The following is a 51,660-nucleotide window of genomic DNA, read 5'->3' as shown; positions in this document are numbered from 1 at the left end:
TGCCTTGGACCCCGAGAGCCAGACCGTCAGCGACGTCGGCGCGGATCCGTTCGAGCGTGGCCGGGCTGTTGTAGACCGTGTCGAAGGCCGCCATATCGAGATCGAGGTCGACGGCGAAGCTACGGAACAGGTCGTCAGCGGGGACTTGCTGTTCGCCCCAATGGGTTTGGGTGGTGAACATGCGCTGGTACATCTGCTCGAACCGCCCCTGCTGGGCGGCGGCTTCGACCGCGCGAGCAGCACGTTCGGCGTTGAAGTGTCCGGGCATCGGAAAGTAGCGGACGACGAACGTAACGCGGTCGCCGTAGGTTCGCCGCAGATCCTCGATGACCGGGTAGATGGCTCCGCAGGCTTCGCACTCGAAGTCCAGGAACTCGACGAATTGCGCCCGGCTCTGCGCAGGCGACGTCAGCCGAGGACTGTCGGGCCGGGCCACCAGATCAGACACCGCGGCGGTATCGGACGGGGCGGGTGTGGAAGTGTCCTGATCGACGAGGACGGCGACTCCGATACCGACGATAATGGTTACGAAGAACGCCCACGCGAACTTGGTTGGTCTGGTCATACGTTCAACGTAGAGGCGATGTCGGCGGGAATGAGGATCGGTCTCATCAGGCCGGGGGTTGCCTTCGGGGTAGCGCCCGGAATGTATGAACCTGATGTCTGTTCTCAGTCTTCATGGGTGCGCGCTACAAGCGGATCAGATTCTGTATCCGGCAGCGAGGAGTCTCTGGCGTTTCCTCTGGGAGCGGACCATCGAGACTCCGGGCAGACGGTGAGCCGGGCAGTGACCAGCGCGGCCAGCCGGGCCCTGCGCCGGATCGGGGGGGGGTCAGCGCTCGGGTGAATGCTGCGCTCGTTCGTCGGGACTCCTGAATGCGGTGAGGGTGATCAAGATGGCAGCGCCGCCGACGATGAATGTGTCAGCGAGGTTGAACGTTGGCCACCAACCGGTGTGGAGATAGTCAGTGACCACTCCGTCGGGGAACCGATCGATGAGATTGGCGCTTGCCCCGCCGAGGATCGCTGCTAACCCCAGCCGCCCGAGGTGCCCGGTGCCTGGCGCCATCCGCCAGGAGGTGACCGCGACGATGAAGGTGATGATTCCGGTGACTGTGGGCAGCACCCATGCCGGGGCATCGGCGGCGATCGAAAACGCCGCGCCCGGATTGAATGCCAGCCGCAGCTGCACCGGCCCCGTTCCGATGACTGCGCCGTCCGCGAGCGCGCTTGTGGCCCATGCCTTGACGGCCAGATCGGTGGCCGCGAGTCCGACAGCGACGGCCAGCAGCCCGCACCGCCGTGTGAGGCGTACGCGGCGGTGCGCCACCGGAACCGCGGTGATCACTGCCCGACCGTCACTACGGACGGAGTCCGCTGGCCAGTTCCGGTCCTCGCCCGGGCTAGCGCTTTGACCCGGCCGGCGCGGACTCCGTTGGCGATGACGACGATCTCGGCGAGTTCGTGGACGGCGACGACGGCGGCGAGGCCGAGTATCCCGAACAGCGCGAGAGGGATGAGGATCGCGATCAGGGCGAGGGACAGGCCGACGTTCTGCAGCATGATCTTCCGGGCGCGGCGGGCGTGATCGAGTGCCTGCGGGAGGGTGCGGAGGTCTTCGCCCATGAGGGCGACGTCGGCGGTTTCGATCGCTACGTCCGATCCCATTGCGCCCATGGCGATGCCGAGGTCGGCGGTGGCCAGGGCGGGAGCGTCGTTGATGCCGTCGCCGACCATAGCGGTGAACGAGCTCGTTCGGAGGTCGCCGATGATGCGGGCCTTGTCTTCGGGGCGGAGGTCGGCGTGTACGTCGTCGATGCCGGCGATCTTCGCCAGCGCGTTGGCGGTGGCGGTGTTGTCGCCGGTGAGCATCGCGACCGTGGCGCCGATGCGGTGCAGGTGCTCGATTACCGCGCCGGCTTCGGGGCGAAGCTCGTCACGGACGGCGACCGCGCCGATGACCTGACCGTCGTGTTCGATCAGGACGGCGGTGGCGCCGTCGGCCTGCATGGCCGCGACCCGCTCATCGAGCGGGCCGGGCTCGATCCAGTCGGGACGGCCCAGCCGCGCGGGCCGTCCGTCGACGAGGCCGGTCAGGCCGGCCCCGGGAACAGCCTGCACATCGCGCGCGGCGGTGGTCTCGCCGTGGGCGGCGAGGATCGCGCGGGCGAGCGGGTGTTCGCTGTGCGCTTCCAGCGCCGCGGCGACGGCGAGCACCCGCTCCTGGCCCGGAGTGCGGTCGCCCAGGCTGCTCCCGGTGCTAGGAGCAGCGGTGTCGGTGGGGGTGGTGGCGATGTCGACGACGGTGGGCCGGTTCGCGGTCAGAGTGCCGGTCTTGTCGAGGGCGACGGTGCGGACCCGGCCGAGGGCTTCGAGGGCGGCACCTCCTTTGACCAGGACGCCGATCTTGCTGGCGGCGCCGATCGCCGCGACCACGGTCACCGGCACAGAGATCGCCAGCGCACACGGCGACGCGGCGACGAGCACGACCAGGGCCCGTTCGATCCACGTGGCCGGGTCACCGAGCAGGGAGCCGAGGATCGCAATGGCGGCGGCGAAGATCATGATCGCCGGTACCAGGGGCTTGGCGATCCGGTCGGCGAGGCGTTGCGCGTCGCCCTTGCGGGACTGTTCGGCCTCGACGATCTGCACGATCTTGGCCAGCGAGTTGTTCTCCGCCGTGCTGGTGACATGCACGCTCAGGGCGCCGGTGCTGTTGATCGACCCGGCGTAGACCTGCGTGCCGGGTCCGGCTTCGACAGGCACGGATTCGCCGGTGATCGCCGAAACATCCAGTGCGGTGCGGCCTTCGGTGATGGTGCCGTCGGTGGCGATCCGCTCGCCGGGTTTGACCAACATCTGGTCCCCGACGGCCAATTCCGCCGGGGAGACGGTGACCGGGGTGCCGTCGCGGAGCACGGTCGCGGAGTCCGGGACCAGATTTAGTAGCGCCCGCAGCCCGCGGCGGGTGCGGGCGACGGCGTACTCCTCAAGGCCTTCGCTGATGGAGAACAGCACAGCGAGCATCGCGGCTTCGCCGACCTCGCCGAGGATCACCGCGCCGACCGCAGCAATCGTCATCAGGGTGCCGACGCCAATTTTGCCCTTCGCCAACCGGCTCAGGGTCGAGGGGACGAATGTCCACGCCCCGATCAGCAGCGCCACCCACTCCAGGGCGAGCGCGACCGGTTCGGGGCCGCCGGACCAGCTGGTGATGTACGCGGCGAGCAGGAACACCGCGGCCGCGGCGGCAGCCTGCAGCTCCCGCACCTGCCACCAGTGCTCCGGAGCCTGCTCGTCCTCACTGGCCGGTTCGTCGTGCCCGCATCCGCATGCGTCGCTCATCGCCGCACCCCCGCCTTCGTGTCGCCCGTTGTGCAGCAGGAGGTGGTGGCGTCGGTGCCGTAGTTCGGGCACAACACAACCGCGTTTCCGGTCGCTGCCAGGAGGGTTTCGGCGGCGGCGAGCACGTCCATCAGCTCCGGTCGGGCCAGGCTGTAGAACACCTGCCGCCCCTGCGGGCGGCCTTCGACGAGCCCACAGTCCCGTAAGCACGCCACGTGCGCGGAGACCGTCGATTGCGCCAACCCCAGCTCCGCCATCAGATCCGCCACCCGGGCCTCGCCACCGTGCGCGAGGCGGGTTGCGATTGCCAGACGGGTCCCATCGGAGAGGCTGTGGAACAACGCCACCGCGGGATCGAGGTCCGCCCCAGTCGCCACCGAGCACTCATTCATCGTCATATGACGATGATAGCGGCATTGTGTGCTGTAATCGAATCATCACGAAGAAGTGGCAGCAGGCGCGGCCGGGCGAGATGGTGGGAGCTGTTGGTATGCCGTCGATGTCGACGATCGAGTCTCTGTTCTGCCGCAGCGCACCGTGGCAGGCGGCCACCGGCAGGTGGGTACTCCCGTGGGCGCTGCAAGGCATCCATCCCCGAGGCCGGGTCCTTGAAATCGGTGGCGGCGCCGGCGCGATGACCGAACAGATCCTCACCACCAACCCCGACGAACTCGTGGATGTGACCGTCACCGACTTCGACCCGGTCATGGTCGCCGCCGCCAGCGATCGGCTGCAGGGTTTCGGGGCCCGCGCTCACGCCCAGGTCGCCGACGCCACAGCCCTGCCGTTCGAGGACGGAAGCTTCGACACCGTCGTCTCGTTCATCATGTTGCACCACGTCATCGACTGGGAACGCGCACTCGCCGAGGCCGCCCGAGTGCTCGCGCCCGGCGGAAGGCTGGTCGGCTACGACCTGCTCGGCAGCGCACCGGCGCGGCTGCTGCACAACCTCGAAGGGGCACCGCACCGGTTCATCCCCCGTGGCGAACTCCGCCTGCGCCTGACGTCTTTGCCTCTGACCGACATCACGGTCCGCGAGAACCCTGCGCTCGCCCGGTTCCGTGCCCGCCGTGCCGGTGACCGATGACCACGCCACCACTGCACGGGCATCACCATGGCCCTCCCTCGGACGAGCTCGCCGAGCTCGAGCAGCGTGACGTCGCGGTGGCGTTCGTCGACCTCGCCGGATACAGCGTGTTCACCGAGTTCTGCGGCGACCAGGAAGCCGCAGAACTGGCCATACGGTTGGCCTCTCAGACCTGGCAGGCAGGCTCTACGACCGGGCACGCGGCTGGTCAAGGCCATCGGCGATGCGGTGATGCTCACCGCCGACGCCCCCCAAGTGATCCTCGCCACGATCACCGCCCCCGCGGCCGCGGCCGCCGGTCAAGACGGATTCATCGCCCTACGCGCCGGGATCGATCCACTACGGCAGCGCAGTCGTCCGCGACGGAGACCTGTTCGGGCACGCGGTCAGCGTCGCCGCCCGCATCACCGCCCTCGCTGGCGCCGGCCACGCCGTGATCACCGATCCGATCTGCCCGCCACCAGCCGAGCTGGATTGCTCGCCATGCTCGCTGACCTGCTGAAAGACACCGGAGTTGGCCTGCCAAAAGGACACCCGGATAAGGCTCGCTCAGTTCGTGCCGTCGCCGTTCAACAGCAACCCGTCGTAGCGCTGAGAACGTTGCGTAGTGCTTCCAACGAGTCCGGTTGCGCTCGGTAGTAGACGTTCATGCCGCGGCGCTCGGGGGTGACCATGCCGGCTTTGCGGAGCTGCCCCAGGTGGTGACTGGTGGTGGCTTCGGTGAGGCCGACCGCGGTCGCGAGGTCGCAGGTGCAGGTCCCGTCACCGGTGTCGGTAAGCAGGATTGAGACGAGCTTGATCCGAACGGGATCGGCAAGCGCCTTGAGCCGCAACGCGATCTGCAGCGCGGTGTCGTCATCGAGCGGTGCCGCCGATACCGGTGCGCAGCAGATCGGGGCGCTGATGTCGACCATCGGCAAGGGCTTCGGCATGACCAGATCGTACGCCCCTACTTGACATATGTCGAAAAGGTGGCACCCTGCATGTGTCAGTAGTTCGATATATGTCTCACAGGTGAAGGTGATGGTCATGTCCCGTATGCAGCTCGCGCTCAACGTCGATGATCTCGATACCGCGATCGAGTTCTACTCCAAGCTGTTCAACACCACCCCGGCCAAACGCAAGCCGGGATACGCCAACTTCGCGATCGTCGAGCCGCCCCTGAAACTGGTGCTGCTAGAGAACCCCGGCCAGGGCGGCACGATCAACCACCTCGGCGTCGAGGTCGAATCGAGCGAGAAGGTGCACGCCGAGATCGCCAGGCTGTCCGGGGAGGGCCTGTTCACCCAGGAGGAGATCAACTCCACCTGCTGTTTCGCAACCCAGGACAAGGTCTGGGTGACCGGACCGGCGAACGAGAAGTGGGAGGTCTACACCGTGCTCGCCGACTCCGACACCTTCGGCACCAGCCCGAAACTGTTGGAACAGAACGCCGCCGCCGACGACGCCGAGCAGGGTTCGGTGTGCTGCGGTGGCAGCGCCGCCGAACCGGCCGAAGCGCGCACGGCCTGCTGCTGAGCCCGACGTTCAGCCCGCGCTCCCGCCTACCGCGCGATGCGGTCGGCGAGGGCGCGGATCCGCGCGGTGATGTCGTCGCGGATCAACCGCATCCGTTCGATGCCGTCGATGCCCCGTTCGGAGGGTTCGTCGGTGTTCCACACCTCGAGGGCGACGCCGTCGGGTGGGGTGACGTCGGCGGTGCCGACCACCACGACGAGATCTGCAGTTTGCATCAGTTCGTCGGTGAGTTGGCGCGGCTGATGCCCGTCCACGGTGGCGCCGACTTCGGCGAGCACCTGGGCGGACAGGTCGTTGACCTGGCCGCCGATCTTCGCGCTGGTGCCGGCCGAGGATGGGGTGATCCGGTCGGTGACTGTCGGTGTGAGATGTTCGGCCATCACCGATTTGCCGCGATTGGACACGCACACGAACAGCACCTGCGGTGTCGTGCTCACCGGCCGACCTGCTGGTCGGCGGGTACGAGTTCGTCGAGGAGGTCCTCGACGAGTCCGCGGATCTGATCGCGGATCGGGCGGACCGCGTCAATGCCTTGGCCGGCGGGGTCGTCGAGGGCCCAGTCGCGGTACCTGACGCCGGGGAATACTGGACATGCATCGCCACAGCCCATGGTGATCACCACATCGGAGGATTCGACCGTGTCGGGGGTGAGGATCTTCGGTGACTGCGCGGAGATGTCGATACCGACTTCGGCCATCGCCGCGACAGCGGCGGGATTGATTGAGTCGGCGGGAGCAGATCCGGCGGAGCGGACCTCGACACTGCCCTGGCTCAGAGCGGTGAGGAACCCCGCGGCCATCTGTGAGCGGCCAGCATTGTGGACGCACACGAACAGCACGCTAGGTCGAGAGGAAGACATGAAACACAGGCCCTTTCAGCTGTGGAGGAAAGCTCGGAAAGTCACACACGGTCGGCCGTGAGCTCGGCAAGGAGCTCGCGAACCCGGGCATCAAGGTCATCGCGGATGGCGCGAACCTCGCCTAGTGGACGGCCTTCAGGATCGGAGACCGTCCAATCGAGATACCGCTTACCGGGATAGATCGGACACGCGTCGCCGCAACCCATCGCTACGACCACGTCGGCGGCGGCGACCACATCGTCGGTTAGCGGTTTGGGGTACTGCGTACCCAAGTCGACGCCGATCTCGCTCATTGCTTCGACGACGGTCGGGTTGATCGAGTGCGCGGGTGTTGACCCGGCTGAGCGCACGTGTACCCGCCCAGCGGCGTGATGGGTCAACAATCCTGCGGCCATCTGCGAGCGGCCGGCGTTCTGCACGCAGATGAAGAGAACCTCGGGCACATCCTTGGGCACCGCGCCCTCAGCCTGGGCGAGGGCGCGTAACCGATCAGCCGCGAACCGGCCCGCCAAGGTCGTCAGATGCGTATGCACCCGGGAGGTACGCCGTAACACGGTGTAGGACTCGAAGACACAGCGTTCTACCGTCTGGCGAGACACCACCCCTTCGTACTTGGCGGCCAAGTCGGCGGCGGTACGGGCCAACACGGTATGAGGCATCAACAGTTCGGGCTGCTCGCGGTGTTCACCGCGACGTAGGTGTTCGTCCAACGCATTCTCAGACATCGCGAGCAGGCTCCTTCGACACATCTAGGCTAGAAGCAGTGGGAGTTGTGAAGCGTTTCCGCAACGCCAGGGACACATAGACCAGCGCGACGAGAACCGGGACCTCGATCAGTGGCCCGATGACCCCGGCGAGAGCCTGGCCGGAGGTCGCACCATAGGTCGCGATCGCGACGGCGATGGCGAGTTCGAAGTTGTTGCCGGCGGCGGTGAACGCCAGCGTGGTGGTCCGTGCGTAACCCAGCCCCATCGCGGCGCCGAGGACGAATCCGCCACCCCACATCACCGCGAAGTAGATCAGCAGCGGCAGCGCGATCCGCACGACGTCCCACGGGTGAGAGGTGATCTGCTCCCCCTGCAAGGCGAACAGGATGACGATGGTGAACAGCAGACCGTAGAGGGCCCACGGCCCCAATCGCGGGAGGAACGAGGATTCGTACCATTCGCGGCCTCTGGCCCGTTCGCCGATGCGGCGGGTGAGATAGCCGGCGATCAACGGGATTCCGAGGAAGATCAGCACCGACTTCGCGATCTGCCACGGCGAGGTGTCGATGGTCGTCTGTTCCAGGCCGAGCCATCCGGGTAGCACCGAAAGGTAGAACCAGCCCAGCACGGCGAACATGATCACCTGGAACACCGAGTTCAGTGCGACGAGGACGGCAGCCGCCTCGCGGTCGCCGCACGCCAGGTCGTTCCAGATGATGACCATCGCGATACAGCGCGCCAGACCGACGATGATCAGTCCGGTCCGGTATTCCGGTAGGTCCGGGAGCAGAAGCCAGGCCAGCGCGAACATCAACGCGGGTCCGACGATCCAGTTCAGCAGGAGCGATCCCAGGAGCAGGCGACGATCGCCAGTGACCGAGTCGAGTCGGTCGTAGCGCACCTTGGCCAGCACCGGATACATCATGATCAGCAGTCCGAGAGCGATTGGCAGCGAGATGCCGTCGATCTCCACGGCCGCCAGGGCGTCACCCAGGCCGGGAACGGTGCGGCCCAGCATCAGGCCCGCGACCATTGCTGCGCCGATCCACACCGGCAGGAACCGGTCGAGCATCGACAACTTCGCCGCGACCGCGGTGTCGGTGGTGGTCACTGGTCGGCCTCGCACGAACGAGTTTCCCCCACAACCATGGCGAGATCGCCCAGCAGGACCGACAGTTGTTGCAGTGCTTCGGTGTTCACACGGTAGTACACCCAGGTCGCGCGGCGTTCGCTCGTCACCAGACCCGCCTGACGCAGCACCTTGAGATGATGCGAGATCGTCGGCTGCGACAGCTCGAACGGCCCGGAGATGTCGCACACGCACGCCTCACCTCCCGGATGCGCGGCAACCTCCGACAGCAACCGCAGCCGAACCGGATCCGCGAGCGCCTTCAGCAGCGGGGTAACCGCTCCGGTCTCGTCACCACTCAGGCCGCGGCCTGGCAAGAGAAGCAAGTTCTTATTCGACACCCGTCAATATTGACATACATCGATTCAACGGGACAAGGCCCTCCGATACCCGGGAGCGCACTTGCGTTCCCGCATTGAGATCCACGCCCGCGGGCTCTGGCTCAGCGACCCCGCGATAAACTGCTGACCAGCGGTCGGGCGCTCTGCGGGGAGTGCCTGTCCGGTCCGCTCTCGCCTATTGAATTTGCTGCGGGCAGTGCTGCCTACGGGGCGTATGTCCGCGGCGTGTTGCCTACGGGAGATGATCGGGTGTCGGCCGAATGTGTCGCGGAGCGGTCCGACGACGACGCACAACCTGACGATGCACAACCTGACGACGCACAACCTGAGGACGCACAACCTGAGGACGCACAACCTTCAGGGCACGTGCGTCGCGGGACGTTGCTCGGTCGCGAACGTGAACAACGTGAAATAGGCGCTGTCATCGACTCCGTAATCGCAGGCCACTCGGGAGTCGTGCTGGTGCGCGGCGAACCGGGCGTCGGCAAGACGGCACTGGTGACTGCCGCGGCGGACGGTGCAGGCCGGGCCGGGGCCGCGGTGTTGCTCGGGCGCGCGGTCGCCTTTGAACAGTCCCTCCCCAACGCGCTTCTGCAGGTGCTTCTGCTGCATCTCGGCGATGGGTCGACAACTGTTGCATCGCAGCATGTCTCGACGCTGCGCCTCGCGCTCGGACTGGAGGCTGGGGAAATGCCAACGCCACCAGCGCTGGCGGATGCTGTTGTCTCCCTTGTTGCCGAGATGTCTACTCGCGCACCGGTCGTCATCGTCGTCGATGATCTCCAACACGCGGACCAGAGCTCGAAGGACGTGCTCGACGCACTCGTGATGGCGCGGCTGCCACGTGTGGCGGTGGTGGCAACCGCTCCGGCGCACACGCAGTGCGGGCTCGGCTCGTGCACGGTCATCGACGTCGTGCCACTCGTCGACGACGCCGCGTCGAAACTCCTCTCTCTGGCCCACCCGAACATGGCACTCGAGGTCCAGCGCCGCATATTGGCACTTGCCGAAGGCAATCCACTCGCGCTGCGCGCGGTGCCCGCCGAGCTGCGGCACGACCACCTCGACGGCTCGGCGGCGTTGCCGCCGGTACTTCCAATGTCAACTGTGCTGCGAGACAGACTCTTTCCCAACATGCCGGAGCTTCCCGGTGTGACGCGGCGCCTGCTCTTGATGCACGCGTTGGCCCCCGACATTCCGGTCAACGATCTTCTCGCGGCCCTCGGCAGTCGCACATACTCGGACGTCGTCACTCCCGCGCTGGACGCGGGGGTCGTCGAAGTGAGCGTCTTCGACGGCGAGGCCACCCCCGCGGAGCCGCAACGAATCCGCTTCACCCGAGCGCTCTTCGGCTCGGCGCTGATGAGCACGGCAACCGATGACGAGCGCTCGGCGACGTATCGATCGTTGGCTCGGGTTACGTACATCTCAGCCGGGATCGAATCCGACTTGTCCGAATCCGACTTGTCCACGGGAAGAACCAGATTCGACGACGCGCTGGCAGCTCGGCTCGAAGTGGCCGCGGAGGCCGACCTGTGCACCGGCGAGTGGCGTTCGGGGCTGGACCGACTTCAGCGAGCCGTTGAGCTGACCGGTGACCGCGGTGAGCGTCACCGGCGACTGGCTCGCGCAACGCAGGTTGCCGCGCGCGTCGATCGTGAAGTGGCGGCACAGATGTTCGTCGGAATGCAGACAGGGCAGCGGCATTTCGAGAATTCGATCACCGACGCACTCGCCGCGTCGGCTGTCATCGTCATCGACGACGACGGCGATGTCGACACGGCGTATCGAATGCTGATGGATGCGTTCGAACGCACTGCGCCGCACGACTCCGACGATCCGGTGGTTCTCGAGGCCGTCGAGGCGCTGCGCGAGTTGTGTTGGCTCGGTGGGCGGGCGGAGTTGTGGGACGGTTATCGGCGGGTCGTCGACGAGGTGGCGCCCGAGGCGTCGTCTGCGCTCGGACTTGTGGCGGCACTCTGGAGGGGGCCGTCGACGCTGTCAGCCGTGCAGCGGACCACTCTGGACGCGCTGATCGCCGGATTGTCGGTCGATCAATCTCCGTTGTGGATCGGCGAGGTCGCCGAGATGGCTGCGACATTCGACCGGATCGACGAATGTCGTGCGGTACTCGATGAGCTGATCGACGGCATCGACACCTGCCGCGACGTGACGAGCAGGCCGTCGATCGCGGCGGTGTGGGCGATGCTGCTGCTGGCGCAGGACGCGTTCCACCGTGGTAATTGGTCCACCACAACCGAATTGGCACGACAGGCCAAGGCGGTCTGCGGCGTCGACGGCCACGATCACCTCGGCTGGCTCGCCGACTACCTGCTCGGTATGGTGGCCGCGGTTCGTGGCGAGGTCGACCTGGTGGAGCAACTCGCGGCGCGCATGCGTGCCTGGGCGATCCCGCGTCGTGCATTCGTGCTCATCCGGTTCGCCGAACACCTGTGGACGTTGGTCGCCGGTGGGCGAGGGGACGTCGGTTCGGTGTACATACATGCAACGGCGGTCAGTCCGGTCGGTCGGCTCGGACCCTACGTGTCGATGTCGGGAATGATTGCGCTCGATCTCGTCCGATCGGCGACTCGCACCGGTCGTGACGACGACGCGCGGGCGCATGTCGCCGCCATCGAAGAAGCTCAGATCGGTCGAATCTCTTCGCGGCTGGACCTGATTGCGCTGGCGTGCCGGGCCATGATCAGCGGCGACGATTCGGGCCGACTGTTCGAGGAGGCGCTGGCGCTACCCGGAGCCGACCAGTGGGTCTTCGAGTACGCGCGTATCCAGTACACCTACGGGATGGAACTGCGACGTAACCAGGAACTCGTCGCTGCCAGGAGGCAACTGCGAGCAGCATTGTCGACGTTCGTCGAACTCGGTGCGACGCCGTGGGCCGCGCGTGCCGAGGCGGAACTCGACGCCACGGCACCGACACGCAACGTGGCGGCCGCAGACTCGGAGCTGACCGCCTACGAGCGGCGCATCGCTGAGATGGCCGCGGCCGGACTCACGAACAAGACTGTCGCAGAACGACTCGACATCTCTCATCGGACCGTCGGCAATCATCTGTATCGGATCTACGCGAAGCTGGGAGTGACATCGCGGGTCGAACTGCGAGACGTGCTCGCAGTATCGAAGCCGAGGACCGGCAGCCCCGCCGGCCGACTGGTCAGGTGAAGAGGGCGCAATCACGCAGTGCCGTACGGGATCTGACTCCGACGGTGCGGTATACGTGCGAAAGATGGCTTCCGACCGTGCTCGGTGCAATGCCCATCCGAGCTGCGATGGCACGGTTCGACATTACGGATACGGCCATCTCGGCGATACGATTTGCCGTGGCGGAAATCTGTGGGGATCTACGTGGCGGTGTGAAGGTGGTGACCGACTCGCCGAGCAACCGTAGTTCATCGGCGGTTCGTGCAGACCAGTGGTCGGCGCCGAGCACGGTGAACGTCGAGAGAGCTTGGTAGAGTTCCTCTCTCGCGGCGCGACCGAGGCCGTTCATGCGCAACCGACGCCCGAAGTGTAAGCGCACTCGCGCGACGTCGAACGGCCATCGGTCGGCGCCGGGCGTTGCGATCGCAGAGCGATATGCCTCGACATCGTCGGTGACGATCGCGTACGAACCCGCACGCAGGAAAGCGAGCCGGAGATCGGGCCCTGGACCGACTGCGGTCAACGCCTGCGCCACCGACTCTGTTGCCGAACGTGATTCGCATTCGGAGGCGGCCTCGGCGAGGTCGATGATGGCGCGGTCGCCGCGAGTGATGACGTCGGCGGGCCCATCTTTGGAGGCGCGGAAGATGCGTAGCGCGCTCCGCGGATTACCTGCGCCGAGAGCTGTGACCGCCTGGAGGTGGCCATGGTGTCGCGTGACGCCGACCCCCTTGGATATCCACTCGGGTACTGCGAGGGATGCGGTCGATGTCGAGAGCAGCTCCCCGCGATACGCCGACAACAGTTTTCGTGCACTGACGAGATAAGCCTGTGCGTAGAGTTGCAGTCCCGACTCGCGGCACAGGGCAATCCCGCCGTCGAGAATCCGCTGTGCCTCGTCCCAGCGTCCCGCACCGAGATAGTGCGAGCCGAGCATCCATGCGGCACACACCGACGAGGTGACCGACGAGCGAGGGTCGCTCCACACGCGATGCAACGCTGCCCGCCACCAGTAGCTGCTGCTGCGCGAGGTTGCGACAAAAGCGCTGCGCACTACATCTGCGCTGTCGGCTGAGTGTTGCAGGGTGTCGATCAGTCGGTCGAGCCGAGTATCGAGGTGCGCATGCGATGCGCGGTCGGGCGAAAGTGTCTGCGCCGCAATCAGTGCCCATTCCGGCGCTGTCGCCGCGTGCTGGGCGACCAGGGCGGTGAATTCTGACCAGTGCTCCGGCCGGTCGTCGAGATGGCACAGCTGGTAGTGCGACCAGAGTGCGTCGTCGAGGATGCGGTCGCCCGGAATCGACGGCTGTGCGCGAATCGCCCGCGCGAAGGTTCGCTGTGCCTCGCGGATCGACTCCGGCGCCTTCGCCGACAGGTACGAGCGCGCAACGACGGCTTCGAGCGAATGCGTCGCTGTGGCGTCGGTGCTCAATGCGTCATCGAGAAGTGCGCTGGCGGTTGGGATATCGGCGCTCACAGCAGAGACCAGAGCCGACGCCGCCGCTAGTCGTCGAGCCTTGGCGGGCGGGTCTGTCGTGCGGGCGGCGCTGAGTCTGAAATTGTCGGCGGCAGTGTGGGAGTCGCCGTGCCGAAGTGCCTGCGCCGCAGAACGTTGCAGAAGATCTGCGACGTCGTCGTAGTCCAGTCCGACTGTTGCGGAATCGCTCTCGGGAAGTGCTGACTCGGTCGACGCGATGGCGAGATAGCCTGCGCGGACCAGTTCGCGGGGGCGGCCGTCTCCGCGAAGCGTGATGCGACGACGATCAGCGGAATCAAGGCTCGGAAAGTGTAGGCGCAGAAAGTGATCGGACGACGACACGTCGAGCGGATGGACCGCGAGCGCGACGTCGACCGCATGACTGGGTAGACCTGCGACACCCGGCACGCAGGTGGTGACGAGCTTGACCCGGCTGCCGGCCAGGCGTCGGCACAGGAACGAGAGTGTCTGTGCGGCAGAGTCGTCGAGCTGGTCGGCGTCGTCGAGTCCGATGAGTAGCGAGTGAGATCGAGGCCGACGCGCAAGGCTGAGCAGCGTCTGTCGCAGATCGGTGGCATCATCGTCCGCGTCTGTGTCCGAGTGAGGCTCTGATGTGTCGGATTCGCGGAGGTGGGCGGCCAGTTCGGTCAGGACTGACTCGGAGCCGGCGCGGGTGTTCAGCCGCGCGAGTCGGTACCCGGCGTCCGACGCCATACGTTCGGCCGCGGCCAGCAGTGCTGTGCGCCCGGTGCCCGGTGCGCCGACCAGCGCAATCGAATGGTCAGTCGGCGACGAGACGAATGAGCTCAGTGATGCAAGAAGCCGGTCGCGCGCCGTCAGGGTGTGTGACACCACCGCCCGGTGACCTCCCCTGTGAGCTAAGTTACTTGCAAGTACAAGCAACAATGTAGCTCACCCCGGGGGCGCCCAGATGTCCGGGTTGCCGGAAGCAGGAGTCGGCACGTCCGGCCTTGCACGGTGGCAGAACACAGCGACGCCCACGACCGTGGTGGTCATGGGCGCCGCGTTGTTCGTGGAGCTGCTACTTCGAGGCGGAGCCGCTCGTCGACGACGCGTTCGACGCGTTGCTGCTCGAAGCCGACGACGGTGACGACGTGGCGTCGGAGTCGGCCGAGGCGGTGGCGTCGGAACTCGCGGCTCCTCCGGCTTCGGCAGAACCGGCGTCGGCAGAACCAGTGCCCGCAGATCCCTTGCCGGCAGTGTCGGTGCCGTTCGTCGTGCCGGGGTCGGCTGCGGTGGAGTCGTCGGTCGCTCCGGCCGTGTCGTTGCCGGCGGTGGCAGGTGCAGAGGCGCCGCCCGACCCCGTCACACCATCACCCGTGGCACCTGACCCCGTGACGCTCTCGCTCGGCGTGACCACACCGGCGTCGGACGAACCGGAGTCCGTGGATTCCGACGAGGTAGCGGACTCCGCGAGATCCGTTGCGGCCGTTGCGTCCTGGGCTTCGGACGCTACCGGCGTCGCAGCCCTGACAATCGGCGCGCTCGCGACTGACGACGCATCGACGGTGTACGACGTCTTCGGAGGTAGCGGAGCCAGCGCAGTCGCGATTGACGTCACGATGTGCTGCAGGGCGCCGAGCGTGCCCGGCAGGAGGATGTTGAGCTGACCGTCCTCGTCGAAGCTGCTGTCGAGCGCGGGGTGCAGCAGACCACCATTGATGACGGGGAAGTCACCGAGACCGATGATGTTGCCGACGCTCGGGCCATAGCCGCCATTGATGAGGCCGTCGAGCATGACACCCGGCGCTTGCATCAGCGCGGTCGCGACCTGGCCGATATCACCGGCTTCAACGCCGTCGACCACGGTCTGGACAGCATGCCCGACCGCCCCGAGGCCACCGGCCAGCGGACTGATGATGCCCATTCCGGCGAAGAGTACGACGTCCGGCACCTGATAGACCAGGCGCTTACCCGCAGCGAACGGCTCCGACAGCGCAGCGCTGATCCGATCGTTCGGGATCGCTCCGGCGAGCGCCAGACCGGCGTCGAGCGGCACGTCGAGGATCTTCATCAGTGCGGGCATCACTGATCCGGTGGACGGATTGATTGCCGCGTAGATCGGCGCGACGGCGACCAGCAGGATGTTGTTCATCGCCGACTCGATGTCGCCCGCCTTCAGGGCGGCGGTGACCGCGGCGAGCAACTGCGGAACATCGTTGCGCAGTGCGTCGGCAACGTCGTTGACCGCGCCCGAGAGTCCTGGGCCGACGCCGGCGGCGGCCTCGGACGCCTGCTTCCACAGCGCGGCGAAATCAGGGCTGGTGCCCGCCTTCCACTCGCCGTTTGCAGCGCCGTCGGCGACGCCCTTGACGAGATTGAGCTGGTTCTCCAACACCTGGCTCAGTATCGGCAGCGCTTTGTCGGGCGAATTGGCTTGCAGCGTTTTGATATTCGCGAGCGCCCGCTCGATCGCGTCCGCGTAGATCTGCGTCGGGTCGGCATCGGCGGCCAGGGTGGTCAACGCATGTGCGCCGACGGTTGCGGTGTCCGCGACGAGTTGCGTCGTCGAGGCTGCCCCCTCGGTTGCGGCCACCGTCGCGGCCTGACTCATCGCCGGGACGGCTGCGATCACTGCGGCGCTCGCGATGGACATTCCGGTGAGGGCCAACGCGCCCACCCCCGGGCGAACGACAGCGTTCTTCATGGTCACTCCTTGTCAGTGGCGGCACCAGAACCTCGTCCGCCCCCGAGCGACCCGATTGCGGCGCGCACCACCACCCGACGCGCCGTCGTCGAGGGTGCCTCGTTCGCACAGCAAAATGACGGGATACGCGCAAGCCGGTAGCCGCGTGACTCAGCTTGTGACGCGGAACACGACGCACAAATGCGCTCGACGCCCGCGGAGTAAGTATCCGCGGGCGCCGAGGCGTCGTGAGTGGTGTGTCGGATCAGAGCGTTAGCTTTCGCTCGACGCTGAGCTCCCTGCAGAGGCGGATTCGGACTTCGACGTTGCGGAGTCTGCAGACTCCGTGGTGTCTGCCGCGTCGGCATCAGTATCAGCGTCGGCAGCCGAGCCGGTTCCCTTCGAACCCGCAGAGCTCGAACCCGTGCTGCTCGAACCCGCGCTGCTCGACGTCGAGTCGGTAGCGGACTCCGAAACGTCTGCCGTGCCGGATGATTCGACGCTGCCCGACTTATCGCCGGAAGACTGCGCGGGTGCCTCTGTGGAATCGGCAACCGTTGCCGTCGGCGCAGCCGCATCCGAAGCAGCCGCATCGGAAGCGGTCGCAGCCGCGTCGGAAGCAGTCACGGTCGAGTCGGTCTGAGCCGCGACCAGCGTGGCCATGTCGGCGCTCACGGTCTTCTTCGGGGGCTTCGGCGTGATGGCCTTGCGAATGTCCTCCTGAACGCGCTGGAGCACCCATCCCGTACCCGGAAGGACGATGGCGGGAGTGCCGTCGGCGTCCGTGCCGGAGAGCTGCAGCACGCCTCCGAGCAAACCGCCGCTGACAACGCGCACTCCGTTGAAGCCCACCAGTCCGCCGACGCTCGGTCCGTAGCCGCCGTGCAGGAAGCCGTCGAGCGTGATGGCAGGCGCCTGGACGAGTGCTGTCAGTGCGCCTTCGAGATCGTTGGTGCCCAGGGCGTCGATCACGTTCTGCACGCCGCGACCGAAGCCGCCGATCCCGCCTGCGACCGGGCTGATGATCCCCATCCCGATGTAGGCGAAGTCGGAGCCGATCACGTTGTTCACCTTGATGGCGTTGCTGATCGGTGTCGAGATGGCGGCGGCGATGTCGGCGTTCGGGATCGCACCCGCGGCGATGAGGCCGGCGTTCAGCGGAACGTTGAGCAGCTTGACGAGCGTCGGGACCACTCCGCCGCCTGCCTTGGTCGGCTTGATCACGGAATACACCGGCGTGACCACGGCGAGCAGCAGGTTGTTCATCGCGCCTTCGATGTCGCCGGACGAGAGCGACGTCGAGACGGCTTCGAGCAGCTTGGGGAGCTGATCAGAGAGTGCCGCGGTGACGTTGGCTTCGATGCCCGCGGAGTCCAAGCCGTCGAGTGCGGCCTGGATCTGGGTCCAGATCGGCGAGAAGTCGGCGGCCTTGCCCTCTTTCCACTCACCGGCGACGGCCCCGTTGATGATGCCGTTGACCAGCGCGGTCTGGTTCGCCAGCAGCTGGTTGAGGATCGGGTACTCGGTCTTCGACGCCGTCTTCTTCAGCTTCTCGATGGCAGCCTGTGCCTTGGTGAGCACCTGCTGGTAGATCGCCAGCGGGTCGGTATCGGTAGCGGAAGGTGTTCCGGCAGAGGGTGTTGCTGCAGAAGGTGTTCCGGCAAGTGGCGTCGCCAGCGCTGCGGCGGCCGCAACAGCGGCGTCCTGCGTCACGGCCGTTGGCATCGCTGCGGCATACGTGGCTGCCTGGCTCATCGACGGGACGGCCCCGATCACCGCGGCACTCGCCACGGAGAACCCGGCGAGGGCCATCATGCTCGCCCGTGGGCGAACGGCAGCGTTCATCATTGTCACTCCTAGAAACCGGTGGCGAGCAGTCGTGAGTAGTCGGGGTCGCCAGGTGGACCCCGCAGGTGGACGCCGTCGCCACTCGCCGGCGCTCACCGCCGATGACTGTGCATGCCGGATCGACAAAAGGGACGAATCGTCGCAACGCCGTGGACAAATGACTCAGCTTGCGAGGTGGGTCATATCCCGCAGCAGGTGTGTGATAGATCGCAGCACGCTCAGGGCTCCCGCTTTGTCGAGCGGTTCATTACCGTTGCCGCATTTCGGTGACTGCACGCACGACGGACATCCCAGCTCGCACCCGCATTCGGAGATGGCGTCCGCGGTCGCCGCGATCCACGTCGCGAACTGCGCGTACCCACGCTCGGCGAAACCCGCGCCGCCGAGATAGCCGTCGTAGACGAAGACGGTCGGAAGTCCGGTGTCGGGGTGCAGGTTGGTCGAGAGCCCTCCGATGTCCCATCGGTCGCACGTCGCGACGAGGGGCAGCATGCCTATCGCCGCATGCTCCGCGGCGTGCAGGGCACCCGGCAGGCGCGTGGCGTCGATACCCACGTCGGACAGCGACTCCGGCGTCAGCGTGTACATGACCGCGCGCGTGTGCAGGGTCTGACGCGGCATGTCGAGTTCGACGGCGTCGAGAACCTCGCCAGACGGAAGCGACCGCAGATATCCGACGACCTGATGGCTGACGTCGACTTCGACGAACGCCACCGACAGCGGTCCGTAGGTGTTCGACGAAACGACGGACGTCACCGACACGTCCGTGGTCTCACGCGCCGACGTCGTCCAGTCCGGCTCCTCGGGATGAGCCAGCGCGAGTCCCTCGTCGAGGTCGAGTTCGTCGACGATATAGCTCTCGCCCTGGTGAATGTGTAGCGCTCCGGGATGCACCGTGGCGGGTGCGCGACCGGCGTCGACGGTCCCGAGCAGCTCCGACGTCGTCGCATCGACGATGAGGACCTGCCCGCCGATTCCACCGCGAATGTCTATGTCGCCGTGGGGTTCTACGCCCGCGGCCGGATACCAGCCCGCCTTGCGCTTGCGGAGTAGACCGTCGGCGGCGAGTTGCTGCACGGCGTCGCGCGCGCCCCAGCGCTCGATCTCGTTGTCCCCCAACGGGTACTCGGTGGCTGCACACAGCAGGTGCGGCGCGAGGATGTACGGGTTGGTCGGATCGATCACGGGCGCCTCGACCGGCGTGGCGAGTAGCGCGTCGGGATGGTGGACCAGATACGTGTCGAGCGGGTCGTCACGCGCGATCAGGACGACGAGCGCATCGCCTGATTCACGTTGGCGCCCAGCACGTCCCGCCTGCTGCCAGAACGAGGCGATGGTTCCCGGGTAGCCCGCAATGATCACCGCGTCGAGTCCGGTGATGTCGACGCCGAGTTCGAGTGCGTTGGTGGTCGTCACCCCGACGAGCCTGCCGTCGGAGATCGCGGCTTCGAGTCGACGACGATCATCGGCGAGATACCCTGCGCGATAGGCGGCCACCTTGTCGACGAGGTCAGGAGTGCTGTGCGACAACAGATCACGAGCCCGCAGTGCTGCGATCTCGACGCCCCGTCTGCTGCGTCCGAAACACAGTGTGCGAGCGCCCTCGACGACGAAGTCGGCAAGCAGGCGGGATGCCTCTGCATCTGCGGATCGTCGTACCGGAGCATTGTTCTCGCCGGTCACGCCCGGCACGAAATCGGGTTCCCACAATGCGACTGTCCGCTCACCTCGCGGCGATCCGTCGTGTGTGACCCCGACCGCGGGTTCGCCGATGAGTCGTTCGAGTGCGGCGGCGGGATCGGCGACGGTCGCACTGGCCGCGATGACCGTCGGCTCCGAACCGCACGCACGTGCCAGACGCAACAGTCGACGCAGCACCATCGCGGTGTTGGACCCGAACACCCCACGGTAGTGGTGACATTCGTCGACGACGATGTATCGCAGGTGCGCGAAGAACTGTCGCCATTGGCCGCGCGACGGGCCGCCGGTGTGTGTGCCAGGCGTGGCGACGCCGGTGAGTATCCCCAGGTGCAGCATGTCGGGATTGGTGAAGATCCACCGTGAATGTGCGCGAGCCCACTGTCGGATCTCGGAATCGGTGTCGCCGTCGTACGCGCACGGTTGGAGGTGAGAAAAGTCGCGGCGTCCGGAGATGATCGACGTGAGTGCCTTGAGTTGATCGGCGCCGAGGGCTTTAGTCGGGCTGAGATACAGTGCGGTCGAGTGTGGTTCGGCGAGAAGCGTCGTCAGAATTGGCATTTGGTACGACAACGATTTGCCAGATGCAGTTCCGGTGGCAATCGATACATGTCGGCCTGCGAATGCGTGGTCGGCTGCCTCGGTCTGATGAATCCACGGTCGTTCGATTCCGCTATCGACGAGAGCGGAGCGGACCTCACTCGAAATCCATTCCGGCCAGGGCGCGAAAGTTGCTGAGCGGGAATCGATTACCGAGAGATGGGTTACCGGACTGGAGTCCGGATCTGTTCCGGCCAGTGAGCGACGAAGAAGTTCGGTGCCGAACGTGGAGTGGTGCATAGACGAAATGTCGTGGTGATCGGGCGATCTCGGTTCGCGAGGCCCCAATCGGTGCGAGTGCGTGATTATGTCCTAGAGCCAGCCGGTTTTCATTGCATACGATGTTACCTTTCGGTCTCGAACGTCGAAAAATCGGGTGCTTTTGGCTCAGAGTGATTGCGACGACTATCCAAGTCGCCTCGAACATGATTGACTGAGTTCGGCCGCAGCTCCCGGGCGGCCATCGCTGATTGCGGTGATCGCGCGGGATCGGGTTGCAGCCGTGGTACTGAAGTTGTCAGGCCGAATGGTGTTCGTCCACGAACTCTTCCATCGGCGTTCTCCGAGGTATGGCGGTACGACCGGCCGCGACACGTGACCAGCGTGTCGGGACAGTTTGAATGTATGTAAAGGATTGCAGGAATGGCACAGGGGACTGTGAAGTGGTTCAACGCGGAGAAGGGCTTCGGCTTTATTGCTCCCGATGAGGGCAATGACGACGTGTTCGTCCACTACTCGGAGATCCAGGGCAACGGCTTCCGTACCCTCGAGGAGAACCAGCGCGTGGAGTTCGAGGTCGGACAGGGCACCAAGGGTCCGCAGGCGACGGGCGTCCGCGCCGTCTGAGACTTCGGCTCAACAGACGAGCTTGATCGATGCAACGCTCCCGTCCTCTTTCGAGGGCGGGAGCGTTCGTCTGTCAGCGCCCGTCTGCCACGTGACCGGCCACCTCGTAGCCGCGGCGTTCGACGTCCCTCTGTTCGACGCCCCAGTAGGCAAGGCACCAGTATTGTCTGGTGCGTGGGCCAATTGGCGTTCTTCTCCGCCGAACTCGACGAGCCGTCGCTCGACGACCTCGGTGGTCTTCTCGCAGCGCACGGACAGTCGTCGCGCATCGCAGGTAGCGGGTCGGGCGCGGGTGGTACGCGCGTATCGATCGTGCTGTCGGCGCCATGGCGCGCGTCAGCCGTGGTGGAGGAGATGAAGGCCTGCGGTGTCGACACCGAGCTCGCCGAGTCCGACGAGGGCAATCCGCTCGCACGCACCGCGCTCACTCCGCTCCTCGACACTCTGCATGCAGCCTGGTCGCGCGGCGCGGTCAAGGCAGTTCCCGCAGGCTGGGTACCCGGCCCGCGTGCGCTGCGACTCTGGACGATCGCCGCGGGCTCGACCGATGCCGGGCACTACCAGCTCGGACTCGATCCACATGCGCCGGATACGCATGCGCAACTCGCGACTGCGCTGATGCGGACCGGGATTGCACCTACCCTTGTTGGCACGCGAATCCATTCGCCCGCTCTACGGATCTCGGGTCGTCGTCGACTCGCTCGTCTCTGCGAGTACGTCGGCGAGGCACCTCTTATCGCGGGGGCGCAGGCGGACTGGCCGGACGTCGGGGACTGACGAACGACACACATCGTTTCGCGCTCGGCATATTCAGCGTTGACCTGGCGTTATGGTCGGCAGCGTCGTCGAATCGCGTGGTGGATACCCGCCCATCGTGAATTCCGATGTGCAAATGGCGCTATACATAAGGTACAAACCTCAAACGAGACGAGACCCCACCCGCCGGCCAACCGGCACGCGGCGGGCGGGTCCAAACCGAAGGACACCCGTTGGCCGAGACCAGCACCACCGCACCCGCAAAAGGAGAAGCGATCCGACGACTGGTGATCGTCGAGTCGCCGACCAAGGCGCGCAAGATCGCGGGGTATCTGGGGGGCAACTACGTCGTGGAGTCCTCGCGCGGTCACATTCGTGACCTGCCACGGGGTGCCGCCGACGTTCCGGCGAAGTACAAGGGCCAGCCCTGGGCGCGGCTCGGTGTCAACGTCGACGACAACTTCGAGCCGCTGTACGTGGTCTCGGCAGACAAGAAGTCGACGGTCTCCGAACTGAAGTCGTTAATGAAGGATGTCGACGAGCTCTATCTCGCGACGGACGGCGACCGCGAGGGTGAGGCGATCGCCTGGCATCTGCTCGAGACGCTCAAGCCGAAGATCCCGGTCAAGCGCATGGTGTTCCACGAGATCACCGAGCCTGCGATCCGCGCCGCGGCCGAGAACCCGCGCGACCTCGACATCGACCTCGTCGACGCGCAGGAGACCCGACGCATCCTCGACCGCCTCTACGGGTACGAGGTCTCACCCGTGCTGTGGAAGAAGGTCATGCCGAAGTTGTCGGCGGGCCGTGTGCAGTCGGTGGCAACGCGCATCATCGTCGAACGTGAACGCGAGCGCATGGCGTTCGTGTCGGCCGAGTACTGGGACGTCGACGCCACGCTCGACGCCGGTGAGTCGACGACCCCACGCACCTTCTCGTCGCGGCTCGTGTCGGTCGACGACGCGCGGGTCGCTGCCGGTCGCGATTTCGACTCACGCGGCAACCTGAAGCGCGCCGAGGGCGTCGTCGTACTCGATCGGGAGCGGGCGACGGCCCTGGCCACAGCCCTCGACGGTGCCGACATGACGGTCACCTCGGTCGAGGAAAAGCCCTACACGCGCAAGCCGTATGCGCCGTTCATGACCTCGACGCTGCAGCAGGAGGCGGGCCGCAAGCTGCGCTTCACCTCCGATCGCACGATGCGCATTGCGCAGCGCCTGTACGAAAACGGCTACATCACCTACATGCGTACCGACTCGACGACGCTGAGCGAGTCGGCGATCAACGCCGCACGAGCACAGGCTCGCGATCTGTACGGCGCCGACTTCGTGCATGCCACGCCCCGGCAATACACCCGCAAGGTCAAGAACGCTCAGGAGGCGCACGAGGCGATCCGACCGTCGGGCGAGACGTTTCGGACTCCCGGCCAGGTTGCCGGTCAGCTCGAAGCAGACGAATTCCGGTTGTACGAGCTGATCTGGCAGCGGACCGTCGCGTCGCAGATGGCCGACGCGCGCGGCACCACGCTGAGCCTGCGTATCGCCGGCACCGCGAGCGGGCAGGGCGGCAACGGCGAGCGCTGCACGTTCGCGGCGTCGGGTCGGACCATCACGTTCCCCGGCTTCCTGTCGGCGTACGTCGAGACCGTCGACGAGCAGGCAGGCGGCCAGGCCGACAACGCCGAGACACGGCTGCCGCAGCTGACCGAGGGCCAGCACCTCACGGCCACCGACCTCGAGGCCGACGGTCACTCGACCAACCCGCCCGCGCGCTACACCGAGGCGTCGCTGGTCAAGGTGCTCGAAGAGCTGGGCATCGGCAGACCGTCGACCTATGCGTCGATCATCGGGACCATCCAGGACCGCGGTTACGTGGTGAAGAAGGGCAGCGCGCTGGTTCCGTCGTGGATCGCATTCGCTGTCGTCGGGTTGATGGAGGCGTACTTCGAGAATCTCGTCGACTACGACTTCACGGCGTCGCTCGAGGACGACCTCGACCAGATCGCCAACGGCAACGAGAACCGCACCCGCTGGCTGACCGAGTTCTACTTCGGCGACAAGGCGGCCGACGAGTCGTCGAGCGGTGATCAGGGCGAAGTGCCGGAGATCGCAGGCTCCGACATCGCCAAACACGGCGGATTGAAGAAGCTCGTCGGCGTGAATCTCGAGGAGATCGACGCCCGCGAGGTCAACTCGATCAAGCTGTTCGACGACGAGCAGGGCCGCCCGGTGTACGTCCGAGTCGGCAGGTTCGGGCCGTACCTCGAACGCAACGTGGCGACGTCACCCGACGCGGAACCGGATCTCCAGCGGGCCAACCTGCCTGCCGATATGACTCCCGACGAGCTGACGCTCGAGGTCGCGGAGAAGCTGTTCTCGACGCCGCAGGAGGGACGCTCGCTCGGCGTTGACCCGGTCAGCGGACACGAGATCGTCGCGAAGGAAGGACGATTCGGACCGTACGTCACCGAGATCCTGCCGTCCGACGACGACGAGGACGGTTCGGGTGGCGGCGCTGCGCCGTCCACAATTCCCGCAGGTCCTACTCCTCGTGATGGTGGCGAGGGCGGTGTGGTGCCGCTCGACGACGTGCCCGCGGGCGGTGGCACGGCCACCAAGACGGTCGCGAAGAAGACTGCCAAGAAGGCCGCGAAGAAGGCGGGACCCAAGCCGCGGACGGGTTCGCTGTTCAAGTCGATGGACATCTCGACGGTCACACTCGACGACGCGCTCAAACTGCTCTCACTGCCGCGGGTCGTCGGCGCCGACCCGGAATCCGGCGACGAGATCACCGCGCAGAACGGCCGCTACGGACCGTATCTGAAGAAGGGCACGGACTCGCGGTCGCTGGCCAACGAAGACCAGATCTTCGGGATCACGCTCGACGAGGCGCTCAAGATCTACTCCGAGCCCAAGCGTCGGGGACGGCAGGCCGCAGCACCCCCGCTGCGCGATCTCGAGAAGAACGACGAGGTCAGCGACAAGCCGATGGTGATCAAGGACGGCCGCTTCGGCCCGTACGTCACCGACGGCGAGACCAACGCCAGCCTGCGCAAGGGCGACGACGTCGCGACCATCACTCCTGAGCGGGCGATGGAACTCCTCGCCGACCGCCGCGCCCGCGGCCCGGCGAAGAAGGCCACGAAGAAGAAGGCCACCGCGAAGAAGACGCCCGCGAAGAAGACCGCAACCAAGACGGCCGCGAAGAAGACCGCGGCCAAGAAGACCACGGCTGCGAAGAAGACGACCGCGAAGAAGACCGCCGCGAAGAAGAGCGCCCCGCCGGCCGAGGAGTGATCTCGACAAGCTCGATCAGCGGGTGGGCGCTCGATCAGCGGTGCACCCCGCTGGGTGATCTCGACAAGCTCGATCAGCGGGTACACCCGCTGGTTGAGCAGGCCGCGAGCGTAGCGAGCTGCCGTGTCGAAACCACCGCCCCTAGCGCCGGTACGGCGACAGGTGCGGGCGGGCGAGCAGCGTCTCGATGCCGCGGCCGCGCAGCTCGACGCCCTCGCCGATGTCCCAGTTCTTCGCCTCTTCGCTCGAGGCGAGGAACACCGCGCGGGCCGAGCCGAGCACGCGGGTCGGTTCGTCCTTGGCCAGTTCGGTGAGGCGCGCGGCCTCGTTGACCGGGTCGCCGATCACCGTGTACTCCAGCCGCTGCTCCGAGCCGATGTGGCCAGCGATGGCCTTGCCTGCGGAGACGCCGATGCCGATGTCGGTGTCGCCGAGTGTCTCGTACAACTCCTGGCGCATCTCCCGCGCCGCGGCGAGTGCCTGACCGGCGAAGTCGTCGAGGTTCAGCGGTGCGCCGAAGATCGCGAGCGCGGCGTCGCCCTGGAATTTGTTCACGAATCCGCCGTGACGTCCGACGACGGCCACCACGACTCGGAAGAACTCGTTCAGCAGGTCGACGACCTCTCGCGGTGGCCGATTCACGGCCAGCCGCGTCGAGCCGACGATGTCGACGAACAACACCCCGACGTAGCGTTCCTCGCCGCCGAGTTCTGTCCCGGTCTCGATGGCCTTGCGCGCGACATCCTCGCCGACGTACCTGCCGAACAGGTTGCGTAGCTGCTGCCGCTCGCGCAGGTCGGCGACCATGTCGTTGAAGCCTGCCTGCAGAAGCCCGAGGTCGGAGCCGTCGTAGATCTTGACGGCAGTGGTCAGGTCGCCTTCGCTCACTCGTGTCTGTGCAGCGCGGAGTTGTTTGATGGGGTCGTTGATGGCGCGTACGACGCGCACGATGGCCAGCAGACTGAACGCCAGCGACGCCAGGCACATCCACAGAATGGGGCGCAGCAGCCCGGTGGCGTCGGTCGCGATGAAGTGAATGCGTTGCAGCAAGATGAGGCCGACGATCACGACCATCGGCGCGACAACGCTGATGACCCAGAAGACGGCGATGCGTGTGGTCACGCCCGGCGCGATCGCGTCGTCGGGGTTGTTGGCCATCGCTGCGACGGTGATGGGGCGCAGCACCTTTTCGGACTGCAGGAAGCTGAGCACACAGGTCACGAGGGCGCCGATCGCGCTGGCGACGGCAACGATGAACGCATCCTTGTGTGAGACGGTCAGGTTGACCGCGGTGAACAGCACACCGCCGATGAGCCACAGACCCAGGTTGACCAGCGACAACGTCACCGGTAGACGCAGCGCCCGCTTGCGGGCCATGTCGTTGTCGAGTCGCGTTCGACGTCGGTGCCACACGAGTACCGGCAACGACAGCTTGATACTCAGCGCGCCGCCCACGATCATCGCCAGGAGGAGATAGGCAAGGAAAATGCCCTGATTGAGTGCGGTGATGTCGTTGAACTGGAACGAATCCTGCGACGGCATACCGAAGCGAAGAAACGCGAAGGTGAACAGCGCGCCAACGAGATTTGCGCGCAACAGGTCGAGGGCGAGGATCGGCCACGGCGTGCGCGCTAGCCATTTGGCCAGGTGCAAGCCGTAAGACAGCCTGGATCGACGTTCAACCACGACCTTTACGGTATCTGGCTGCTTGCAATTGTTAAACGTTCATCCACAAGCCGGGGTGTCCGAACTGCGGATTACGCTGGTGATGTGACAAATGTCTTCGACCGGCTCACCGGGCAGCGGGCTGTGGCGCAGGAGCTGACCGACGCCGCAACGGCGGCCAGGGTCCTCGCCACGCGCCTCGACGCAGGCCCGTCCACCCCCACTGCTGACTTCGACGCCGCAGAGCTCGACGCATCGGTCCTGGACGCTGCCGACTTCGACGACCCAGACTTCGACGAGCCAGACTTCGACGACCCGACCTTCGACGGCCCCACTCCGTCGTCCGTCGTCGTGCCGCGGGCGTCGATGACGCATGCCTGGCTGTTCACCGGTCCGCCCGGGAGTGGTCGATCGGTCGCAGCGACGTGCTTTGCGGCCGCGCTGCAGTGCCAACATCCCGACGTCGTCGGATGCGGTGAGTGTCGCGCATGCGTGACGGTCATGGCCCAGACGCATGCCGACGTCCGGCACATCGTGCCGCAAGGGCTGAGTCTTTCCGTCGACTCGATGCGCGAGATCGTGCAGGCCGCCGCGCGTCGGCCGGGTACCGGTCGCTGGCAGATCGTCGTCGTCGAAGATGCCGACCGGCTGACGGAGCAGGCGGCCAACGCGCTGCTGAAGGTCGTCGAGGAGCCGCCGTCGCGCACGGTCTTTCTGCTGTGCGCGCCGTCCGTCGACCCGGAGGACATCTCCGTCACACTTCGTTCGCGATGCAGGCATGTCCCGCTGGCAACGCCGACCGTCGCCGACATCGAACGCGTCCTCATCGACCGCGACGGACTCGACGCCGAGGCCGCGCGGTGGGCCGCGTCGGTCTGCGGCGGCCACATCGGACGTGCCCGACGCCTCGCCACCGACCCCGAGGCTCGCGAGCAACGCGACAAAGCATTGGCACTCGCGCGCGCGGCCACCCGCGATTCGACGGCCTACGCGGCCGCAGAGGAATTGGTGAAGTCGGCCGACGCTGCCGCGAAGGCGATCAGTGCCGAACGAGACGAAGCCGAAACCGAGGAGATGAAGACCGCCCTTGGCGCTGGTGGCACGGGCAAGGGGACCGCCCGACCGCCCCGCGGAACCGCGGGCGCACTCAAAGAGCTTGAGAAGCGCCAGAAGTCGCGCGCCACCCGCGTCGGACGCGACACCCTCGACCGTGCGCTCGTCGACCTCGCGGCTCTCTACCGCGACGCCCTCGTCGTCTCGATGGGTGCACAGGTCACTGCGATGCACCCGGACAAGGCTGCCGACATCGCTGTTCCGATGGCCGCGTATGCCTCTCCGGAGCAATTGCTCCGCTGTGTCGAAGCCGTGCTGGAATGTCGTGAAGTCCTTGACCAGAACGTGAAGCCGAAGTTCGCTGTCGACGCGATGGTTGCCACCATCGGACAGGTCATGCGCCCGAGCTGATCTCCGGGGTAGCCACTTGTCGCGCTCGGCGCCCGGAGTAACCGCCGGGTAATCACGGTGAAACACAACGCTTCTAGCGTGGCAACTCATGACATCTGCACAGGGGGCGACGTCACGCGCGTCAGAGCGGCCGCCGGGGACCGGCATCGACATCTCCGGATTGACCAAGACCTTCACCAGCCGATCGGTGCGTGGGACCAACACGGTCACCGCGCTGTCCGACGTGTCGTTGAAGACCTCGGAGGGTTCGTTCCTGTCGTTGCTCGGTCCGTCCGGATGCGGCAAGTCGACGGTGCTGCGCATCCTCGCGGGACTCGAGGAACCGACGTCGGGTACCGCGTTGATGAACGGCCAGTCGCCGACAGAACTGCAGCGAGATCACTCGCTGGGCATCGCCTTTCAGGATTCTGCCCTGTTGCCGTGGCGGACCGTCGAATCCAACATCAGGTTGCCGCTCCAGGTCGGACGCATGCCCTCCGACGACGCATTGGTGTCGGATCTGATCGAACTCGTCGGCCTCACCGGATTCGAGAAAGCCAAGCCGGCAATGCTGTCCGGCGGTATGCGACAACGTGTTTCCATCGCGCGGGCGCTCGTCGTGCGTCCTACCGCGTTGCTGCTCGATGAGCCGTTCGGCGCACTCGACGACATGACGCGTCAGCGCCTCAACATCGAACTGCTCCGTATCTGGACCGAGAAGCCCGCCACCACACTCATGGTGACCCATGGGATCGCCGAGGCGGTCTTTCTCTCCGACGTCGTCGCTGTGATGAGTCCGCGCCCCGGTCGCGTCGTGGAAGTGGTGCCCGTCGACCTTCCCCGGCCGCGCGTTCCCGAGATGATGCGCACGCCGGAATTCCATGCGCTGCATGACCATTTGTCCGGCTTGCTGTTCGGCGGCACGGCATCGGACGGTCCCGTGAAGTCCCAACCCGCCGCATCCGAGCCCGACAGGGATGTCCCCGACACCGCGGACGCCGACGCGATCTCCGAGGCCACGAGTGGCTAGCGCCGTGGTGGAACGGACGTCGTCGGCGCGCACGGTCGCAGGCGCCGACCGGTGGGCCGCGGGACTCATCGGCATCGTCGCCGTGCTGGTGCTCTGGTCGATGGCCGGAGCGTTGGAATGGTTTCACGGGACGATTCCCACTCCCTGGGCCGTCGTGCAGACTATCGCCGACACCGGGTGGAGCTACTACGCCGAAAACTTCTCGTCCACAATCGGATTGGCGCTCCGCGGCTTCTTCTGGGGCAATCTGCTCGCGATCCTGCTTGCCTTGCTGGTGATCGTGATCCCCCCGATCGAGGGCTTGGCGACTCAACTCGCGATCATCTCCTACTGCACACCTATCATCGCCGTCGCGCCGATCATCCAGGTGGCCTTCGCGCAGGTGCAGACGATGATCATCTTCCTCGCGGCCATCTCGGTGTTCTTCACGACCATGATCGGAACGCTCAGCGGGTTGCGGTCTCCGAACAAAGCAAGCCTCGACCTGATCCGCGTGTACGGCGGTGGCCGTTGGTCGCAGTTGCGGCGCGTGCGGATCGAGGCTGCACTTCCGAACACGTTGGCCGCGATCAAGATAGCTGCACCGGCCGCGGTTCTCGGGGCCGTCCTCGGAGAGTTCCTCGCGATGCCGGACAAGGGCGCCGGCCCGGCGATGATCGTCGCGCAGCAGCGCGGCGACATCCCGCAGGTGTGGGCGATCGCGCTGATCTGTGGTGCCGTCGCGGGCGTCGGCTACGCGATCGTCGCCATCGTCGCCCGGTTCGCAACGCGTTGGGCCGCGGGCAAGGAGGTGTTCGGATGAGCGCTCCCACAACCGATTCGACGACCGACGTGGTGGTCGCCGGTACACCGACACCATCGAACGGACAGCCAGAAAGCGTTGCTACAGGTCCGAACATCGGAGCGCTGCTCTGGCAGATCACCAAGTTCCTCGGATCACTCGTCACCTCCTTTGTGTTGATCCTGGTGATCTGGTGGCTGTTCCTGCTCGCCTTCCCCGACATCGGACCCATCATCGGACGCACCCCTGTGCAGGTGTTCCAATACCTGTTCACCGAGCCCGGCGCTGCCGACGCGAGGTCGGAGATCTTCGATAATCTCGCCATCACCCTGACCGACGCCGCGATCGGCTTCGTCGTGGGAATGACCGCGGCGCTGCTCGTGGCGGCGCTGTTCGTCGTATCACGCCCTGCCGCACAGACATTCATGCCGATAGCGATGCTGCTGCGCTCGGTGCCGTTGGTCGCGATGACACCGCTGATCACCCTTGTCGTCGGGCGGGGAATCGGGGTGGTCGCCGTGATGGGTGGAATCGTGGTGTTCTTTCCCGCGCTCGTCATGATCATGACCGGCCTGGCGAACGCGCCCACACAGATCAACGACGTGATCGCCGTGTACGGCGGTAATCGATGGACTGCGTTACGACGCTCCGCAATTCCCTCGGCGGTGCCCTCGTTGTTCAGTGCCGCCAAGATCTCGGTTCCCGGTGCGCTCGTCGGCGCGACCGTCGCCGAATGGCTCGGCACCAACAAGGGACTCGGTGCAACGTTGCAGCAGGCGCTGCCCGCGGCGGCATACAACGAGCTGTGGGCGTCGGTACTCGTCATCACCGTTGCGTCGATCATCCTCTACGCGATCGTCGGCGTCGTCGAATCAATTGTCCTGGCCCAGATGGGTATGCAGCAGAACTGAGGCTGCTGATCGTGGCCAGCCCGGTCGGGTGATCCTCGCCCGATCCACCTGAAAGGAAGAACACCCAATGAGTAATTCCGTGCGTAGCGGCGGCGGACTCGATCGTCGCGCATTTCTTCGGTACTCGCTCCTTGCGGGCGGTGCCGCGGGTGCACTGGGCGTGTCCGGGGCGCTCGCGGCCTGTAGCAGTGGCAGCAGTTCGTCCGGCGGGGCGTCGTCGGACAATCCCAAGGTGCAGCTCTCATGGCAGAAGAACATCGAGTTCGCCGGGGAATACTGGGCTTTGGAGAAGGGCTACTACAAGGCGGGCGGTCTCGGCACGCCCGAGCTGATCACCGGCGGCGGCGCCGGTACGGGTGTGGAGACCGGCCTGACGTCGAACAAGGTGTGGATCGGTACCACCGCACCGCAGCTCACCGCGCCGGTGATCCTGCAGGGCGCCAAACTGATGACCGTCGCGGCCACCTACCAGAAGAATCCGTTCTGCATCGTGTCGTCGGCCGAGAAGCCGATCAAGACACCACAGGACATGGCGGGCAAGAAGATCGGCGTGCAGGCATCCAACGAGAATGTGTTCAAGGCTCTGCTCACCGCCAACGGGATGAAAGAGTCCGACGTCCAGAAGATCTCGGTGCAATACGACCCGACGCCGCTCACCAAGGGCGAGGTCGACGGTTGGGTCGCCTACGTGACCAACGAGCCGATCACGTTGGCCGAGAGCGGTTTTGCCAACACCAACTTCCTCTTCGCCGACTTCGGACTCCCGCTGGTCGCCGAGACACTCGTGGTGAAGCAGGAGACCATCGACAACGAGCGCGACAAACTCAAGGCGTTCCTCAAGGCCGAGGTGCAGGGCTGGAACGACGCCGTCGCCGATCCCGCGGGTTCGGCGAAGCTCGCCGTCGAGAAGTACGGCAAGGATCTCAAGCTCAACCTCGATGAGCAGACCAAGGAAGCGACGGCCCAGAACACGCTCGTCGTGTCCGAGGACACGAAGAAGAACGGTCTGCTGACCATGACCGACGCCCTGATCGCACAGAACATCGAGGCACTCGGCAAGGCTGGCTACACCCTCAAGCCGGAGCAGATCTTCGACATGTCGCTGATCAACGAGGTCTACAAGGAGAACCCGGATCTGATCAAGGCCTGATCTCCTTCACGACGCACCTGGGGGCGGCGAGCGCGTGATGCGTTCGCCGCCCCTGACATATGTCACCGCATTCGATGACGAATGGCATGGGTGCTGCCGATCACCCGGCGAGATGATCGCTGTATGTCCACTCTCACCGACACATCCTCACGGCGCGTCGCTGTCCCCAGTTGGCTACGGAATCCGGCGCTCGGTCTCTTCTTCCTCGCCCCGCTCGTCGCCGAGTTCTTCCTCGGCGACTTCCCCCTGACCATGATCTTCGCGATCATCCCGTTGGCGTTGTGGTACGGCGGAAGCGCAGTACTCATCCGAGAGGTCGTACGGCGTCGCGGGTTGGGTTGGCCGTCAATTCTCCTGCTGGGCAGTGCTTTTGCTGTCGTCGAGGAGGGACTGTTGACAATGTCGCTGTTCAATCCCGACTACGCCGGTGCGCATCTCCTCGACAAGGGGTACATCCCGGCATTGGGTATCGGGACCACGTGGACGGTGTACGTCCTTTGCCTGCACGTCGGATGGAGTATTGCGACACCCATCGCGTTGGCCGAAGCGGCTGCGGGACAACGAGGGAACATTCCTTGGCTCGGCCGGCGTGGGCTGATCGTGACCGGGGTCTGCGTCGTGCTCGGCGCGGTGTTCACCTTCGTTACCACCTATCCGCTGTTCGGTCACTTCCTTGCGTCTCCGGATCAGCTGCTCGCGTGTTTCGTCATCGCGGCGTCGTGTGTCGTCGTCGCGCTCTGTCGTCCGGTGTGGACCAGCCGTGGTCGGACTCGACGTGGATCGGCGCCGTCGCCGTGGTGGGTGTTTGCGGTGATCTTTCTGTGCGCGGGTGCTTTTCAGCTCGATTCGGCGATCGACACCACATGGATTGCCGATATGACGGTGGTGGTGGCGATCGCCGTGGCACTGGCGTCGTTGGGGTGGTGGTCACGCTCCGACGGATGGTCGCAACGTCACGTGCTGGCCGCGGCGTCGGCCATGCTCCTCACCTACACGTGGCACGCCTTCTTCTCTACCGGGGTGGTGCCGTCGACTCCCATGGTCTTGCTTGTGAGCCATATCGTGTATGCCGTTGCGGCGGTGGCGATCCTGCTGATCTGCTGGCGTCGAGTGGGCGGTGGGGAAGGTCAGGATCGCGCAGCGGTGAGCTCCGCCGACAGTGCTCGACGCAGCTTGGCGATCCGTCCGGGGGCGTCGACGGCCACCGCTCCGAGCAGCCGGTCGCCGTCGGAGTAGAGCACGACGCCGTCGGCGTCGACGGTTTCGGTGACCGTTCCCGACGGGTCGACCTCGGTGGCGCCGACGATCTGAATGCGGTGACCGTGCCACGACGACCAGGCGAACGGTACCCCTGCATATGTCTGTTGCGCGCCAACCGCATTCGCGCCTGCGACGAATCCCTGCGCGGTGGCAGAGGTCCAGTGCCCGCCGGCAGCGCCGTCGACCGATGCGACATCGCCCGCCGCCCACACCGCCGGCGCGCTGGTTGCCATCGTCGAATCGCAGATCACCGCACCCGACGTGGGATCGAGTTCGACGCTGCTCGCCGCGAGCCAGTCGGTGGCAGGCGTCGACCCGATGCCGACGACGACCGCGTCGATCGGGACGTCACGCCCGCACGATGTGCGTATGGAGTCGATCGTGTTGTCGCGCGACGAGATACCTGCCAGACCGGAGTCGGACAGAAGTGTCACGCCGGCGTCCTCATGCAGTGTTGCGAGCATGCGTCCGGCGAGCGGGCCGACGCTGCGGGCGAGCGGGAACGACGACGTTCCGATCAGGGTGACGTCGATACCTCGCGCGGCAGCGGCCGATGCGATCTCCGAACCGATGAAGCCGGTACCGAATACGGCCAGACGTGCTGTGTCGCGGAGTTTTTCGCGGATTGTGACCGCGTCGTCGAAGTGACGGAGCGTGTGGACGTTGTCGAATCCGTCGAGTCTGCCGATCGTGCGGGCACGATGCCCGGTGGCGAGTACGAGCGCGTGGTAGGCGATCGGGCCCGCGTCGGTGAGCAGTCTCCGGCGCGTGACGTCGATTCCCGTTGCCGTGGTGGACATTCGCAGGTCGATGTCGAGTGCTTCCCAACTCTCTGCCCGTCGCAGGGTGGGCAGTTCGGGTTGCTTGTCGGCGTCGAGCAATGCTTTGGACAGCGGCGGGCGGTCGTAGGGGAGATGCGGCTCGTCGCCGATCATGACGATGGCGCCGCTCCACCCTTCGGCGCGGGCGCCCTCGGCGGCGCGTACCCCCGACAAGGACGCACCGACGATGACGAGCGGAAGAGTGTCAGATGACATGAGTGGTGCGGACACGGCGCACCTCAGTCGAGCATCCGCAGGGCGGATACCGGGCAGGAGTCGACGGCTGCGCGCACGTAGGTCTTGTCGCTGTCGGGGACGTCGGAGGTCGCTACCTCGACGATGCCGTCGTCGCCGATCTGGAAGTACTCGTTGGCCTGTGTTTCGCACATGCCGATGCCCTCGCAGGTGGGGCGGTCGACCTGGATGTGACTCATCATTCTCTCCTTCGATAGCGGGCTGGTGAACGACCATCTGTTGTCATCTTGACCGGGAGGTGCGTCACAATCACTGGTCCTCGGACCCAATCGGGCGCATTTGACTGTGCAATCACACAGTCTCTGGCAGTTTGGGGTGATGACCGAGATCGCCGAGTGGCTGGAGATGTTCGTCGCCGACCAGCAGAGCCCGACTGCGCTCGAGGGCTGGGTGTCGACCACCGTCGATGCGATCATCGCCGGTGTCGATCTGCCCGCCGACATTCGACCGGTGCTCGTTGCCGCGGTCGAGGAGCACTGGCTCGCGTTCCTCGGCGGCGTGACCGTCGACGCGGACGGGGCAACCGAACTCGTACCGGCAGCGGGAGACCTGTCGATCCAGATCGCGCGGCACCATCTCGGACTGCCGGTGCTGTTGAAGGTCTATCAGAGCGCGCAGGAGGCGTCGTGGGATTTCGCCGTCGACGTAGTCGGGCATGCGCCACAAGATCTCGATCACGAGTCGCTCCTCGTGTGGTTCTGGACCAAGGCCAACCGCTGGTTCGCCACCTCGGTCGAACTCTCCGTCGCGTTGTATCAGGACGAAGTGGAGCGGATTCGACGACGCGGCGATGCGCGACGCTACGAGTTGGTCGCCGATGTCCTTGACGGGAAAAGCGTTGGCTCGACGGAACTCTCGGCGGAGCTGGGCGGCCATCCGATCGCCGGCGTCACACAGGTCGCGGTCATCGCGCACGCGATGGACGCCGACTCCATCGAGCGGCTCGAACCGTCACTCGTCCGCCTCGCGTCGTCGATTCCCGGAGCACGGCTGGCCGTCGTCCGGCCGGGAGGCCGCGAACTGTGGGGATGGCTTGCGCTGAATGTGGCACCAAGCACTGCGGCCCAGTGGGATTCGCGCGGCGCCGATCCCGCGCAGATCCGGTTCGCGATCGGAGAGGCGGCCGAGGGTATCGAGGGATTCGTCCGTTCGCATCGCGATGCTCGTGCGGCGCAACGTGTCGCGCTGTCGCCGCGTCGAGATATCGCGCTGACCGTGTACGAGGACGTCGCCGCGCTGACTCTCCTGACCGGAGATCCCGACGCCGCAGGGCGTTTCGCGCGTGCGGTGCTGCGTGGACTCGCCGCACCGGAACTCGACGAACTGCGCGGCACCGTTCGCTATGTGCTGACCACCGCCGACAGTGCAGACCAGGTCGCGACATCGCTTGGTATACACAAGAACACGGTGCGCTACCGAGTGCAGCAAGCAGAACGTCTGCTCGGACATCCCATTCGGGAGCGAGCAGGCGATCTGGTGTTGGCGCTGGACTACTTCGACGCCTTCCTCGGCTGAGGCGGGTCGCGGGTGACTACGCGCTGGTCTCCTTCAGGGGGATGAAGTCGACTTTCTCGCGCACACCGCAGTCCGGGCAGGTCCAATCGTCGGGGATCTCCTTCCACGCGGTACCCGCGGCGAATCCCTCGAGTTCGTTGCCCACCGCGACCTCGTAGGTGTAACCGCAACCGGGGCAGCGGGCCGCGGCGATGTCGTCGTTGATCGCGCCGGGCGTCGCGTCGTCGAGAAGCGACTCGTCGAGCGTCGTCTCGCTGGGGATGGGGAACCTGCGGGTGAGACGGTCGAGCTTTCCGGGAGCGACGTTGGCGAGTCGGACGTCGCCGTCGAAGTGTTCGACGACGCGGTGGTCCATGACCCGGCGCCACAGCGGCGGGAAAAGCGCGAGGACGATCATTCCGGCGTAACCGGTTGGCAGTGCGGGTGATTCGCGATAGTCGCGCAGTGTCTGGTAGCGGCGAGTGGGGTTCGCGTGGTGATCGCTGTGTCGCTGCAGGTGGTACAGCAGTACGTTGGTCGCGATGTTGTTGGAGTTCCACGAATGCATGGGAAGCACGCGCTCGTAGCGTCCGGCTTTGGTCTGCTGCCGCAGCATGCCGTAGTGCTCGAGGTAGTTGACGATCTCGAGTAGCGAGAAGCCGACGACCGCCTGCAGCACGAGGTAGGGCAGAATTCCGACGCCGAGCCAGATGGTCAGCGCAGCCCACAGCACGATGGTCATCAGCCAGGCGTTGAGTACGTCGTTGCCGATATGGAACGGGTGAGTGTCCTTGCGGCGATAGCGCTTTGCCTCGACCTGCCATGCGCTGCGAAGCGAGCCCGACACGGTGCGGAACCAGAACCGGTAGAAGCTTTCACCGAGTCGCGACGACGCAGGGTCTTCCGGGGTGGCGACCCGCACGTGATGTCCGCGGTTGTGCTCGATGTAGAAGTGGCCGTAAAAGCTCTGTGCCAGTGCGATCTTCGACAGCCAGCGCTCGTGGCTCTCCTTCTTGTGCCCGAGCTCATGCGCGGTGTTGATCCCGATGCCGCCGATGAAACCGAGTGTCACGGCGAGCCCGATGCGGTTGATGATCGGCCAGTCCGCGGTGGCGATGAGATACATCGAGAGGATGAAGCCCGCGTACTGGATCGGCAGAAAGGCGAAGGTGATGTAGCGGTAGTACTTGTCGTTCTCGAGTTCCTCGATCACGTCGTCGGGCGGGTTGGTCGGGTCGAAACCGGCGACGAAGTCGATCAGCGGGACCACGCCGAGCACGATGATCGGACCGACCCACAGGAAGACACCCCACCCGGTGAGTTCGTACCCACCGATGGCGATGAATGCGAACGACGGGACGATCAGACCGATCAGCCACAGATAGCGCTTGCGATCACGCCACCTTGCGGTGCTTCCTTCGGCAACGGTGCCGGTGGCCTCGAGTGCCATGATGTACCTCCTGAACACGGGCTGTATTTCTGAACTGTTGTCAGAATCCACGCGTTCTGGATCACAATCACCGTGCTATTCACCCAATGTGCGGCGTCACGCTGTGCGATCACACAATCAGGTGGTGGACGCCAGCGCGACGTCGAGAAGCTCTCGCGCAGGTCCGCGCACCGTGATGTGCGAGGTCCACACGGCACGGAGTGGACGCACCATCGACAACCCGTCGACATTGATGCGCACGAGGCGTCCGGCCGCGATGTCGTCGGCGATCGACAGCCGCGACAACACCGTCACCCCGTTCGACGTCAACACCGACGACCGGATCGCGGTGACCGACCGCAGTTCGATGAGTGGGTCGGCGGCGACGAGTCCGAGTTCCGAGAGCGCCTTCTCGTAGGTGATCCGTGTTCCGGAGCCGGGTTCTCGCTGGATCAGCGGCGTCGACGCCAGTTCGTCGGCCGACACCGTGCCCGTGCGTGACCAGCGATGGCCTGGAGCGGCGACCACGTACAACTCGTCGGTGGCAACGAGCGCGGCGTCGAGGTCGGCTGTCTCGCCGGGACTTTCGACGAACCCGAGGTCGGCATCACCGGACCGCACCGTGTCGATGACCTCGGCGGAATTCATGGGGCGCACCGAGATTCGTGCTCCGGTGCGTGAGGTGAGCGTGGTGAGCCAGCCCGGTACCAGGTACTCGGCGACTGTCATCGACGCTGCGACGACGAGCGTCGCATGCCTGTTGCCGATCAGCGTGTCGACGCCCGCGACGAACTCGGCTGCCCGCTCGACGAGCGCGTTGGCCCACTCGAGGACCAGGCGACCGTTCTCGGTCGGTTCGACGCCGGCGGGGGAGCGTACGAAGATCTCGATGCCGAGTTCGTGCTCGACGCCGCGCACGCGCGAGCTGACGGCCTGCTGGCTGAGTCCGAGGTCGCGGGCGGCGGCGCCCATGCTGCCGAGTCTGCCGACCGCGACGACGACCTCCAGCGCTGTGATGTCGGGAAGTCGGCGTGCGGGCATGGCGATGACGTTAGGCAACGCCTCGTCTGGTCACAAGCATGATCTGTGGCCTTGTAGGGTGGTCACTGCGCGGCCTGCAGTGGGGTCGTGCGGTTCGTAGGATTCCCGACCACTGACGAGGGAGCGAGATGTCGGACTTCATCAAGAAGATCAAAGACGACGCGAAGGCCGTCGGTGCCGCCATCGACAACGAGCTGACCGTGCTCGAAGGCGTTCCCGGCTACGACCCGCTGGCCGACGACGATTCCGCGGGCGACGAGAGCGCCGGAGACGAGAGCGCGGCCGACACGCCTGAGGCTGAGCCGAAGAATTCCTAGGGTCTCGGACCTCACGCCAACGCGGCGCTCGACTCTCGACGCCGCTGCGGGTCGGGGTACGGCACGGCGTCGAGCAGTGCGCGCGTGTACTCGTCGCGCGGCCGGGTCAGCACGTCTCGCGCAGACCCGTGTTCGACGACCCGCCCGTTGCGCAGCACGTACACGCGGTCGGACACCTGCTCGACGACGGCGAGGTCGTGGCTGATGAACAGCGCCGCGAAGCCCAGCTCGTGCTGTAGTTCTGCGAACAGTTCGAGCACGCGTGCCTGCACCGACACGTCGAGCGCGCTGGTCGGCTCGTCGGCGATGAGCAGCTTGGGCCGCACCGACAGCGCCCGCGCCAGCGCGACACGCTGACGCTGACCGCCGGAGAGTTCGTGCGGAAGTCGGTCGGCGAACGAGCGAGGCAGATGCACCGCGTCGAGCAACTCCTCGACGCGGGTCGATTGCTCTGCGCGCGTTCCGATGTGCTGGATGTCGAGCGGTTCGCGAATCGACTCGGCGACGGTAAAGCGCGGGTCGAGCGACGCGGTCGGGTCCTGCGGCACGAACGCGATGGTGTGGCGCAGCGAGCGCAACTGTGCGCGGTCGACGGCGTCGAGGTCGTGTCCGTCGACCAGGATCTTGCCACCACTGAGATGGGTGAGCCCGCCGATAGACCGGCCGAGAGTCGTCTTACCCGAGCCTGATTCGCCAACCACCCCGACGACCTCGCCGGGATCGACGTGCAGCGAGACGTCGTCGAGTGCGACGACGGGCTTGCGTCCGAAACCGCCACGATGCACCGCGGTGACATGCTCGACCGCGACGATGGGAACGGGTCCGTCGCCCTCAGCGGTGTCGGAATCTGATGCCGCCCCGGCACTCTCGTCGTCCGTGGAGTCGACGGTCGGCAGCTTGGGAACCGCGGCGAGAAGTTGACGTGTGTACGGCTGTGTCGGCCGAGCGAAGATGTCGAAGACCGTTCCGCGTTCGACGACCTCGCCGAGTTGGACGACGACGACGCGGTCGGCGATATCGGCGACGACACCGAGATTGTGTGTGATGAGCAGGATTCCGGCGTCGATCCGGCCGCGCAGACGCAGCAGCAGGTCGAGGATTTCACGCTGTACCGAGACGTCGAGCGCCGTCGTCGGCTCGTCGGCGAGGAGCAGTGCCGGGTCGTTCGCGAGTGCGAGGGCGATCACCACGCGCTGCTTCTGGCCGCCGGAGAGTTGGTGGGGGTAGTAGTCGACGCGCTGCTCCGGGTCGGGGATCTCGACGAGCGACAGCAGTTCGACGGCGCGGCGTCGAGCATCGCGTCGTGAGATCGATTGATGTGTCCGTAGCGCCTGGCGCAGTTGCCATCCCACGGTCTGGGCGGGGTTGAGTGCGGTCTGCGGCTCTTGGAAGATCATGGCCACACCGGTGCCGCGGATCGCGTTGAGGTCGCGTTCGGAGGCGTTCAACACCTCGACGCCGTCGACCTTGACCGAGCCGGTCGCGACCGCGTGCTCGGGGAGCAGACCTATCGCCGCGCGGGCGGTCATCGTCTTGCCGGAGCCGGATTCGCCTACCAGGGCGACGATCTCGCGTCGATTGACACGCAAGCTGATGTCGGAGACGGCCGGACGCGGGTAGTCGAAGGTGACTCGAAGGGAGTCGACCTCCAGTGCGGGTGCGGGATCAACTGCTGTGTGGTCGTTGTCTGCAGCGTTGGTCATCTCACTGCCTCCTGCTGCGCGAAATGGACTGGGAAATCAGGTAGAAACCGAGGACGAGTGCTGTGATCACGATGAGCGGCGCCACCGAGAACCACGGATTGGTCTCGAGGTAGCTGTTTCCCGACGACAGAATGCCGCCGAGGGACGGCGTCGGGGGAGTCACACCGATGCCGAGGAAGCTCAGCGCCCCTTCGACGAAGACGGCGAGCGATAGCGACAGCGCGAACTGGACCCCGAGTGACTCGATCGAATTGGGCAGTACGTGGCGGCGGAGAACGTAGCTGTTGCGCGCGCCGCTCACACGTGCCGCCTCGACGTAGGGCAGTTCTCTGACGCGTAGCACCGATGTGCGGGCGAGTCGACCGAAGATGGGAATCTCCGCGAGCACGATGACGATTCCGATTGTGGTTGCGCCGGGCGACAATACGGCGGTCAGGGCGATACCGAGGACAAGCGCGGGAAAGGCGAGGATGACGTCAAAGGTACGCTGCGCGATGACATCCGAAATCGGGTGAGAGACCGTGAGGACACCGATCGCGGTACCGAGAAGGGCGCCGATCGGTACCGCGATGAAGATGATCAGCAGATCCACCCGGATGCCGTAGAGCACCCGTGTCGCGACGTCGCGATTGAGGTCGTCGGTGCCGAACCAGTGGTCGGCGCCGGGCGGCAACAGGTATGCGCCGTCGATCTGCTGGTCCGGTCCATACGACGTCAGTAGCGGTGCGAGCAGGGCGAGCGCCACGATACCGAGCACCAGAACGCTTCCGACTAGGCCGCTCCCGGTGAGGAGACTGCGCCACAACGGCGTCCGGATTCGACGCCGCTCCTTGTCGGTGGGCGACTCCGGGATCAGACCCGGCTCGATGTCTACGGCGGAGGCCCCGGTCGCGGACGTCGAGCCGGACGAGGTGGTCAGTGAGGTCGACATCAGTTACCTGCCAATCGGATTCGGGGATCGAGCCACGCATGCAGCACGTCGGCGAGCAGTTGGAGCACGACGAACACCGCGACCGACAGCAGCACGAGTACCTGCACGAGCGGATAGTCGCGGGCGAAGATGCCCTGCTCGGTCAGGAGTCCGAGCCCGGGCCAACCGAAGATGGCCTCGACCAGGATCGCCCCGCCGAGAAGGCCTCCGGTCACCAGCCCGAGTGCGGTCAGGCTCGGTGGTAGCGCATTGCGCAGCGCGCTGTGAATGACGATGTCTCGCTTCGATACTCCGAGTGCTCGGGCTGTCGTCGCATAGGGTTGCCGGAGTTCGGTGCGCAGCGCCTCGGTCAGGAAGCGGGCGAGTGTGGCACCTGCCGGGAGCGCCAGGGCGACAGCGGGTAGCAGGAGGTACTGCGCGGTGATGCCTGGTTGGCTGAAGAGTCCGTCCGGCGGTGTGCCGCCTGCGGGGAGAAGTCGGAATTTGACTCCGAAGATCAGGATCAACAGTGTGCTGACAACGAAGGTCGGAACCGCGATTGCTACCGCATTCACGCCGGTGACAAGGGAATTCACGAAGCGGTTGTCGTAGATCGTTGCCGACAAGCTCAACGCCAGTGCCAGGATGACGGCGAGGATCAGCGCGGTGACGGTGAGCAGAATGGTGTGGACCAGTCCGAACGAGACGAGCGAACTGATCTCGCCACCGACCTGGTAGCTCTTGCCGAGATCCAACGTGAAGATGCCTGCGATCCAGGTGGCGTATTGGGCGATGAAGCCGCGATCAAGGCCGAGGTCGTGCCGGATCGCCGCCAACTGCTCGGGGGTGGCGTCGGGACCCGCGAGCGCTGATTCCGGTCCACCCGGGATCAATCGGACGATCGCGAAGATCAGCACGGAGGCCACGAACAGCACCAGGATCGCCGTCGGTATGCGGCGCAATAGGTATCCGGTCATCAGGAGTTCCGTCCTTGCGTGTTGAGGTAGGTCTCGCCGAGGTGCAGTTGGGCACGCCTGTCCCAATCGACGTTTCCGACGGCGGGCGACGCCGCGGACTGTTGGAACACCACACCGATCTCGACGAGGAACAGATCGTTCAACCAGATGTCGTCGAGCTGCCGATACGCGGCCAGCGCCGCGGGCGACGTCGGATCGGGAGCATTCCAGGCCGCGTTGGCTGCCTTCGCGTAGTCGGGGCTGACGTAGTTGGAGGAGTTCTTCGCCGCGTTGAACGGGTACGCGGAGACGGCGAGCGTCGACGGCGTGAACTGTGCAAAGGCATGCTGCAGCAACCAGATTCCGTCGAACTTGCCGCCGATGAGCTTTGACGACTGCACGGTGTTGTCGTTGGGACGCAGCTCGACCGGGATACCGACATCCTTGAGGTTCGACTGCACGATCTGCGCCACCACCCGGTCAACTCCCTGGGTGGAGTAGTCGAGAGTGATCGGTGCAACCTGCCCGTGCTCGGCGACGAGCTGGCGGGCACGGTTCACATCGCGTGTGTACGTCGTGTTCTTCGACGCGTCGTATGCGGGAGACCACTTTGGCCAGGGCAGGTTGACCACGTAGCCGCTCTTGCGGAAGACGTCGTTGATGATGCGTTCGCGGTCGATGGCGAAGGCGATCGCCTTGCGCAGGCGGACGTCGGCGAGGGCCGGGTTGGCCACGTTGATTCCCACGTACTCCTGCTGTTCGGCGCCGGTGTAGGTGATGCTGTTGAATCCGTATCTGCGCGTTGCCAATTCCTGGTCGTGATTGTTGAGTCCGTAGGCGAGGTCGATCTGGCCCGTGCGTAGCCGGGTGTAGAGCGCCTGCTGGTCGGTGATGATGTTGAGGTCGATGGCGTCGAGATTGGCTCGGGGACCCCAGTAGGAGTCGTTGCGCACCAGGCGAACATCCGAGTTCGGCTGCCATGACGAGAAGCGGAACGGTCCCGTTCCGTTGAACACCTTGCCCGCACGCAGCCCGTCGAGGGTGTTGCCGTCGATGATCGGTGCAGAGTCGAGCAGGTCGAAGACGTTGCTGAGCGGATGGTCGAAGGTCAGCACCACGCGGTGTGGATTGCTGGTGTCATATCCGGTGATCGCGGCGGCGGTCCGCTTGAACTGCGGTGTCCACGGCCCGGCGGTGTACGCCTTCAGCGAGCTCTCGACGTCGGCGGAGGTGAAGGCCCGACCGTCGTGGTAGCGCACGTCGTCGCGCAGATCGAGCGCGAGGGAGCGGCCGTCCGGGGCGAGTTGCCAGCGTGTGGCCAGCGACGGCCGGACGGTCAGATCATCGCGCGAGTAGCGGATCAGGGTGTCGAAGACGTTCGACACCACGTGGCCGTTCATACTGCCCGTGCCGATCTGCAAGAAGGTCTTCGGGCTCAGGTCGTTGAGCACCCCGACGCGCAGCGTGCCGCCCTGTGGCGGCTTGTGACCCGGCGGCAGGGCGGTCGCTGTCGAGTTCTGCTGCTGTAAGACAGCGGAGGTGCACGCGGTTGCCGTGGCCATCGTCAGCAGTGCGACGAGCGCGAGCAGCGCGGCTCGTGTGCGAGTGGGCATGGTCTTCGGATTCTCTTCCGTCCGATGGGCTGGGGGCTGGGGGTTGGGCGTGGTCGGTCATGCGGCAGAAGCCGATCCGGACATCGACCACCCGACGCACGGCCGCGGGTCGGTGTACGTCGTCGAATACGAGCAACTGTGAGGGCATACGGGGGGCGACTTCAAGCTCACGGCGCTTTTCTCGGCAGCGTCGGAGAAAGGGTTGACAGACCGACCCACCGTGCGAATGGTGTGTGATGCGTAACCGCGGACAGCGGCGGTCGCACGATCTTCGAGGAGTGACGATGGCAGACGACAACAGCGAAATACCCGACTACGCAAGAGGTTACGAAGGCTTCGAGGGTCGGGTTGGACGCACGTCGTCGCAGTCGACACCCTGGTGGAAGCCCGAACCGAGTGCGCCGGCGGGTGCTCCGAACATCGTCGTCGTGCTCATCGACGACATGGGCTACTCCGACATCTCGCCGTTCGGTGCGGAGATCGATACCCCCAACATCGCAGCACTCGCAGAGCGTGGATTCCGACTGTCGAACTACCACACGACGCCGGTCTGTTCGCCCGCTCGGGCCGCTCTGCTGACGGGACTCAACCCGCATCGTGCCGGCTACGGCAGTGTGGCGAACTCCGATCCGGGCTTCCCCGGTCTACGTCTCGAACTCGCCGACGATGTGCTCTCGCTTCCGGAGATATTGCGCGCCAACGGCTATGCGACGTACGCGGTCGGTAAGTGGCACCTCGCTCGCGACGCCAACATGAGTCCCGGTCGTACACGCGACTCGTGGCCGCTGCAGCGCGGGTTCGACTCCTACTACGGCTCACTCGAAGGGCTGAATTCGTTCTTCTATCCCAACCAGCTCATCGCCGACAATTCAGTCGTCGACGTCGACGAGTACCCCGATGACTACTACGTCACCGACGACCTCACCGATCGTGCTGTCGCGCAGATCAAGTCGCTGCGGGCACACGATGCCGACAAACCCTTCTTCCTCTACTTCGCGCACATCGCGATGCATGGTCCGCATCAGGTCAAGGAGTCCGACCTCGAGAAGTACCGCGGAAAGTACGCGGACGGGTGGGATGCTGTGCGCCAGAGACGATTCGAACGACAGGTCGCGGAAGGTCTCTTCGACGAGGGCACCCCGATCGCCGAGCGCAACACCGAGCCCGGATACGACGCGCCACCGTGGGACGAACTCGATGTTGAGGAGCAGGAGCGCTTCGCGAAGTACCAGGAAGTGTATGCGGCCATGGTCGATTCGGTCGATCAGAGCGTCGGGCGCATCGTCGACACCCTGACCGAGCTCGGTGAACTCGACAACACGATCATCGTGTTCACGTCAGACAACGGCGGTACCGCCGAAGGCGGTCCGGTCGGAACCCGTTCGTACTTCAGCCAATTCGTGCACGGCCCGGTGCCGTCGGACTGGGAGCGCGACGTTCCCCACGACGAGGACCTGATCGGTAGTGCGGCTCTCGGGGTGCACTATCCGCGCGGGTGGGGCCAGGCGTCGAACACGCCCTTCCGCTTCTACAAGGGGCAGACCTTTGCCGGAGGTGTACGGGTGCCGTTCGTGCTGTCGTGGCCGGATGGCCTGCCGCGTGACGCGGACGACAGCGGTGTTCGCCGACAGTATGCCTACGTGACGGATCTGGTGCCGACGCTGCTCGAGTTGGCAGGCGTCGAGGCACCGACCGAGCGGCACGGAAAACCCGCGCAATCGCGCGACGGTGTCAGTGCCGCAGGGTTTCTGCGCGATGGAGCGTCGAACTCGGATCACACCGAGCAGTACGCCGAGTTCGGCGGACACCGCGGGTTCTATCGGGAAGGGTGGAAGCTGCTGTCGCTGCACCGGGATCCCGATCGCGTCGACGACCCGGAGTGGGAACTCTACGACGTGACAACCGATCCCGCGGAGACGCACGACGTCGCCGCGGAACATCCGGACGTCGTTGCCGAGCTGGCGCGCGCGTGGGACGAAGCCGCGTGGCGCAATACTGTGTTCCCGCTGTACGATTCGCCGGCCGATCAGGGACGTCGACGACCCGACGAAGAACGCTACAGCGACCCGGTGCGCATCCTCGCCGGCACACCGACACTTGAGCGGTACCGGTCGAGCAAGCTCATCGCATACCGAGACTTCGACATCGAGATCGAACTGCGCGACTGGACACGCGCCGACGAAGGTGTGCTGGTCGCCCACGGCGATCCCCAGGGCGGCTATCTGCTCTACATCGAAGACGGCACAGCACATTTCGTGTTCAACAGCTACGGCCGTATTGCGCGCGTGTCCGGTGAGCTACCCGTCGGTGTCGACACACTGGTACTCCGTGCCGTCGCGACGCCCCAGGTGCGATGGGACTTCGTACTCGAGGCGTCGAGTGGCGGGCAGGTCGAGGTAATCGCCAAGTTGGACAACCAGTTCCAGCTCGTCGGCATGGCTCCGTGGACGGGAATCTCCGTCGGGCTCGACGCGCGCGGTCCCGTCGATCTGGACCTGCGGGAGCGACGCGGCGTGTTCCGCTTCGGCAGCGCACTACGCGCGGTGACCTACCGGCCGGGCGCCGTGCGGGTTCCGGCCGCTATCCGCCGCGAGATCGACGAGAGCGCCGAATATCACGCCGACTGAGTATCACGCCGACTGAATATCGCGGCGGCGCAAGGTTGTAATCGGTGTGGGCGAGAACCTGTCGCCGCGCGCCGATCAGTGGAGAAATCGAAGTAACGACGAAATCAGCCAAGGAGTACACCAGTGACACTGACCGACATCGAACGACGCACCGACAGCGAGTCCGCTGCGCAGGCCCTTTACGACGACGCGTCGATCACCGTGACCAAGCTCGGTGAGAACATCGGAGCCAAGGTCGAGGGCGTCCGTCTCGGCGGAGACCTGTCCACCGAGCAGGTCGAGGCGATCCGCACCGCGCTCGCCGTCAACAAGGTCATCGCCTTCACCGGGCAGGACCACCTCGACGACGAGACCCAGTACGCGTTCGCGTCGCTGCTCGGTGAGCCGACGGCACCGCATCCGACGGTGACGTCGCGCGGCGATCAGTTGCTCACCATCGAAGGCGCCGCGAACAGTTGGCACACGGACGTGACCTTCGTCGATCGCATCCCGAAGGCGTCGCTGCTGCGGCCAATCGTGTTGCCCGCCTACGGTGGTGCGACCACCTGGGCGTCGACCGTTGCCGCCTACGAGCAGTTGCCCAAGCCGCTGCGCTCGCTCGTCGAGGAACTGTGGGCCACGCACTCCAACCTGTACGACTATGTGGGACAGAAGGAGCCGTCCGGCGGCGTCGACGTTGTGCAGAAGGAGGAGCACTACGCCGAGTTCACCAGCTCCGAGTACGAGACGCTGCATCCCGTTGTCCGCGTGCACCCGGAGACCGGTGAGCGGAGCCTGCTCCTCGGCCACTTCGCCAAGGAGTTCCGCGGCCTGAAGGCGTCGGAGTTCGCCAATCTGTACCAACTGCTGCAGGCTCGGATCACCAAGCTGGAGAACACCTTCCGCTGGAATTGGAGCTACGGCGACCTGGTGATCTGGGACAACCGGGCCACCCAGCATTACGGCATCGCCGACTTCGGCAACCAGAAGCGTCAGCTGCATCGGATCACCCTGGCCGGCGACGTGCCCGTCGACGTCAACGGGCAGCAGAGCGAGATCATCCAGGGCGACGCGTCGCATTACTCGTCGGTGGAGCAGCCCCGACGCCTCGCGGTGTTCGCTGCTTGATCCTGCTCGCCGGAGATTCTCCGGAGAGTGCACGATGCGGTCGGACCACGTGCTGGGTTTGGCCGCATCGTGCGTTGTACATTGCGTCGTCTGGCCTGTGGATGACTCCCGTGGCATCGGGCTCTCAGCGCATTACACTCCTCGCATGTCGAAGAGGGTAGTGGTCGGAATCTGTTGTGGTGCAGCGCTCGTGCTGTCGCTGGCCGGTTGTTCATTGGCGGGTGAGCCGGTGGCGCAATCGAATTCGGGTACCACCGATATCGCAACGAACACCGCGGAATCCGCTGCGGCTCAACCGACCGGACCGTCGGTCGGCACTGCGACGATGAAAGTGGTCGGCGGTTCGACTCCTGTCACCATCCGCTACCGCATCAACGGCGGGCCGGAGACCACCGAGACCGCCGTAACGCTGCCGTGGAGCAAGGACTACCCGGTGTACAACGAGGTCTCGTCGAGCGTAAGCGTGATCGGCGGTACCGAGGTTGGTTGCGCGATCATGATGGGCAGCAGCCTGGTCTCGTACAAGACCGAAACCAACCCGACCTGCGAGTTCGCGTACTACGGGTGATCTCTCGGGTGGCCCGCCGGTTTGCGTAGTCACTAAGCTCCAGGCCTCGTCGGAAGTGCCAGGATCATCCTCAACCTCTGCGATCAAGGGCTCGCGCAACTTTGCCGCTCGATCGAAGGTTTGGCAGTGAGCTCGCTTGGGCTCTTCACGCTTTCGGAACACCCGAAGTATCGACGACTGGCCCGATCCGTGAGGGCAGTTGTTCACAGCCCGAGATCGGGTAGGAGGCATGGGCACCCATGCGCGTCTAATACACGCTTTGCGACGTGTGCGCGGTGCATTCTGTGCAAGAATTCACGCGCTTCCGTAGAGGGTTTCAGACCTCGCGAAAAACGAATCTCTAGCTTTTCTGAAGGTGCTGTTGCGCTCGACAGAACGGCGATACAGGAGCCGACTTCTCGTCCACACGCGCAGGTTGTGATCCGACAGGTGAGGTCAGAGTTTGCGGTGGTAATGGCACTTAGGAAGGTGTCGTGATGGCCATTCCGGTGCGACGGGGTTATCAGGAACTCAAGCTTGAGGGCACTGGGGTCTCCCCAGGAGTTGCCACAATATGCCTGCGTCAGGCGCATTGCCCCTACCGCCCGGAGTAGTGGGCTGCCGAAACGTGCGTGGTCCGCTTCATGGTGCCGCGAAAAACTCGAAGGCGCCGGTCGGTGGGTATCCCAAGCCGGGAAATAGCCGTAGCCGTGAAGTTCAACTGTATAGTCGTGAACCGCTGTCATCCACGAGCTCTGGGTCGATCTGATTATAAGGCCGACCATTGGAACACTGCGCAGTCCAATCGTCAGGTCTCGGCCGTCGATCGATTGGACAACGAGCCCACTGACGCCACCCTCAACTGTTCCGTTCGCAGTTTCTGAGTAGGGCAATAGGTCGACAAGTGTCTGGCGGATTCGTGTTCTGATCTCGCGGTGCCCCATTTCGAGGGGATCAAGTTCGACGATTGGCCAGGAGTCATCTGCACCACCAATGAATCGGCGAATACCGACCGGAGATCTATGATAATTGGCGCGACTCGTAAGTGCGCAAAACGTGACATGCTCGATGAACTGCTGTGCTGCAGACGGAATCGGTACGTTTAGTGGGACTTCGCCAGCCTGAACTCGCCGTAATGTACTCTGGTATGACTCGCCGGACAGGTTGCAGCGAGTGCGTATGAGCTGCGTTAGCTTTGTGTTCATTAGTGACTCGCTCTCGGACATCGCCCGCCCACCAAGCCGATGTGCCAGATCGAGTGATATGAAAAAACGCCCGTTAATCCGATTTCTCTGTCGATTTGAGTTGCTACTGGTGGGCAGTGCAACGAAACAGAAAGGCGTCGAGACCTAATTGCACCCTAACTGACGTTACCGGACGTGCTGTGTAAGCGCGCGTTCGGTGTGTCGGGCGGCGTTGACGTCAAGCTGACTCGGAGAGTCCGTCTCCTTCGCCAGAGTGGTGCGAGCGGTGGTGGGCCGTCTAGCGGTTCATAGGTACCCAGTTCGGCCAGCTTAAGCCGCGGATCAACCGAGAACCGTGAAATATTAAGGCACTTCTTCGCGATAGAAGCCTGTTCGCTAAAGATCTCCATCGGTTGACGAACGGGTTATGCGCGTGTCGGCCTACCTGGCAGGGACACCTGATGCAAGTGTCCTGACATGGTCCGAGTGACCTGCGGCAACCCCATTCAGGCCAAGATGTGCTCCGCTGACCGAGACACGACCGGCCGAGCTAACGTTCGGTAGACGCCTCGTGACAACCAGAGGTCAGGGGAAGGAATGTCGGTGCCGACGCAATCCCAGGTGGGTAGCGATGGGAGTCGGCCGAGATGCATCTCTGACCTTTGGAGCCGCCTAGGGGAATCGAACTCCTGACCTACTTCATTACGAGTTCTTTGTGACGGCGCGACCAGCGAAAACGCTGAGAGTCGCTGTGTATCTATGAACGTCTAGAACACATTGAGGCACAGGGGGATCACGGAGTTTGATCCGTCGCCGACTGTCCATCGGTGACCGCTGAGGTCGAGGCATCGTGTGTGCTCTGTGTGTGGTCTTGTGTGCTGGCCTCGATCTGCGCGACGGCCGCGAACAGTTCGTCGTCGCCACCGGCGTGCGCGTAGACGCGGCTGACGAGCGTTGAGTCGGCATGTCCGAGCAGGTTTGCAACGCGGGTGTAGTCGACAGCGTGTGATGCCCATGCGTGCCGCATGGCGTGCGTGGTGACGTTGTCGACCCCCGCGGCCTCGCACGCGGTTGCCAGCGCACGATTGACGTTGGACCCCCGGAACTGTCTAACCCATGCCCAAAATGGACCTGACCAGGTTTTTAGGCCCCCGGGGCCATGCTGACAGCCGGGGGGGGACTGCCTGACCTTGAAATACGTTGCCGCGCAACGGTTTATGCGTATGCGAGTTGCTTTTCTTCATAGAGTCCCGCGACGGGCTCGTCGGTACCTTCGATGTCCAGTTGAACATGAACACGGTCGCCGCGAACGCTGGTGACAACGCCGTAAACAAGCTGCCCGCCGAAGTCCACCCGAATGCGATCGCCCGGCTTGATCGTGGAAGTCTTACGACTGCTCATGTTGGCCACCTCCTACTAGTCCCAGCCAGTGCCCGTGAGGTTCTGCAAGTATGCACCCACGACGCTGTCGAAGCCAGACGCAGCGCCGTTGAGTGAACTTCTCCACTTCTTAAACGTAGCAAGGCTCAATGGTTGTTCCCGCCGGACGTCTGCAAGTTTGTCGGCCTGGCTATGCGCAACTGCGTTGCGCACAACGTTGAGGCTGTCCAGCGTCGCGTTCCATTTGGGTCCCTTGGAGGGATACGCCGCTTTTACGTTCGGCCAGAACGGCATACCCAAGACCGCGAAGTCGTTGCCGATCCCTCCTGTGGAGGCGTTCCCGACGTCGAGTTTGCGGCTCCGAACAAGTGCGTTGAGAACGACTGGCGCCTGTCGCTCACTCCCGGGCACGAGACTGAGGGCGATCTGCACGGCGGCGTCGTCGTGGAGGTCTCGGCAGTAGCCTTGGAACTGGGCCGCGAGGCTGACGAACAGCGCGAGATTCAGTTGGTCGGTGGCGTACTGTCGCCCTCGTCGTTTGCCTGTCATCTTGCTATGCACGTGTTCCAAGCTGTCCAATGCGGCACAGCGTTCTGAACACCAGCGGCTGTAGGCCGGTGAGCATGCGGGCATGGTACGACTCTAGCCTCGGGCTTTCATGCTGATTTCGTGTCGTAAACGAAGATTGGTGCCCTGACCTGGGATAATTCGACTTGCGAA

43 protein-coding genes are annotated in these 51,660 nt (G+C 65.1%); 17 read left to right on the top strand and 26 right to left on the bottom strand.

Annotated features, from left to right (window positions below):
- The 4 genes from A5785_RS18920 to A5785_RS18905 all read right to left on the bottom strand — a co-directional run.
- Nucleotides 1-565 (bottom strand): DsbA family protein (locus A5785_RS18920; RefSeq protein ID WP_064868410.1); only part of this gene is annotated, 565 nt, incomplete at its 3' end.
- A gap of 267 nt (nucleotides 566-832) precedes the next feature.
- A complete protein-coding gene (locus tag A5785_RS18915) occupies nucleotides 833-1,348 on the bottom strand; it encodes a signal peptidase II (RefSeq protein ID WP_005193672.1) in 516 nt (171 codons plus the stop codon).
- Nucleotides 1,345-3,345, bottom strand: a complete 2,001-nt coding sequence (locus A5785_RS18910) for a heavy metal translocating P-type ATPase (RefSeq protein WP_064868407.1) — start codon at nucleotides 3,343-3,345, stop codon at nucleotides 1,345-1,347. The genes A5785_RS18915 and A5785_RS18910 overlap by 4 nt, the downstream gene beginning before the upstream one ends.
- On the bottom strand, nucleotides 3,342-3,743 hold the full coding sequence (locus tag A5785_RS18905) for an ArsR/SmtB family transcription factor (protein WP_010844639.1): 402 nt from the start codon (nucleotides 3,741-3,743) through the stop codon (nucleotides 3,342-3,344). Before A5785_RS18905 ends, A5785_RS18910 begins: the two co-directional genes overlap by 4 nt.
- Nucleotides 3,744-3,835: 92 nt before the next feature.
- On the opposite strand from A5785_RS18905, the gene A5785_RS18900 reads away from it, so the two are divergent.
- Entirely contained in the window at nucleotides 3,836-4,432 is a 597-nt protein-coding gene (locus A5785_RS18900; RefSeq protein ID WP_064868427.1) for a class I SAM-dependent methyltransferase, read from the top strand.
- A gap of 569 nt (nucleotides 4,433-5,001) precedes the next feature.
- Here the strand turns inward: A5785_RS18900 and A5785_RS18895 are convergent.
- The gene (locus A5785_RS18895) at nucleotides 5,002-5,364 is read right to left on the bottom strand and encodes an Rv2640c family ArsR-like transcriptional regulator (RefSeq protein ID WP_005193682.1); all 363 of its coding nucleotides are present in this window, start codon (nucleotides 5,362-5,364) and stop codon (nucleotides 5,002-5,004) included.
- A gap of 97 nt (nucleotides 5,365-5,461) precedes the next feature.
- Here A5785_RS18895 and A5785_RS18890 point away from each other — a divergent pair, with 97 nt between their 5' ends.
- Nucleotides 5,462-5,950 (top strand): ArsI/CadI family heavy metal resistance metalloenzyme, encoded by a 489-nt coding sequence (locus A5785_RS18890; protein WP_197500847.1) that lies wholly within the window; start codon nucleotides 5,462-5,464, stop codon nucleotides 5,948-5,950.
- A 26-nt stretch (nucleotides 5,951-5,976) separates the two neighbouring features.
- On the opposite strand, the gene A5785_RS18885 is transcribed toward A5785_RS18890, so the two are convergent.
- Genes A5785_RS18885 through A5785_RS18865 form a run of 5 tightly spaced genes read right to left on the bottom strand, consistent with a single transcriptional unit; the run spans nucleotide 5,977 to nucleotide 8,986 of the window.
- Nucleotides 5,977-6,387, bottom strand: a complete 411-nt coding sequence (locus tag A5785_RS18885; RefSeq protein ID WP_064868405.1) for an arsenate-mycothiol transferase ArsC — start codon at nucleotides 6,385-6,387, stop codon at nucleotides 5,977-5,979.
- Nucleotides 6,384-6,809 (bottom strand): arsenate reductase ArsC, encoded by a 426-nt coding sequence (locus A5785_RS18880; protein ID WP_006360546.1) that lies wholly within the window; start codon nucleotides 6,807-6,809, stop codon nucleotides 6,384-6,386. Before A5785_RS18880 ends, A5785_RS18885 begins: the two co-directional genes overlap by 4 nt.
- A 41-nt stretch (nucleotides 6,810-6,850) precedes the next feature.
- A complete protein-coding gene (locus A5785_RS18875) occupies nucleotides 6,851-7,534 on the bottom strand; it encodes an arsenate reductase ArsC (RefSeq protein WP_006360545.1) in 684 nt (227 codons plus the stop codon).
- Entirely contained in the window at nucleotides 7,527-8,627 is a 1,101-nt protein-coding gene (gene arsB, locus A5785_RS18870; RefSeq protein WP_005193688.1) for an ACR3 family arsenite efflux transporter, read from the bottom strand. Before arsB ends, A5785_RS18875 begins: the two co-directional genes overlap by 8 nt.
- A complete protein-coding gene (locus A5785_RS18865; RefSeq protein WP_020173050.1) occupies nucleotides 8,624-8,986 on the bottom strand; it encodes an ArsR/SmtB family transcription factor in 363 nt (120 codons plus the stop codon). The genes arsB and A5785_RS18865 overlap by 4 nt, the downstream gene beginning before the upstream one ends.
- 249 nt (nucleotides 8,987-9,235) lie before the next feature.
- On the opposite strand from A5785_RS18865, the gene A5785_RS18860 reads away from it, so the two are divergent.
- Nucleotides 9,236-12,169, top strand: coding sequence for a helix-turn-helix transcriptional regulator (locus A5785_RS18860; RefSeq protein ID WP_231894355.1), 2,934 nt, complete (start codon nucleotides 9,236-9,238; stop codon nucleotides 12,167-12,169).
- On the opposite strand, the gene A5785_RS18855 is transcribed toward A5785_RS18860, so the two are convergent.
- The 4 genes from A5785_RS18855 to A5785_RS18840 form a co-directional block, all read right to left on the bottom strand.
- A complete protein-coding gene (locus A5785_RS18855) occupies nucleotides 12,162-14,480 on the bottom strand; it encodes a helix-turn-helix transcriptional regulator (RefSeq protein ID WP_064868402.1) in 2,319 nt (772 codons plus the stop codon). The genes A5785_RS18860 and A5785_RS18855 overlap by 8 nt on opposite strands.
- Nucleotides 14,481-14,667: 187 nt before the next feature.
- Entirely contained in the window at nucleotides 14,668-16,293 is a 1,626-nt protein-coding gene (locus tag A5785_RS18850) for a hypothetical protein (protein WP_064868418.1), read from the bottom strand.
- A gap of 252 nt (nucleotides 16,294-16,545) precedes the next feature.
- Nucleotides 16,546-18,120: a hypothetical protein gene (locus tag A5785_RS18845; RefSeq protein WP_064868399.1), complete on the bottom strand. Its 1,575-nt coding sequence runs from the start codon at nucleotides 18,118-18,120 to the stop codon at nucleotides 16,546-16,548.
- A gap of 162 nt (nucleotides 18,121-18,282) precedes the next feature.
- The gene (locus A5785_RS18840) at nucleotides 18,283-20,658 is read right to left on the bottom strand and encodes a DEAD/DEAH box helicase (RefSeq protein WP_064868397.1); all 2,376 of its coding nucleotides are present in this window, start codon (nucleotides 20,656-20,658) and stop codon (nucleotides 18,283-18,285) included.
- A gap of 402 nt (nucleotides 20,659-21,060) precedes the next feature.
- Here A5785_RS18840 and A5785_RS18835 point away from each other — a divergent pair, with 402 nt between their 5' ends.
- From A5785_RS18835 to topA, 3 genes are all read left to right on the top strand, one after another.
- On the top strand, nucleotides 21,061-21,264 hold the full coding sequence (locus A5785_RS18835) for a cold-shock protein (RefSeq protein ID WP_005171662.1): 204 nt from the start codon (nucleotides 21,061-21,063) through the stop codon (nucleotides 21,262-21,264).
- A gap of 174 nt (nucleotides 21,265-21,438) precedes the next feature.
- Nucleotides 21,439-22,041 carry a hypothetical protein gene (locus tag A5785_RS18830; RefSeq protein WP_064868394.1) on the top strand — a complete coding sequence of 201 codons (603 nt, stop codon included), beginning with the start codon at nucleotides 21,439-21,441 and terminating at the stop codon, nucleotides 22,039-22,041.
- A gap of 212 nt (nucleotides 22,042-22,253) precedes the next feature.
- Nucleotides 22,254-25,316: a type I DNA topoisomerase gene (gene topA / locus A5785_RS18825; RefSeq protein WP_064868391.1), complete on the top strand. Its 3,063-nt coding sequence runs from the start codon at nucleotides 22,254-22,256 to the stop codon at nucleotides 25,314-25,316.
- A gap of 141 nt (nucleotides 25,317-25,457) precedes the next feature.
- Here topA and A5785_RS18820 read toward each other — a convergent pair whose 3' ends face one another.
- The gene (locus tag A5785_RS18820) at nucleotides 25,458-27,002 is read right to left on the bottom strand and encodes an adenylate/guanylate cyclase domain-containing protein (protein ID WP_064868388.1); all 1,545 of its coding nucleotides are present in this window, start codon (nucleotides 27,000-27,002) and stop codon (nucleotides 25,458-25,460) included.
- Between the two features lie 84 nt (nucleotides 27,003-27,086).
- Here A5785_RS18820 and A5785_RS18815 point away from each other — a divergent pair, with 84 nt between their 5' ends.
- From A5785_RS18815 to A5785_RS23120, 6 genes are all read left to right on the top strand, one after another.
- Nucleotides 27,087-28,445, top strand: coding sequence for a DNA polymerase III subunit delta' (locus A5785_RS18815; protein WP_064868384.1), 1,359 nt, complete (start codon nucleotides 27,087-27,089; stop codon nucleotides 28,443-28,445).
- Between the two features lie 88 nt (nucleotides 28,446-28,533).
- Nucleotides 28,534-29,454, top strand: coding sequence for an ABC transporter ATP-binding protein (locus tag A5785_RS18810; RefSeq protein ID WP_064868381.1), 921 nt, complete (start codon nucleotides 28,534-28,536; stop codon nucleotides 29,452-29,454).
- On the top strand, nucleotides 29,447-30,256 hold the full coding sequence (locus tag A5785_RS18805) for an ABC transporter permease (protein WP_064868378.1): 810 nt from the start codon (nucleotides 29,447-29,449) through the stop codon (nucleotides 30,254-30,256). Before A5785_RS18810 ends, A5785_RS18805 begins: the two co-directional genes overlap by 8 nt.
- Nucleotides 30,253-31,146, top strand: coding sequence for an ABC transporter permease (locus A5785_RS18800; protein ID WP_197494536.1), 894 nt, complete (start codon nucleotides 30,253-30,255; stop codon nucleotides 31,144-31,146). The genes A5785_RS18805 and A5785_RS18800 overlap by 4 nt, the downstream gene beginning before the upstream one ends.
- Nucleotides 31,147-31,213: 67 nt before the next feature.
- Nucleotides 31,214-32,296 carry an ABC transporter substrate-binding protein gene (locus A5785_RS18795; protein WP_064868375.1) on the top strand — a complete coding sequence of 361 codons (1,083 nt, stop codon included), beginning with the start codon at nucleotides 31,214-31,216 and terminating at the stop codon, nucleotides 32,294-32,296.
- Between the two features lie 123 nt (nucleotides 32,297-32,419).
- Nucleotides 32,420-33,532 carry a hypothetical protein gene (locus A5785_RS23120; RefSeq protein WP_064907302.1) on the top strand — a complete coding sequence of 371 codons (1,113 nt, stop codon included), beginning with the start codon at nucleotides 32,420-32,422 and terminating at the stop codon, nucleotides 33,530-33,532.
- On the opposite strand, the gene A5785_RS18790 is transcribed toward A5785_RS23120, so the two are convergent.
- Together A5785_RS18790 and A5785_RS18785 are read right to left on the bottom strand one after the other, a co-directional pair.
- Nucleotides 33,424-34,608, bottom strand: a complete 1,185-nt coding sequence (locus A5785_RS18790) for an NAD(P)/FAD-dependent oxidoreductase (RefSeq protein ID WP_082938000.1) — start codon at nucleotides 34,606-34,608, stop codon at nucleotides 33,424-33,426. The two genes, A5785_RS23120 and A5785_RS18790, sit on opposite strands and share 109 nt — an antisense overlap.
- Before the next feature lie 8 nt (nucleotides 34,609-34,616).
- Nucleotides 34,617-34,811 carry a ferredoxin gene (locus tag A5785_RS18785; protein WP_049700598.1) on the bottom strand — a complete coding sequence of 65 codons (195 nt, stop codon included), beginning with the start codon at nucleotides 34,809-34,811 and terminating at the stop codon, nucleotides 34,617-34,619.
- A 139-nt stretch (nucleotides 34,812-34,950) separates the two neighbouring features.
- Here A5785_RS18785 and A5785_RS18780 point away from each other — a divergent pair, with 139 nt between their 5' ends.
- Nucleotides 34,951-36,147, top strand: a complete 1,197-nt coding sequence (locus A5785_RS18780) for a PucR family transcriptional regulator (RefSeq protein ID WP_064868369.1) — start codon at nucleotides 34,951-34,953, stop codon at nucleotides 36,145-36,147.
- Nucleotides 36,148-36,163: 16 nt separating this feature from the next.
- Here A5785_RS18780 and A5785_RS18775 read toward each other — a convergent pair whose 3' ends face one another.
- Nucleotides 36,164-37,576 (bottom strand): fatty acid desaturase, encoded by a 1,413-nt coding sequence (locus A5785_RS18775; protein ID WP_064868414.1) that lies wholly within the window; start codon nucleotides 37,574-37,576, stop codon nucleotides 36,164-36,166.
- 117 nt (nucleotides 37,577-37,693) lie between these two features.
- Complete coding sequence (locus A5785_RS18770) at nucleotides 37,694-38,596, bottom strand: LysR family transcriptional regulator (protein ID WP_064868366.1); 903 nt, start codon at nucleotides 38,594-38,596, stop codon at nucleotides 37,694-37,696.
- 128 nt (nucleotides 38,597-38,724) lie between these two features.
- Between A5785_RS18770 and A5785_RS18765 the strand changes: the two genes are divergently transcribed.
- Nucleotides 38,725-38,913: a hypothetical protein gene (locus tag A5785_RS18765; RefSeq protein WP_049700601.1), complete on the top strand. Its 189-nt coding sequence runs from the start codon at nucleotides 38,725-38,727 to the stop codon at nucleotides 38,911-38,913.
- Between the two features lie 11 nt (nucleotides 38,914-38,924).
- Here A5785_RS18765 and A5785_RS18760 read toward each other — a convergent pair whose 3' ends face one another.
- The 4 genes from A5785_RS18760 to A5785_RS18745 are packed head-to-tail and all read right to left on the bottom strand — an operon-like array spanning nucleotide 38,925 to nucleotide 44,095.
- The gene (locus tag A5785_RS18760) at nucleotides 38,925-40,616 is read right to left on the bottom strand and encodes a dipeptide ABC transporter ATP-binding protein (protein ID WP_064868363.1); all 1,692 of its coding nucleotides are present in this window, start codon (nucleotides 40,614-40,616) and stop codon (nucleotides 38,925-38,927) included.
- Nucleotide 40,617: 1 nt separating this feature from the next.
- Complete coding sequence (locus A5785_RS18755) at nucleotides 40,618-41,547, bottom strand: ABC transporter permease (RefSeq protein ID WP_064868360.1); 930 nt, start codon at nucleotides 41,545-41,547, stop codon at nucleotides 40,618-40,620.
- The gene (locus tag A5785_RS18750; RefSeq protein WP_064868357.1) at nucleotides 41,547-42,503 is read right to left on the bottom strand and encodes an ABC transporter permease; all 957 of its coding nucleotides are present in this window, start codon (nucleotides 42,501-42,503) and stop codon (nucleotides 41,547-41,549) included. Before A5785_RS18750 ends, A5785_RS18755 begins: the two co-directional genes overlap by 1 nt.
- The gene (locus A5785_RS18745; protein WP_064868354.1) at nucleotides 42,503-44,095 is read right to left on the bottom strand and encodes an ABC transporter substrate-binding protein; all 1,593 of its coding nucleotides are present in this window, start codon (nucleotides 44,093-44,095) and stop codon (nucleotides 42,503-42,505) included. Before A5785_RS18745 ends, A5785_RS18750 begins: the two co-directional genes overlap by 1 nt.
- A 284-nt stretch (nucleotides 44,096-44,379) precedes the next feature.
- Here A5785_RS18745 and A5785_RS18740 point away from each other — a divergent pair, with 284 nt between their 5' ends.
- From A5785_RS18740 to A5785_RS18730, 3 genes are all read left to right on the top strand, one after another.
- The gene (locus tag A5785_RS18740) at nucleotides 44,380-46,722 is read left to right on the top strand and encodes a sulfatase-like hydrolase/transferase (protein ID WP_064868412.1); all 2,343 of its coding nucleotides are present in this window, start codon (nucleotides 44,380-44,382) and stop codon (nucleotides 46,720-46,722) included.
- 123 nt (nucleotides 46,723-46,845) lie between these two features.
- A complete protein-coding gene (locus tag A5785_RS18735; RefSeq protein ID WP_064868351.1) occupies nucleotides 46,846-47,829 on the top strand; it encodes a TauD/TfdA dioxygenase family protein in 984 nt (327 codons plus the stop codon).
- Between the two features lie 145 nt (nucleotides 47,830-47,974).
- Complete coding sequence (locus A5785_RS18730; protein ID WP_064868348.1) at nucleotides 47,975-48,397, top strand: hypothetical protein; 423 nt, start codon at nucleotides 47,975-47,977, stop codon at nucleotides 48,395-48,397.
- Nucleotides 48,398-50,353: 1,956 nt separating this feature from the next.
- On the opposite strand, the gene A5785_RS23115 is transcribed toward A5785_RS18730, so the two are convergent.
- From A5785_RS23115 to A5785_RS18715, 3 genes are read right to left on the bottom strand one after another with little or no spacing between them, the layout of a single operon-like run.
- Nucleotides 50,354-50,779, bottom strand: coding sequence for a tyrosine-type recombinase/integrase (locus A5785_RS23115; protein ID WP_269449598.1), 426 nt, complete (start codon nucleotides 50,777-50,779; stop codon nucleotides 50,354-50,356).
- Entirely contained in the window at nucleotides 50,776-50,961 is a 186-nt protein-coding gene (locus tag A5785_RS18720) for a hypothetical protein (RefSeq protein WP_156525552.1), read from the bottom strand. Before A5785_RS18720 ends, A5785_RS23115 begins: the two co-directional genes overlap by 4 nt.
- 15 nt (nucleotides 50,962-50,976) lie before the next feature.
- A complete protein-coding gene (locus A5785_RS18715; protein WP_064868337.1) occupies nucleotides 50,977-51,489 on the bottom strand; it encodes a hypothetical protein in 513 nt (170 codons plus the stop codon).
- Between the last annotated feature and the right edge of the window lie 171 nt (nucleotides 51,490-51,660).

The organism is Gordonia sp. 852002-50395_SCH5434458, from assembly GCF_001665905.1.
In the GTDB taxonomy this organism is placed as follows: domain Bacteria; phylum Actinomycetota; class Actinomycetes; order Mycobacteriales; family Mycobacteriaceae; genus Gordonia; species Gordonia jacobaea.
The sequence above is the reverse complement of the archived record's forward strand: the minus strand, read 5'-3'. Positions and strand labels throughout refer to the sequence as shown.

Bases quoted from the DNA above. Each gene is read 5' to 3' on its own strand.
- A5785_RS18910 (WP_064868407.1), bottom strand. From the start codon at position 3,345: ATGAGCGACGCATGCGGATGCGGGCACGACGAACCGGCCAGTGAGGAC.
- A5785_RS18905 (WP_010844639.1), bottom strand. From the start codon at position 3,743: ATGACGATGAATGAGTGCTCGGTGGCGACTGGGGCGGACCTCGATCCC.
- A5785_RS18900 (WP_064868427.1), top strand. From the start codon at position 3,836: ATGCCGTCGATGTCGACGATCGAGTCTCTGTTCTGCCGCAGCGCACCG.
- A5785_RS18895 (WP_005193682.1), bottom strand. From the start codon at position 5,364: ATGCCGAAGCCCTTGCCGATGGTCGACATCAGCGCCCCGATCTGCTGC.
- A5785_RS18890 (WP_197500847.1), top strand. From the start codon at position 5,462: ATGTCCCGTATGCAGCTCGCGCTCAACGTCGATGATCTCGATACCGCG.
- A5785_RS18880 (WP_006360546.1), bottom strand. From the start codon at position 6,809: ATGTCTTCCTCTCGACCTAGCGTGCTGTTCGTGTGCGTCCACAATGCT.
- A5785_RS18875 (WP_006360545.1), bottom strand. From the start codon at position 7,534: ATGTCTGAGAATGCGTTGGACGAACACCTACGTCGCGGTGAACACCGC.
- A5785_RS18850 (WP_064868418.1), bottom strand. From the start codon at position 16,293: ATGAAGAACGCTGTCGTTCGCCCGGGGGTGGGCGCGTTGGCCCTCACC.
- A5785_RS18845 (WP_064868399.1), bottom strand. From the start codon at position 18,120: ATGATGAACGCTGCCGTTCGCCCACGGGCGAGCATGATGGCCCTCGCC.
- A5785_RS18840 (WP_064868397.1), bottom strand. From the start codon at position 20,658: ATGCACCACTCCACGTTCGGCACCGAACTTCTTCGTCGCTCACTGGCC.
- A5785_RS18835 (WP_005171662.1), top strand. From the start codon at position 21,061: ATGGCACAGGGGACTGTGAAGTGGTTCAACGCGGAGAAGGGCTTCGGC.
- A5785_RS18810 (WP_064868381.1), top strand. From the start codon at position 28,534: ATGACATCTGCACAGGGGGCGACGTCACGCGCGTCAGAGCGGCCGCCG.
- A5785_RS18800 (WP_197494536.1), top strand. From the start codon at position 30,253: ATGAGCGCTCCCACAACCGATTCGACGACCGACGTGGTGGTCGCCGGT.
- A5785_RS18795 (WP_064868375.1), top strand. From the start codon at position 31,214: ATGAGTAATTCCGTGCGTAGCGGCGGCGGACTCGATCGTCGCGCATTT.
- A5785_RS23120 (WP_064907302.1), top strand. From the start codon at position 32,420: ATGTCCACTCTCACCGACACATCCTCACGGCGCGTCGCTGTCCCCAGT.
- A5785_RS18785 (WP_049700598.1), bottom strand. From the start codon at position 34,811: ATGAGTCACATCCAGGTCGACCGCCCCACCTGCGAGGGCATCGGCATG.
- A5785_RS18780 (WP_064868369.1), top strand. From the start codon at position 34,951: ATGACCGAGATCGCCGAGTGGCTGGAGATGTTCGTCGCCGACCAGCAG.
- A5785_RS18775 (WP_064868414.1), bottom strand. From the start codon at position 37,576: ATGGCACTCGAGGCCACCGGCACCGTTGCCGAAGGAAGCACCGCAAGG.
- A5785_RS18770 (WP_064868366.1), bottom strand. From the start codon at position 38,596: ATGCCCGCACGCCGACTTCCCGACATCACAGCGCTGGAGGTCGTCGTC.
- A5785_RS18765 (WP_049700601.1), top strand. From the start codon at position 38,725: ATGTCGGACTTCATCAAGAAGATCAAAGACGACGCGAAGGCCGTCGGT.
- A5785_RS18760 (WP_064868363.1), bottom strand. From the start codon at position 40,616: ATGACCAACGCTGCAGACAACGACCACACAGCAGTTGATCCCGCACCC.
- A5785_RS18755 (WP_064868360.1), bottom strand. From the start codon at position 41,547: ATGTCGACCTCACTGACCACCTCGTCCGGCTCGACGTCCGCGACCGGG.
- A5785_RS18750 (WP_064868357.1), bottom strand. From the start codon at position 42,503: ATGACCGGATACCTATTGCGCCGCATACCGACGGCGATCCTGGTGCTG.
- A5785_RS18745 (WP_064868354.1), bottom strand. From the start codon at position 44,095: ATGCCCACTCGCACACGAGCCGCGCTGCTCGCGCTCGTCGCACTGCTG.
- A5785_RS18740 (WP_064868412.1), top strand. From the start codon at position 44,380: ATGGCAGACGACAACAGCGAAATACCCGACTACGCAAGAGGTTACGAA.
- A5785_RS18730 (WP_064868348.1), top strand. From the start codon at position 47,975: ATGTCGAAGAGGGTAGTGGTCGGAATCTGTTGTGGTGCAGCGCTCGTG.
- A5785_RS18720 (WP_156525552.1), bottom strand. From the start codon at position 50,961: ATGAGCAGTCGTAAGACTTCCACGATCAAGCCGGGCGATCGCATTCGG.
- A5785_RS18715 (WP_064868337.1), bottom strand. From the start codon at position 51,489: ATGACAGGCAAACGACGAGGGCGACAGTACGCCACCGACCAACTGAAT.